Source organism: Streptomyces sp. NPDC012935 (assembly GCF_042900345.1).
Lineage (GTDB): Bacteria > Actinomycetota > Actinomycetes > Streptomycetales > Streptomycetaceae > Streptomyces.
The window spans coordinates 115,343-173,013 of record NZ_JBIBBC010000016.1 but is presented as its reverse complement, the minus strand read 5'-3'; the positions used below and the strand labels follow the sequence as shown (position 1 = coordinate 173,013).

At 71.1% G+C, this 57,671-nt stretch carries 42 protein-coding genes (2 of these 42 running past the window's edge); 10 read left to right on the top strand and 32 right to left on the bottom strand.

Annotated features, from left to right (window positions below; translation table 11 throughout):
* From ACFY5C_RS31700 to ACFY5C_RS31680, 5 genes are all read right to left on the bottom strand, one after another.
* Positions 1 to 583 carry the 5' portion of a BTAD domain-containing putative transcriptional regulator gene (locus ACFY5C_RS31700; RefSeq protein ID WP_389450613.1) on the bottom strand. The gene continues 161 nt to the left of window position 1, outside the view, so only the first 583 of its 744 coding nucleotides appear in the window; it begins with the start codon at positions 581 to 583; its stop codon lies off the left edge, out of view.
* A 499-nt stretch (positions 584 to 1,082) separates the two neighbouring features.
* On the bottom strand, positions 1,083 to 2,684 hold the full coding sequence (locus tag ACFY5C_RS31695) for a (2,3-dihydroxybenzoyl)adenylate synthase (protein ID WP_389450610.1): 1,602 nt from the start codon (positions 2,682 to 2,684) through the stop codon (positions 1,083 to 1,085).
* An 88-nt stretch (positions 2,685 to 2,772) separates the two neighbouring features.
* Positions 2,773 to 6,813, bottom strand: coding sequence for an amino acid adenylation domain-containing protein (locus ACFY5C_RS31690; RefSeq protein WP_389450607.1), 4,041 nt, complete (start codon positions 6,811 to 6,813; stop codon positions 2,773 to 2,775).
* Between the two features lie 36 nt (positions 6,814 to 6,849).
* On the bottom strand, positions 6,850 to 8,559 hold the full coding sequence (locus ACFY5C_RS31685) for an ABC transporter ATP-binding protein (protein WP_389450604.1): 1,710 nt from the start codon (positions 8,557 to 8,559) through the stop codon (positions 6,850 to 6,852).
* Positions 8,556 to 10,391, bottom strand: coding sequence for an ABC transporter ATP-binding protein (locus tag ACFY5C_RS31680; protein WP_389450601.1), 1,836 nt, complete (start codon positions 10,389 to 10,391; stop codon positions 8,556 to 8,558). Before ACFY5C_RS31680 ends, ACFY5C_RS31685 begins: the two co-directional genes overlap by 4 nt.
* A gap of 221 nt (positions 10,392 to 10,612) precedes the next feature.
* Between ACFY5C_RS31680 and ACFY5C_RS31675 the strand changes: the two genes are divergently transcribed.
* Positions 10,613 to 12,217: a B12-binding domain-containing radical SAM protein gene (locus ACFY5C_RS31675; RefSeq protein ID WP_389450598.1), complete on the top strand. Its 1,605-nt coding sequence runs from the start codon at positions 10,613 to 10,615 to the stop codon at positions 12,215 to 12,217.
* 74 nt (positions 12,218 to 12,291) lie between these two features.
* On the opposite strand, the gene ACFY5C_RS31670 is transcribed toward ACFY5C_RS31675, so the two are convergent.
* The 3 genes from ACFY5C_RS31670 to ACFY5C_RS31660 are packed head-to-tail and all read right to left on the bottom strand — an operon-like array spanning position 12,292 to position 19,144.
* A complete protein-coding gene (locus tag ACFY5C_RS31670; RefSeq protein WP_389450595.1) occupies positions 12,292 to 12,432 on the bottom strand; it encodes a hypothetical protein in 141 nt (46 codons plus the stop codon).
* A gap of 50 nt (positions 12,433 to 12,482) precedes the next feature.
* Positions 12,483 to 13,634, bottom strand: coding sequence for a hypothetical protein (locus ACFY5C_RS31665; protein WP_389450592.1), 1,152 nt, complete (start codon positions 13,632 to 13,634; stop codon positions 12,483 to 12,485).
* Positions 13,631 to 19,144 (bottom strand): amino acid adenylation domain-containing protein, encoded by a 5,514-nt coding sequence (locus ACFY5C_RS31660; protein WP_389450589.1) that lies wholly within the window; start codon positions 19,142 to 19,144, stop codon positions 13,631 to 13,633. The genes ACFY5C_RS31665 and ACFY5C_RS31660 overlap by 4 nt, the downstream gene beginning before the upstream one ends.
* Positions 19,145 to 19,419: 275 nt before the next feature.
* Here ACFY5C_RS31660 and ACFY5C_RS31655 point away from each other — a divergent pair, with 275 nt between their 5' ends.
* A complete protein-coding gene (locus tag ACFY5C_RS31655; protein WP_389450586.1) occupies positions 19,420 to 19,638 on the top strand; it encodes a hypothetical protein in 219 nt (72 codons plus the stop codon).
* A 10-nt stretch (positions 19,639 to 19,648) separates the two neighbouring features.
* Here the strand turns inward: ACFY5C_RS31655 and ACFY5C_RS31650 are convergent, their stop codons facing one another.
* From ACFY5C_RS31650 to ACFY5C_RS31630, 5 genes are all read right to left on the bottom strand, one after another.
* Entirely contained in the window at positions 19,649 to 21,838 is a 2,190-nt protein-coding gene (locus ACFY5C_RS31650) for a WD40/YVTN/BNR-like repeat-containing protein (RefSeq protein ID WP_389450583.1), read from the bottom strand.
* Positions 21,839 to 21,878: 40 nt separating this feature from the next.
* Positions 21,879 to 24,260, bottom strand: a complete 2,382-nt coding sequence (locus ACFY5C_RS31645) for a non-reducing end alpha-L-arabinofuranosidase family hydrolase (RefSeq protein ID WP_389450580.1) — start codon at positions 24,258 to 24,260, stop codon at positions 21,879 to 21,881.
* A 162-nt stretch (positions 24,261 to 24,422) separates the two neighbouring features.
* Positions 24,423 to 25,895 carry a sigma-70 family RNA polymerase sigma factor gene (locus ACFY5C_RS31640; protein ID WP_389450577.1) on the bottom strand — a complete coding sequence of 491 codons (1,473 nt, stop codon included), beginning with the start codon at positions 25,893 to 25,895 and terminating at the stop codon, positions 24,423 to 24,425.
* A 111-nt stretch (positions 25,896 to 26,006) separates the two neighbouring features.
* Entirely contained in the window at positions 26,007 to 27,335 is a 1,329-nt protein-coding gene (locus tag ACFY5C_RS31635) for a class I SAM-dependent RNA methyltransferase (RefSeq protein ID WP_389450574.1), read from the bottom strand.
* 169 nt (positions 27,336 to 27,504) lie between these two features.
* On the bottom strand, positions 27,505 to 29,562 hold the full coding sequence (locus ACFY5C_RS31630; protein WP_389450571.1) for an APC family permease: 2,058 nt from the start codon (positions 29,560 to 29,562) through the stop codon (positions 27,505 to 27,507).
* Between the two features lie 518 nt (positions 29,563 to 30,080).
* Here ACFY5C_RS31630 and ACFY5C_RS31625 point away from each other — a divergent pair.
* Positions 30,081 to 30,752 carry a potassium channel family protein gene (locus ACFY5C_RS31625; RefSeq protein WP_389450568.1) on the top strand — a complete coding sequence of 224 codons (672 nt, stop codon included), beginning with the start codon at positions 30,081 to 30,083 and terminating at the stop codon, positions 30,750 to 30,752.
* Entirely contained in the window at positions 30,752 to 31,429 is a 678-nt protein-coding gene (locus ACFY5C_RS31620) for a TrkA family potassium uptake protein (RefSeq protein WP_062670424.1), read from the top strand. The genes ACFY5C_RS31625 and ACFY5C_RS31620 overlap by 1 nt, the downstream gene beginning before the upstream one ends.
* A 218-nt stretch (positions 31,430 to 31,647) precedes the next feature.
* On the opposite strand, the gene ACFY5C_RS31615 is transcribed toward ACFY5C_RS31620, so the two are convergent.
* The 8 genes from ACFY5C_RS31615 to ACFY5C_RS31580 form a co-directional block, all read right to left on the bottom strand.
* Entirely contained in the window at positions 31,648 to 32,388 is a 741-nt protein-coding gene (locus ACFY5C_RS31615) for a DUF3159 domain-containing protein (protein WP_389450566.1), read from the bottom strand.
* Positions 32,389 to 32,391: 3 nt separating this feature from the next.
* A complete protein-coding gene (locus ACFY5C_RS31610) occupies positions 32,392 to 32,790 on the bottom strand; it encodes an OB-fold nucleic acid binding domain-containing protein (protein ID WP_389450563.1) in 399 nt (132 codons plus the stop codon).
* A gap of 84 nt (positions 32,791 to 32,874) precedes the next feature.
* Positions 32,875 to 33,594 carry a response regulator gene (locus tag ACFY5C_RS31605; protein ID WP_389450560.1) on the bottom strand — a complete coding sequence of 240 codons (720 nt, stop codon included), beginning with the start codon at positions 33,592 to 33,594 and terminating at the stop codon, positions 32,875 to 32,877.
* Entirely contained in the window at positions 33,588 to 36,161 is a 2,574-nt protein-coding gene (locus ACFY5C_RS31600; RefSeq protein ID WP_389450557.1) for a DUF4118 domain-containing protein, read from the bottom strand. Before ACFY5C_RS31600 ends, ACFY5C_RS31605 begins: the two co-directional genes overlap by 7 nt.
* 139 nt (positions 36,162 to 36,300) lie before the next feature.
* The gene (locus tag ACFY5C_RS31595; RefSeq protein ID WP_389450555.1) at positions 36,301 to 37,467 is read right to left on the bottom strand and encodes an alginate lyase family protein; all 1,167 of its coding nucleotides are present in this window, start codon (positions 37,465 to 37,467) and stop codon (positions 36,301 to 36,303) included.
* Positions 37,468 to 37,627: 160 nt separating this feature from the next.
* Positions 37,628 to 38,386 carry a DUF3710 domain-containing protein gene (locus ACFY5C_RS31590; RefSeq protein WP_328422478.1) on the bottom strand — a complete coding sequence of 253 codons (759 nt, stop codon included), beginning with the start codon at positions 38,384 to 38,386 and terminating at the stop codon, positions 37,628 to 37,630.
* 1 nt (position 38,387) lies between these two features.
* On the bottom strand, positions 38,388 to 38,939 hold the full coding sequence (gene dut, locus ACFY5C_RS31585; protein ID WP_389450552.1) for a dUTP diphosphatase: 552 nt from the start codon (positions 38,937 to 38,939) through the stop codon (positions 38,388 to 38,390).
* A complete protein-coding gene (locus ACFY5C_RS31580; RefSeq protein WP_389450549.1) occupies positions 38,936 to 39,520 on the bottom strand; it encodes a PaaI family thioesterase in 585 nt (194 codons plus the stop codon). Before ACFY5C_RS31580 ends, dut begins: the two co-directional genes overlap by 4 nt.
* 58 nt (positions 39,521 to 39,578) lie before the next feature.
* Here ACFY5C_RS31580 and ACFY5C_RS31575 point away from each other — a divergent pair, with 58 nt between their 5' ends.
* Positions 39,579 to 40,040, top strand: a complete 462-nt coding sequence (locus ACFY5C_RS31575) for a DUF3093 domain-containing protein (RefSeq protein WP_389450546.1) — start codon at positions 39,579 to 39,581, stop codon at positions 40,038 to 40,040.
* A 110-nt stretch (positions 40,041 to 40,150) separates the two neighbouring features.
* Here the strand turns inward: ACFY5C_RS31575 and ACFY5C_RS31570 are convergent, their stop codons facing one another.
* The 4 genes from ACFY5C_RS31570 to ACFY5C_RS31555 all read right to left on the bottom strand — a co-directional run bounded on the left by ACFY5C_RS31570 (position 40,151) and on the right by ACFY5C_RS31555 (position 43,703).
* A complete protein-coding gene (locus tag ACFY5C_RS31570) occupies positions 40,151 to 41,074 on the bottom strand; it encodes a hypothetical protein (protein WP_389450543.1) in 924 nt (307 codons plus the stop codon).
* A gap of 13 nt (positions 41,075 to 41,087) precedes the next feature.
* Positions 41,088 to 41,384 carry a DUF4193 domain-containing protein gene (locus tag ACFY5C_RS31565; RefSeq protein WP_005481602.1) on the bottom strand — a complete coding sequence of 99 codons (297 nt, stop codon included), beginning with the start codon at positions 41,382 to 41,384 and terminating at the stop codon, positions 41,088 to 41,090.
* Between the two features lie 405 nt (positions 41,385 to 41,789).
* Positions 41,790 to 43,043, bottom strand: a complete 1,254-nt coding sequence (locus ACFY5C_RS31560; protein WP_389450540.1) for a sensor histidine kinase — start codon at positions 43,041 to 43,043, stop codon at positions 41,790 to 41,792.
* 6 nt (positions 43,044 to 43,049) lie between these two features.
* Complete coding sequence (locus ACFY5C_RS31555; protein WP_007385219.1) at positions 43,050 to 43,703, bottom strand: response regulator transcription factor; 654 nt, start codon at positions 43,701 to 43,703, stop codon at positions 43,050 to 43,052.
* A 419-nt stretch (positions 43,704 to 44,122) separates the two neighbouring features.
* Between ACFY5C_RS31555 and ACFY5C_RS31550 the strand changes: the two genes are divergently transcribed.
* On the top strand, positions 44,123 to 44,299 hold the full coding sequence (locus ACFY5C_RS31550; protein WP_389450537.1) for a hypothetical protein: 177 nt from the start codon (positions 44,123 to 44,125) through the stop codon (positions 44,297 to 44,299).
* Between the two features lie 96 nt (positions 44,300 to 44,395).
* On the opposite strand, the gene ACFY5C_RS31545 is transcribed toward ACFY5C_RS31550, so the two are convergent.
* Together ACFY5C_RS31545 and ACFY5C_RS31540 are read right to left on the bottom strand one after the other, a co-directional pair.
* A complete protein-coding gene (locus ACFY5C_RS31545; RefSeq protein ID WP_389450728.1) occupies positions 44,396 to 45,211 on the bottom strand; it encodes an inositol monophosphatase family protein in 816 nt (271 codons plus the stop codon).
* A gap of 8 nt (positions 45,212 to 45,219) precedes the next feature.
* Entirely contained in the window at positions 45,220 to 46,347 is a 1,128-nt protein-coding gene (locus ACFY5C_RS31540) for a ferrochelatase (RefSeq protein WP_389450534.1), read from the bottom strand.
* A gap of 224 nt (positions 46,348 to 46,571) precedes the next feature.
* Here ACFY5C_RS31540 and ACFY5C_RS31535 point away from each other — a divergent pair, with 224 nt between their 5' ends.
* From ACFY5C_RS31535 to sepH, 3 genes are all read left to right on the top strand, one after another.
* Positions 46,572 to 47,810, top strand: a complete 1,239-nt coding sequence (locus ACFY5C_RS31535; protein ID WP_389450531.1) for an MFS transporter — start codon at positions 46,572 to 46,574, stop codon at positions 47,808 to 47,810.
* Positions 47,770 to 49,089, top strand: a complete 1,320-nt coding sequence (locus tag ACFY5C_RS31530; protein WP_389450528.1) for a D-arabinono-1,4-lactone oxidase — start codon at positions 47,770 to 47,772, stop codon at positions 49,087 to 49,089. The genes ACFY5C_RS31535 and ACFY5C_RS31530 overlap by 41 nt, the downstream gene beginning before the upstream one ends.
* Before the next feature lie 463 nt (positions 49,090 to 49,552).
* The gene (gene sepH / locus ACFY5C_RS31525; RefSeq protein ID WP_389450526.1) at positions 49,553 to 50,593 is read left to right on the top strand and encodes a septation protein SepH; all 1,041 of its coding nucleotides are present in this window, start codon (positions 49,553 to 49,555) and stop codon (positions 50,591 to 50,593) included.
* Between the two features lie 146 nt (positions 50,594 to 50,739).
* Here sepH and ACFY5C_RS31520 read toward each other — a convergent pair whose 3' ends face one another.
* Positions 50,740 to 51,591: a sulfurtransferase gene (locus ACFY5C_RS31520; protein WP_389450523.1), complete on the bottom strand. Its 852-nt coding sequence runs from the start codon at positions 51,589 to 51,591 to the stop codon at positions 50,740 to 50,742.
* Between the two features lie 295 nt (positions 51,592 to 51,886).
* On the opposite strand from ACFY5C_RS31520, the gene ACFY5C_RS31515 reads away from it, so the two are divergent.
* Complete coding sequence (locus tag ACFY5C_RS31515; RefSeq protein WP_389450520.1) at positions 51,887 to 52,690, top strand: VOC family protein; 804 nt, start codon at positions 51,887 to 51,889, stop codon at positions 52,688 to 52,690.
* A gap of 46 nt (positions 52,691 to 52,736) precedes the next feature.
* On the opposite strand, the gene ACFY5C_RS31510 is transcribed toward ACFY5C_RS31515, so the two are convergent.
* The 4 genes in view from ACFY5C_RS31510 to ACFY5C_RS31495 are tightly spaced (at most 54 nt apart) and all read right to left on the bottom strand, a layout consistent with a single transcriptional unit that may run on beyond the window.
* Positions 52,737 to 53,375 carry a thymidine kinase gene (locus ACFY5C_RS31510; RefSeq protein ID WP_389450517.1) on the bottom strand — a complete coding sequence of 213 codons (639 nt, stop codon included), beginning with the start codon at positions 53,373 to 53,375 and terminating at the stop codon, positions 52,737 to 52,739.
* 54 nt (positions 53,376 to 53,429) lie between these two features.
* Positions 53,430 to 54,623 (bottom strand): alkaline phosphatase family protein, encoded by a 1,194-nt coding sequence (locus tag ACFY5C_RS31505; RefSeq protein ID WP_389450514.1) that lies wholly within the window; start codon positions 54,621 to 54,623, stop codon positions 53,430 to 53,432.
* 1 nt (position 54,624) lies between these two features.
* Positions 54,625 to 55,212: a DUF5998 family protein gene (locus ACFY5C_RS31500; RefSeq protein ID WP_383631317.1), complete on the bottom strand. Its 588-nt coding sequence runs from the start codon at positions 55,210 to 55,212 to the stop codon at positions 54,625 to 54,627.
* 52 nt (positions 55,213 to 55,264) lie between these two features.
* Positions 55,265 to 57,671, bottom strand: the 3' portion of a protein-coding gene (locus ACFY5C_RS31495) for a GNAT family N-acetyltransferase (RefSeq protein ID WP_389450511.1). 440 nt of this gene lie beyond the right edge of the window; 2,407 of the gene's 2,847 nt are visible here — the last part of the coding sequence; the start codon falls outside the window, past its right edge; it ends in the stop codon at positions 55,265 to 55,267.

Genomic DNA, 57,671 nt, shown 5'->3' with positions numbered 1-57,671 from the left:
AGTAGGCGAGCATCAGCAGAAACACGGCGCGCTGCCGGTCCGGGTGGTCGGTGATGAATTCCCTCAGTTCGTCGACGACAAGCCGGTGACCGCCGAGCCGCAGTTGCGCCTCGACAAGATCTTCGAAAGTCATCAGGCGCATTTCCTGCAGGCCGAGGCCGTAACTCGACAGCGCGCCATCCGCGCTGAGGCCGGACAGCAGGTCGCCACGCCACAGCGCCAGGGCCTGTTTGTAGAATTCGACGGCCCGGTCGTCCCCTGAGCGTCTGGCTCGTTCGACGAGGTGCCGGAACAAGTGGCAGTCCACTTTCAACAGGTCCGTTTCGAGGATGTAGCCCCGATGGGTTCTGACCAGCGAGGCCACTTCCGAGGGCACGTCCGCTGCCGCCAGCGCACGGCGCAATCGGGATATGTGCGCCCTGACGACCGTGACCGCCGAGCGAGGGGGCGTCCCGCACCAGATCAGGTCGACCAGCCGGGCGAGGGGGACATACCGGTTGGCCTCGACGGCCAGCACCCCGAAGACGAACTGCTGCTTGGGGGAGCCCAGTTGCACCGGACGTAGGCCGTGCCGGGCTTCCAACGGTCCGAGTAGCCGAATTTCCATGATCCCTCCGCAGGTTCCCCATCAATGCCCAGCGGGCAACAGCACGCACCCAGGAGCGTCGTCTGCGCAGGGGACGGATACGGAAAGGGTCAGTCTCGAACCGCGAGCGGTCGACCAACTGCCGACGGAACAACAAAAGGAATTGCCCACTCCGCAAAAGCGCGGCTAATTTCCCCCTCCACGGCGTGACACCGCGCTTTCCCCCGTGCATCGAACCGAAGTCACTCCACAATTCGAAGCGCACGGCCCGCGGGAAAGGTCAGCCCATGGACCAGGAAGAGGATTGCCTAACCCTGCACGCTTCGATCATCCGTCAGGCGCACTAAAATACAGGGGCATACGTTCAAGGTGTCAACTGAATGCGAGGGCAACTCGAACGGCATGCGACGTCTCCCGCCCAATGGCGTTGCCGTGCCACTCTCGGGTCGGCGGGGAGCCGCAGTCTCTCCTGGCCGACCCGATCCGAACGACCGCCCTAGGCCCCGCCCGCAGGCTCCGCGAGCCCGGCCCGCAGCTCCTTCTTGTCGACCTTGCCCACGCCGGTCAGTGGCAGTTCGTCCAGCACCACCAGCCGGTCGGGGAGTTTGTAGGAGGCCATGCCCTGGTCCCGGAGCCAGCGCTGGACCTCGCGCAGCGTCGGCGCGACGGTGTCGTCCCGTACGACGACGCAGGCGCAGGTCTGTTCGCCCAGGAGCGGATGCGGCAGCCCGACGACCGAGGCGGCCCGGATACGGGGTTCCAGCAGCAGGTACTCCTCCACTTCCTGGGCGGGGACCTTCTCACCGCCCCGGTTGATCACGTCGTTGAGGCGCCCCACCACCTCGAAGTTTCCACCCGCGAACCTCCTGACCAGGTCGCCGGTCCGGTAGAAGCCGTCCTCGGTGAAGTGCGTGCGGTTGCGCTCGGGCGCCCGGTAGTAGCCGCGCAGGGTGTACGGCCCGCGGGTGAGCAGTTCGCCGGCCTCTCCCTCGTCCGCTTCCGTGCCGTCCTCGCGAACCAGCCGGATCTCGTCGCCGGGCGACAGCGGACGCCCCTGCGAGTGGTGGACCAGGTCGTCGGGGTCGTCGAGCCGCGTGTAGTTCAGCAACCCCTCCGCCATGCCGTACACCTGCTGCAGGGTGCAGCCCAGCGCGGGGGACACGGCCCGGGCGGTGGCGGGGTCCAGCCGGGCGCCGCCCACTTGGAGAAGCCGGAGGGAGGAGAGGTCGTTGCGGGACCACTCGGTCGCCTCGAGCCACAGCGGCACCAGTGACGGCACCAGTGACGTCACCGTCACCCGCGCTCGCTCGATGAGCGGGAAGCACTCCTCCGGCGTGGGGGCGGGCGCGGGCACGACGGCCCCTCCGGCCCGGAGGGTGCCCAGCACTCCCGGACAGCCCAGGGCGAAGTTGTGCTCGACGGGCAGCGCCGCCAGGTAACGGCTCTCCGGGCCGACGTCGCACAGCCGGGCGCTGAGCCGCAGTTGGTGGATGTAGTCGGCGTGAGTGCGCGGGATGAGTTTCGGCGGCCCGGACGTGCCGCCGGACAGCAGGAAGAACGCCACGTCCGTCGCGTCCCGCGGTCCGTCGGCCGCCGTCACCGGCGTGTCCGAAGGATCCGCGTCGAGGTCGTCCAGCCCGGTGAAGGGACCCGGGTCGCCGAGGACGTACACGTCCTTGAGGCTGTCGGTGCGGGCCAGTACCTGCTGGGCGATCTCCCGGTAGTCGCAGTCGGGTCCGCGGTCGGCGCAGAAGTAGGCGACCGCGTCCGAGGAGGCGACCAGATGGCTGATCTCCAAGGTGCGATGGGCGGGCAGCGCGAAGACCGGCAGCACACCGGTCCGGAACAACGCCAGGCACAGGATGACGAGTTCGGCCCCGTTCGGCAGCTGGACCACGACCGGGTCGCCGGGCGCGAGGCCCCGGGCGCGCAGTCCGGCCGCACGCCGTTCGGCCGCCGCGTCCAGCTCCGCGTACGTCAGGGTCAGGTCGGCGGTGATCAGCGCGGGCCTCGAGGCGTCTCGCCGCAGGGCCGGCGCCAGCAGATCGCCCAGGAGTTCCTTCGTCCAGTACCCCCGCTCCTGGTAGGCGCGGGTCATTTCCTCGGGCCAGGGGACACAGCCTTCTCGCATCAGCAGAACTCCGGGGCTCAGTAGGGGACATCGGGGGTGGCCGGGCGGGCCGCGCTCACAGCACGCCTTCCTCCGCCTCCGCGAAATCGGCGGGGGCGCAGGCGCCGAGCCGCTCGGCGAGCGCACTCATGCCGGCCACCGTCGGGCCCCGCAGCACCTCACGCATCGGCAGCTCCACGCCGAGCCGCGCGTGCAGGGCGGCCACCAGGCGGGTGGCCTGCAGACTGTCACCGCCGCAGAGGAAGAAGCTCTCGTCCCGGCTCACCGCGGTGAGGTCGAGCACCCGCTTCCACTGGGCGGCCACCATCTCCTCCAGCGGTCCGCGGGGCGCCTCGCCGGTCGTTGCGGGCTGCCCCGCCCCGGACGCGACCGCCCGCCCGATCCACCCGCGGTCGACCTTGCCGTTGGCGGTCAACGGCAAGTGGGAGAAGGCCACGAAGCGGGAGGGAAGCATGTGCCCAGGCAAGCGTTCCGCGAGCCATCCCCGCAGCGCGTCGATCTCCACCTTCGGGGTGTGTGGGTCGAGCCGGGCGGACAGCAGCGCCCGGTCGCCGGTGTGCGCCACCCGCACCCGCGTGAACCCGAATGAGGGCAGCGACTCCGCCCAGTGACCCGCCTGCTCCCGCGGCAGCATCGAGGCCAGCCGCCCACCCGGCTTCAGCAGCCGCACCGAGGCCAGGACCCCGGCACGCGTGACCGGGCCGCCGACCGACACCACGGCGTCGAACCGGTGCAGCAGTGCGCCGGGAACACCGCACGGCACCTCGGTCGCCGGGGCGTGCTCGGAGACCGGCCCGCCCTCCGAAGCGGCCGGCACCAGCAGGCCGTTGCGCGGTCGCAGGGCAGTTATCTCCGCGTCGAGCAGCGCACCCTCGGCCGGTCCGAGGGCGGCCACCGCGTCGGATCCCCATGCCGCCACGCGCAGCGGTCCTCCGGTCGTCGCCGCCAGTTCCTCCAGTTCCCCAAGGAGCGCCGTACCCGGATCCCGTGGCGGGCCCGCCGTTTCGGCCGCCGTGGCGGGGCCGGGCGCGGGCACGGGCACGGGCGCGACGGGGCATACGACGATGGCGGCCGTGAGGTCCCGGTTGCCCTCGGCAAGGCTGACCACGGCCCGCTCGATCGCCGGATGCTCCCGCAGCACCGACTCGATCTCGCCGAGTTCGACGCGGAAGCCATTGATCTTCACCTGCTGGTCCTGGCGTCCCAGGAACTCCAGGTTCCCGTCCGGCCGGTACCTGCCGAGATCCCCCGTGCGATACCACCGCTCGCCGCCCAGGACCGGGAACCGCTCGGCGGTCTGGTCCCGATCCGCGTGGTATCCCAGGGCGACGCCGGCGCCGCCGATCCACAGTTCGCCCGGCACCCAGTCGGGGCAGTCCCGGCCCGCCCTGTCCACGACCCGGAATCTCTGGTTGCCCAGCGGCCTGCCGTAGGGAACGGATCGCCAGCCCGGCGGCACCGAGCCGTCGTCATAGGCGTTCGACCAGATGGCGGCCTCGGTCGCGCCGCCCAGAGCGATCAGCCGGCAGCGCCCGTCCGTCGCCCCTGCCAGCCGCTCGGGCAGATCCACCGGGATCCAGTCGCCGGACAGCAGAGCGAGCCGCAGCGAGGAGGGCAGTCGGTCCGGCCCGGCGGCGGTGATCAGCATGTCCATCAGGGCGGGCACCGAGTTCCACACCGTCACCCCGTGGCGGGCGGTCAGTTCCAGCCAGCGGCGGGCGTCCCGCCGGTCCGCCTCATCCGGCAGCACCAGCGCTCCGCCCGCCCCGAGGAGCCCGAAGACGTCCCACACCGACAGGTCGAAGTCGAGGGCGGACACGGCCAGTACCCGGTCGCGGGGCCCGATCCGGTACCTCTCACGGATGTCCTCGACCGTGTTGACCGCAGACCGGTGACTGATGTCCACTCCCTTGGGCCTGCCCGTCGAACCCGAGGTGAAGATGGTGTACGCCACGTCATCCGGGGACACGCCGACCGGCTGCGTGCACGGCTCCTCGGCCAGGGCCAGGCCGACGGGCAGCGTCTCCACCCCCACCGGAAGTCCCGCCAGGACCTCCTTGTCGTCCTCGCCAGCCCTGCCGTCCAGGATCAGCCGTACGCCGCTGCGCTCCACGACGCGGGCCCGCCGGGCCGGGGGCTGGTCGGCTCCGACGGGAACGTAGGCCGCGCCGGCCGCGAGCACGCCGAGCACCGCGGCCACCTGATCCGGCCCCTTGGGCACGGTGACCGCGACCCTGTGGCCCGGACCGATCCCGCGCTTGGTCAGCGCGGTGGCGATCCGGCGGGCCCGCTCGGCCAGTTCACCGTGGCTCAGGCTCTCGGTGCCGCCCCACAGAAGGGCCGGGTCGGCGGAGCGCCGCTCCGCGTGGGTGAAGAACTCCTCGTGCAGGAGGCGGCCGCTGTGCGCGCGGCGCACCGAGTTCACCTGCTCCCGCCGCCTCAACTGGTCCTCGGGAAGCGGCAGTTCCGCCCTGCTGTGCCAGTCGTCCCGGGCCAGCCGGTGCAGCAGGGCGATGCAGGAGGACGCGATGGTGTCCACCAGGCCGGGCGGGAAAAGCTCCTCCACCGCGTCCCAGGCGAGGAGCACGCCCCCGTCCCGGGTCCGGTAGACCTGATGGTCGAGCCACACCTGCGGCGTCTGCGACACCATCCAGGACAGCTCGCCGAAACGGGCCGCGAAGGCGTCCGGCACCAGCGGGGCGTCCAGGTTGCAGGCGAAGACCACGGGTGCGGTGCGCGGTGCCTCGGGGTCGGTGCGCAGGAGGTCGCGCAGCACATCGACCCCCGTGTAGGCGGCTTGGCCGACGTCCTCGTGCAGCCGCGCCTGGATCGTCCGGGCCCGCTCCGCGAAGCCCTCCGCCCGCCTCATGTCGATCTCCAGCAGGACCAGACTGGTGAAGTCGGCGACGACCCGTCCGAGGTCGGGATGCGCGCCGGCGTCCCGGTCGAAGAGGGGCAGGTTGAGCAGGAAGTGCTGATCGCCGCTCCAGCGGGAGAGCACCTCGGCGAATACGGTCGCGAGCAGCACGGCCGGTGTGATGCCGTGGTCGGCCGCGCGTCGCCGCAGCGTGTCCCAGAGGTCAGGCGGCAGGCCGCGGGTGTGCCGTACGAAACGGGGAACCCCGATCTCCCCCGGGTCGGCGGCCAGCGGCAGCCGTGGTCCGCCCGGCAGTTCGGGCAGTCGGCTCCGCCAGTACGTGCGGGCCCGGTCACGCGCGTCGTCCCTGCCCGGCACGCGCCCGGCGAGGTGGCGCGGGAAGGTGCAGCCCGGGGTTGCGACGGAGGCTGGGTCGTCGTAGAGCGCGGCCAGGTCGGCCAGGAGCAGCCGGATGCTGTGCACGTCCGCGACCAGCAGGTCGATGTTGAAGTGGAGCCGGTCCACGCCGTCCGGCAGGAGGCTCACCCGTACGTCGACGACCTCGCCGCGCGTGACGTCGAGCCGCCGGTGCGAGAGCTGGTCCCGCAAGGCGCCCGCCCGCGCCCGGGCATCCGGGACGCTGCGCAGGTCGTGCACGCGCAGGCCGGGCCAGGGTGATTCGGGCAGCACCCGCTGCGTGCCGTCGTCCTCGAAGCGGGCTCGCAGCATCGGGTGGAGGGCGAGCAGGGCCCGGAAGGCGGTCTGCAGCCGGTCGGTGTCCACGTCCCGCGCGTCGATTTCGAGATAGGCGTGGCAGCCCACGCCGCCCAGCGGCCGGTCGTCCGCCCGGCCGACCCAGTAGGCCTGTTGCACCGGGGTGAGCGGGAAGGGCCGGGAGCCGTCGGGCTCGGTACCTTCGGCCGCCGGACCGCGGCGGGCCCCGGCGGCGCGTACGTCGGACCCGTGGGTCCGGGTGCCGTGCGCCTCGGCGGCGCCGTCGGCCGCGCCTGCACCCAGCAAGGCACTCCACGCCGACAGCCTGGGCTGCTGGGACAGTTGGGTGAAACCCACCCCGGCCCCGGCCCTGTTCAGCTGGTTCACCAACTGCATCAACTGCAGTGACTGCAGCCCCAGGGCGAACAGGTCTGCGTCGTCGTCCGCCGGTGTCAACTCGGCGTCCAGGATGGCCGAGACCTCGTCCCGGAGCCGTTGCCGACTCCATGTGCTCTGTTCTGTCATCCCTGCCCCCTCCGCAGTGACGGAAATTGCGTCGCCTCACACGGAGTCGTACGCGGCGATCTGCCAGAACTCCGCGTACGGGCCGCGTCGTTCGAGCAGTTCCTCGTGGTTGCCGGACTCCACCACCCGGCCCGCCTGCAGGAAGGCGATCCGGTCGCTCTTCAGAACGGTGTGCAGCCGATGCGCCACCATGATCACCGTGCGGCCCCGCATCACCGCCTCCAAGCCCTCCTGGACCTTGGCCTCGCTGTTCGGGTCCAGGGCCGAGGTGGCCTCGTCGAGCAGCAGCACAGGGGCGTCCTTGAGCAGGGCGCGCGCGATGGACACCCGCTGGCGCTCACCGCCGGACAGAGCGGCACCGCCCTCGCCGACCTGTGTCCGCCAGCCGTCCGGGAGCCGCGCGACGACCTCGTCGAGATGAGCCGCCCGCGCGGCCTCGGCCAGTTCCGTGTCGGTCGCGTCGGGCCGGGCCAGCCGTACGTTCTCCTCGATGCTGGCGTCGAAGAGGTAGACGTCCTGGAAGACGATCGAGATCCGGGACATCAGGTCGTCGCCGGACATCTCGCGTACGTCCGCGCCACCGATGCGCACCGCTCCCCCGTCCACGTCGTGGAAGCGCGCCACGAGTTGCAGCAGGGTGCTCTTGCCCGCGCCGGACGGGCCGACCACGGCCAGGCGGTGCCCCTGTGGCACCGCCAGGGCCACCTCGTCCAGGACACACCGGCCGTCGCGGCGGAAGACGACGCCGTCGAACACCACGTCGTGGCCGTCGGGCGTGGCCGGCCGCCGGCTCTCCGGCAGCGGCCGCTCGCTCAGCACGGCGTCGATGCGCTCCAGCTCCCCGCGGGAGACACGCATCACCCCGCCCAGGTCCGCGAGGGAGAGCAGCGGGTCCACGCAACGGGCGGCGAGGACCAGCAGTGCCAGCGCGTCGGCGGCGGCGATGTCCCCGCTCAGCGCGAGGTCGGCTGCCAGCGCCAGCACCGCGGTGAAGGCGGCCTGGACTGTGAACATCATGCCCAGGGTGGCCGGTACGCCGGCGAGTGAGGCGCGACGCCCGCTGCGGAACTGTTCCCTCAGTGCGTCGTCCAGCAGCCGGAAGCGCTCGCCGGAGCGGTTACCCGCGCGCAGTACAGGCTGTGCCCTGATGTACTCGACGACGCGGTCGGAGGCGTCGTCGGCGCGCCGGGCACGCTCGGCGTCCTGCGCTGTGGCTGCCCTGCCGGTCCAGCGGTACACGGCGGCCACGACGGGCACGGCGACCAGGGCCGCGACTGCGATCCGCCAGTCGAAGAGGAACATCACGAGCACGACGACCGTCGGAGTGACACAGGCTCCGATCAGCGGCTGCAGCCGGTGTGCCGGGATGCTCATCACGCCCAGCACGCCTCGGCCGGTGAGGCCGGAGACGTCGCCGATCCGCCCGGGGACGAACCAGCCGAGCGGAAGACGTGCGAGCTGGTCGCCCAGCCGGTGGTGGAGGATGCGGGAGAGCTCTCCGCCGCAGCGGAAGCCGGACACCGAGCTGAGATGGCCGAGCACGGAGGTGACGGCGACCGCGCCCGCGAAGGCCGCCAGCCAGGGCCAGGCCGCTGCGGCGTCGTCGCCCAGCAGCGCGCGCAGCAGCGGGACCAGAAGGGCGTACGACATGCCCTCGGCCGCGGAGTGGGTCACCATCAGGGCGACGGTCCGGCGCAGGGGGCCGGAGCGCTCCTCACCGAGAACGCGGAACAGCAGAGGGATCATCGCAGGAGTCCTCCCCGTGATCCGGTGGCATCACTGTCGCGCGCCGCGTCGGGACGCAGAGTGCGGCTCAGGGCCGCGAACGCACCGTCGTGGGCGAGCAGTTCGTGGTAGGTGCCGCTCTCCGTGATACGGCCGTCCTCCATCACGACGATCCGGTCGGCGCGGACCACGGTCTCCAGCCGGTGGGCGATCACCAGTTGGGTGCGCCCCCGCATCAGTGCCCCGAGTGCCTTCCTGATCTCGGCCTCGGTCCTGGCGTCCGCGAAGGAGAGCGCCTCGTCGAGGACGAGCACGGGGGCGTCGACGAGCAGGGCACGGGCGATGGACAGGCGTTGTGCCTCGCCGCCGGAGAAGCCCGCGTCCTGCCCGATCACGGAATCGTAGCCGCGGGGCAGTGCCTCGATGCGGTCGTGGATCCGTGCGCTGCGGGCGGCGGCGACGACGGCCTCGCGGTCGACGTCCGGCACGGCGAGCGCGATGTTCTCGGCGATGCTCGCCCGCAGCAGCCGTACGTCCTGGAAGACGAAGGACACGTGCCGGTAGAGCTGCGCGGCGGGAATCTCGCGCAGGTCCACGCCGCCGAGCAGGACGGCGCCCCCGTCGGGGTCGTAGAACCTGGGCAGGAGCTGGGCCAGCGTCGACTTGCCCGCGCCGGAGGAACCCACCAGGGCCGTGGTGGTGCCCGGCTCCAGTACGAGGTCGATGCCGCGCAGCACCTCGTGTCCGGGTTCGTAGGCGAAGCGGACGTGCTGGAACTCGACGCGTGTTCCTTCCGGGGCGGCGGGCCGGGTCGGTTCGGGCAGGACGGGCTCCTCGAGGCAGCCGGAGATGCGCTCGGCCGCTGCTTGCGCGGCGCGCACGTTGTCCATGCCGTGGCCGAGCGCGGCCACGGGTGCGGTCAGCGCGACGGAGAACAGCAGGAAGGGCAGCAGGTCGGGCGGGGCGAGGGTGTCCAGGGCCAGCAGCGCGGTGCCGCCCGTGAGGACCACGAGGAGGACGAACGGCGGGGACAGCACGAGCGAGGCGATCGAGGCGAGAGTCGCACCGCTCGAGACGTATCCCAGGAAGAAGTCGGCGAAGTCGTCGGCGGCACGGCGGTAGCGCCGGTGGGCGCGGCCGGTGCCGCCGAAGGCCTTGACGACGGCGATGCCCTGGACGAACTCGACCGCCGCCGCGCCGATCCGCCCCATCGCCACCTGCATGGCCCGTCCGTCCTGCTTGCGCTGGGCCGTCATCAGCCGGCGGTGCAGCACCAGCCCGAGGGCGACGGGCAGCAGCGCGACGAGCGCCATCCGCCAGTCGACCCAGGTGAGATACGCCAGTGAGGCCGCCGGCACGACGAGGGCCGAGGTGGCCTCACCGGGGGTGTGCGCGAAGAGGTGGTGCAGTTGGTCGACGTCGTTCTGCACGACGTGGCCGATCTCGCCGGAGCTCCGCTCCGACAGCCGGCCCAGCGGCACCGCACCGAGCCGCGCGGCGAGTGACCGGCGCAGGGACAGCTGGACCTCGCCGTCCACGAGGTGGGCGAGGCCGCCGGAGCCGGTGGCCATCAGCACTCGCAGGAAAAGGCCGGCCGCGCCGACCGCCACGGTGGTCCACACGTCGGTGCCGTCCGCCGGGCCGGGCTCCATCAGGGTGCGCCCCAGCTCCACGACCGCGATGAGCGGCGCCAGCCCAGCCAGGGCACTGAGCGCCTGCAGGACGACCACGGTGACCAGTCGGGAGCGATAGGGGCGGAGTAATCGGGGGAGTTGGCTCCGGGACGACGGCGGACCCGCGCCGTCGCCCTGCGCGCGGGGCCGCTCGGGCTCCGGCTGCTCTTCCGTGGACATTCGGCGGTCCCTCCCCGGTCGGACCCGTCTTTTCCGGCGGCCATTACCTTTGCACGCACAGCAATTGACGGGCAAGACGCATTCCTCACCCTTCCTACCGGAAACCGGAGTGGCCGCACAGCGTCTTCCAGACACCATGAAGACTTCGTCCAGTGGGCATCCGCGACCCTGTATGCGGGCGCCCGGCGCGGCCCGCCGGAAACCGGACGAGGAAGGGCATCATGCGGTTCCTATTACTGAGCGGTCTCGGCCCGGCCAATCTCAACTCCCCCTATCTCGAGGGGTCGCTCTTCGCACGGACGACGACCGATCTCGCCCGCGAGACACTGCGGAGGTCCGGTTCTCCGGATCTGCGCCTCGACCGTCTCTTCTTCCAGGAGTCCGGGAGCCGTTACGCTCTCCTGCGGCCCCGTCCCGCGGCGGGCCCGCACCTGACCACGGTCACGCTCCATTCCGTGCTCCAGAAAAGCGGTCACGACTACGCGTGGATGAGCACGGAGGACATCTGGTCCGGACAGGCGAGTCCGCCGCCCGGTGACTTCGACTTCGTGCTGCTGTCGACGACGTACATATGGAACCAGCCAATCCTCGCCCGCGTCGTCCAATGGGTCGCGGAGAACCTTCCGGGCGTCGGTATCGTGGCCGGCGGCCAGTTCACCAACCTCAAGTTCATGCGGACCCTGCGGGACCATCCGGAGGTCACCGCGGTGGTGCGCGGCGACGGCGAGCTCGCCCTGCCGATGACCCTGGACGCCCTGGCTCGGGGCGGGGGCCTGGAGGCGGTACCCAACCTCGTGTGGCGGGACGGCGACCGCATCCGCGTCAACCCGGTCGAATACATCGACATCGACGCACACCCCTCCCCCACGATCTCCGGGCATGCCGGGATCATCCCTTACGAGTCCATGCGCGGCTGTCCGTTCGACTGCAAGTTCTGCTCCTTCCCCGCGGCCTCCCCGAAATGGCGGTTCAAGTCCGCGGAGAAAATCCGTGACGACTGGATCTCCTACGCCGAGAACAACGGCGCGGAGGTCATGTACGCCATGGATTCGACGTTCACCATCCCACCGACACGGTTCCGCCGCCTGCTGGAAATTCTCCCGGATTCCGGGATTCCCGCCTGGGAGGGATTCAGCCGGGCCAACACCATCAATTCCGCCGCCGTCGTCGAGGGGCTGGAGGCGGCCCGCTGCTACCAGCTGCACATCGGTTTCGAGTCGATGAACGACGAGACACTCAAGCTGATGAGCAAGCGGGTCACGGTCAAGCAGAACCTGCGGGCCCACGACCTGCTCCGCGACAGCCGGCTGAACTGCTACGGCCTGTTCATCGTGGGCTACCCCGGCGAGACGCCCGACATGTACCGCGACACCCAGGACTACCTTGTCGGCGATTACACCGGCCACTTCTCCATGGCACGGTTTTCGGTCACCGACGAAACCATGCCTCTGTGGCAGGACAAGGACGAGCTCAAGATCGAGGCCGACGATCCCAACGACCCCTATTCGCGCTGGTCGCACATCGGGATGGACAGCGACGAGGCGGCCCGTCTCTACAAGGAGACGCTCGACCGGGTGCGCCGCTCGAACGACCGGGCCGTCCTGAAGCTCTGGCAGCACGACTACCAGCACTGGCTCATGCCCCGGCAGGACCGGAAGACCAATATCGCCGTGGAGAAGGCCGTGGAGCGACTGGCCATGGCGCCGGTCGACCACACTGACCCGGCGGAGGGTGCCGAGGCCGTCCGCACCCAGCTGGCCCGGCTGCGCGCCCTCGGCGTCGACGTGGCCCCGGCGGACCAGGAGCTGTGCCGCGACCCGCTGTGACCCCGCCGGCAGCGCAGGGCGCCTCGGCACCGGGCCCGTTCCGGCCGCGTGCCCAGCCGGCCCGGCCCCGCGTCTCACAACGTGCCTTCCACCACGGCATCCTGCGCACCGGCGCAGTCCAGGACGTCCCACGCCGCATCATCGTCCGCCGCTTCCTCCATCACCGCCACACCGGTGGCGGGCAGGTGCGCACGCAGCCAGGACAGCACCGACACGGGCGCCACGGCCCGTTCCGGCCGCGTGCCCAGCCGGCCGGCCCACCGTCTCACAACGTGCCTTCCACCACGGCGCCCTGCCCACCGGCGCAGTCCAGGACATCCCACGCCGCATCATCGTCCGCCGCTTCCTCCGTCACCGCCACACCGGTGGCGGGCAGGTGCGCGCGCAGCCAGGACAGCACCGACGCGGGCGCCAGGACACCGGCCGCGCGGTGCAGGCCCTGGGGCACCCGCCCGTGCGCGAGTTCGCGGACCACCAGCGCTCCCACACAGCCGGTCAGCGCCGAGCCGTCGGTGCCGCGGATCAGGATGGACCGGCGCACCAGCCGGCCCTCGGTGTCGTGTCCCTCCAGCCGTCCCCACAGCAGGTGGTACGGGCTGCGACCGGCCGCGTCCAGGGCGCTCGCCCGGACGACCCGCGCGGCCGCCTCGTCGAGGTCACCGTCCGGGGACAGCAGGCCCCTGACCCGGCCGAGCGCGTCCAGCAGGGTGGTGCCGTCGAAGGCGTTGTACCAGCGGAGCCGGACGAGTGAGAGGGCCGCGGCCTGCCGTACGAGCTCCTGCGGCAGGTACGGATACGCCGTGACCGGACGCGGCAGCCCCGGAATCCGATGTCCGGCCGAGGGCTCCAGGGCACCGCGCACGACCTGCCCGCCGCGCCACTCCGCCAGCGCCGCGCCGTGATCGCGCGTCAGGCTCAGTACGTAGTCGAGTGCACCGGTACGGGTGAACGGCTCCAGCCCCGCGTAGCAGCCCGAGAAGCGCAGCGGCCGGGCCAGCCCTTCCGCCAGCAGGCCGGGCAGCATCGCGGTCAGTCCCGGGGACAGGCCGGCGCCCAGTACGGCGGTTCCGGTCAAGGAGGTGCCGGTGCGGTCGTCGTCCATGACATCGGCGTACGCCACGCCCGCCGAGCATGCGGCGAGCAGCGCGCGGTCGAGGGTCAGCCAGGCCGGGCCCGAGCAGTTGAGCAGGGCGTGGCAGCCGCGGCCGAACGCCGCCGTGCTCCGGTCGTCGGCGACATCGACCGCCATCGCCTCGACGCCCTCACCGAGGGTGCCCGCGAGGCGTGCCGCCGCGTCCGCGTCGCGCCCGCCGATACGCAACCGCACCCCGCCCGCGGCATACAGGCAGCGAGCGGCGGCGGTGCCGACCGCTCCATAGCCACCGATGATGCCGACCAAGGGCTCAAAACCGGTCATCGCCCAGGTCCCTCCGCCGCGTCGACCGCCTCGGGACCGGCCGAGACCGCGCCCAGTGCCCTGGCCACGGCCTCGACGTGAGGGGGCCGCATGCACTCGAAGTGGTCGCCGGGCACGTCGACGACGCGGAACTCGCCCCCGCAGACCTGCCGCCAGTACTCCGTCATGCCGCGGTGCATGTCGGGGAAGACCTCCGCCTCGCCCACCTGCCGGACCAGAGTGAGCGGACCGTCGTAGCGCGTCGGGCGGTGCCGGCCCACCACGGCCAGACTGTGCTTGACCGTGCGGTACTGCCGCGCGAGCCGTTCGGGGGACCTGAGCTGGGCGTCCTCCTGCGGCATCTGCTCCGCGACCGTGTTCAGACGCTCCTGCTGCGACCGGCCCGCCAGTGCGCGCAGCGCCGGCAGCGCCGCGGCCGCGGCATCGCTGAGCGGCCCGTCGTGCTGTCCCGCGAGGCTGCCCTGCGGAAGCCGGTCGCCGTACCGGGCCGACACGGACGCGATCAGCTCCGCCATCGCGCGGGGGTCCTCGGGGTAGCCGAGCGCGGTGGTGTCGCAGCGCATCAGCCGGGCGAAGACGTACTCGGCCAACAGGTCGTCCTCGACCAGGTAGGGCACGCGGTAGCTGCTGATCACGGACACGTCGGCAACCTCCGCGCCGGCCCGGATCAGGTGTGTGGCCAGCTCGGGGACGAGCACCCCGCCCATGCAGTAGCCGACCAGGCTGAACCGGTCGACGCCCTCGGCGAGCAGCGCCTCGGCGTACTGGGCGGCCATCCGGCCGACCAACCCACGCGGTTCGGCGGTGAGATAGGAGTCCAGGTCGTCGAGCACGAGGCCCAGTACCGGGGCCGTACCGGACAGTGCCTCGATCAGCGGACGGTAGGGCACCAGGGTGCCGGTGCCGTCGTGCACCACCACCCAGGTGGGCACGGCCGAGGTCCGGGGGCGCCCGTCGATCCTGACCACGGGCGAGGCGGTGGGGCCGGCGCCTCCCTCCTGTCCGGCCCTGGCGTGCAGAACCTCCAGCCGCGCGGCGAGTTCCGCGATCGTGGGCCGGTTCATGACCAGGCGCAGCAGGGTGTCCCAGTCGAGCCGGTCTGCCCGTTCGAGGCGTTCCCGCATCCGGCCGACCAGCTGCGCCGCCAGCAGGGAGTCGCCGCCGAGCTCGAAGAAGCTGTCGTGGCGGCCCACCGCGGTGACGGGAAGGATCTCCGACCACAGGGCGGCAAGTGCCTCTTCGAGGACGCCCGTAGGTGCCTCCGCCCCGACGGACGCCCGCTCCTGGGCCGCGACCTCCGTCCAGCGCTCGAGCCGGGCGCGGTCGGTCTTACCGTTGCCGGTCAGTGGCAGCCGGTCCACGATCTGCAGTTCGGCGGGAATCATATACGAGGGCAGGCGCTCGGCCATGTGCCGGCCCAACTCCTGCGGGTCGAGCGGCATCCGGTCGGCCTTGAACCGGGCGGCGATCGTGTGCTGGCCGACCCGGGAGAGCGGTTCGTCCTCCTCGGGGAGGCAGAAGGCGACCTCGCCGCCCGCCGCGCGCAGCAGGCCCAACCACTCGTCACGGCCGAAGAAGGTCTGCCCACTGTCGGCGCGCTCGTCCCGGAATCCGCTCAGCCCGGCGTTGAACTCCATCGAGGCCATCACCGAGGGCGACTCACGGGTCGCCTCGATCACGACCAACCACCCTCCGGGGGCGAGCAGTTCGCGAACGCGCCGCAAGGCCTCGCCCACGTGCGCGGCGTCGTGCAGCACGTTCGCCATGACGACGACGTCGAACGTGTTCGGGCGCAGCCCCTGGGCACGGTAGTCGGCGTTCAGGTCGAACAGGGCCCGGCGCACCCGGGGGTCGCCCTCGAAGGAGCGCGCGGCGGCTTCGAGGAAGAAGTGGGAGACGTCGGTGAAGAGATAGTCGGCGTCGAGGCCCGCCAGCGCGGGCAGCACAGCCGCCGTGGTCGCCCCCGTACCGGCCCCGACCTCCAGCAGCCGTACCGGGCCCGCCCCCTGCCGGTCCCGGGTGATCGAGCCGACCGCGCCGGCGACCGCTGCGTTGTTGTACCGGCTGATCAGGCTGTCACGGTAGGCGGCGTACGCGGTTTCGAACCGGCCGTTTGGGAAGAGCAGGTTCTTTACGTCCGTCTCGGCGCTGAGCAGGGCGGCCAGCCGGTCCTCGCAGTCCCGGTGGAAGCGGAGCAGCCCGGCGCCCCAGCGCACGCGCGGCTCCAGTGCGTCGAGCCGCTCGCGGACGGCCTCCCGCTCGGCCCCCGTGACCCGGACCAGGTCCCGGTACGCCCCGGTCACGGGGTCCCGGGTGATGCGGCCGGCACGCTCCAGGGCCCGCAGCCAACGCCCTACCAGCCCTTCGTACTGGGGGGCCGCGCGCAGGGCGATGACGATCTCCTCGACCGGGTGCGCCGCACCGGGGCGGGTGAACAGCCCACTGTCCGTGAGGAGGCGGGACATCGCCTGGAGGGCCGAACGGTCGAGGAGTTCGACCGCTTCGGGTACGAGGTCGAGTGCGGTGCCGCGGACTGCCTCCGCCGCCTGGTGCGCCGCCCGTTCCCGCGGTGCGGCCGGGAGGGCGGGCCGCGGGGCGCGGGTGGGTTCGACGAAGCCGACCAGCCGCCGCGCGAGAGCCGCACCGTGGGTCACCACGGCGGCGGCCTCGACCGCGGGGTGGGTCTGCAGGGCTGTCTCGACCTCGGCCAGTTCCACTCGGTGGCCGTTCAGTTTGACCTGCCGGTCCAGCCGGCCGAGGAACTCGATCTCGCCGTCGGTCATACGCCGGCCAAGGTCCCCGGTGCGATAGAGCCGTTCGCCGGTGTGCGGGTGGTGCACGAACCGTTCCGCGGTGCGCTCGGGGTCGCCGAGATAGCCGAGGGCGAGGCCCGCCCCGCCGATGTACAGCTCGCCGATGACGTGTTCAGGGCAGTCGCGCATCCGCTCGTCCAGGACACGGAAGCTCTGGTTGGCCAGCGGGCGGCCGTAGGGGATGCTGCGCAGGGCTGGATCGACCTCTTCGACGGGATGGTGGATCGACCAGATCGCGGCCTCGGTGGCCCCGCCGAGACTCACCACGCGCAGCCCGGGAATGCGGCGCCGGGCAGCGTCCGGCAGGGTGACCGGAACCCAGTCACCGGACAGCAGGGCGAGCCGCAGCCCCAGGGGGTCCGCAGCCGGGGCGGCACGGAGGTACTCCTCCAGCATCTGCAGCTGCGCGGGCACCGAGTTCCACAGGGTGACGCCGTGCGCCGCCACCAGCGCTGCCCAGTGCGCCGGGTCCCCCCGGCGCTCGGCCTCGGGCAGCACGAGGGCGCCGCCGACAGCCAGCGGGCCGAAGATGTCGTACACGGACAGGTCGAATCCCAGCTGGGCGAGCCCGAGTACCCGGTCCTGCGGTCCCACGCCGAAGCGGGCCGTGATGTCGTCCACGGTGTTGCGTGCGGCGGCATGGCTGATCACCACGCCCTTGGGGATGCCGGTGGATCCCGAGGTGTAGATCACGTAGGCCGGTGCCGCGGGGTCGGTCTCGGGCAGCGTGACGGGTGACGCGCCGGGTTTCAGCGTGTCGACCTCCACCGTCCGTATGTCTGGCGGCAACTGGGCGCGGGCGTCGAGCCAGGACTGGGTCAGCACGTGGCGCACACCGGCGTCCCGGAGCATGATGTCGCGGCGCAGCGGGGGCTGCGTGGTGTCCACCGGCAGGTAGACCCCGCCGGCCAGGAGGACGCCGAGGACGCCGGCGATCTGCTCCCAGCCCTTGTCCATGACGATGCCGACGTGCTCGCCCGGGGTGAGGCCGGCGGACACGAGTGCTCGGGCCACCGCCCGGCCGGCGCCGAGGAGTTCGCCGTAGTCCAGAGTGCGGCCGGGAGTGATCACGGCGGGGCGGTTCGGGGCGAGCTCCGCCTGGGCCACGACCCCGGCGTGCAGCGGGCCGTCCGGCAGTGGTGCCACGGTGTCGTTGACACGGCGCAGCCGCTCGGCCTGGCGCGCAGGCAGTGCCAGCGGGTCCCGCTCGTCCCAGAGTTCTCCCGCGGCGAGGCCGCGCACCAGCTCCCCAAAGGCACCGAACATGTCCTCGGCCACCCCGTCGGGGAACACGCCGTCCCTGACATCCCAGTGGACGAGCAGCGCGTCGCCGTCCTCCATGACCTGACAGTCCAGCCAGACCTGCGGAGTCTGGGTGATCCCGTGCACCAGCCGTGCCCCGGGCATCAGCGGGGTCTCGGTGGACACCGTGCCGCCGACGGTGCTGGTGAAGGTCACCGGGGTCAGGGCCGCCCGGCGTCCGCGCCGCCGCGCCAGCTCCCGCAGGACCTCGATGCCGGTGCATGTCCGGTGGTCGAGATCCTCCCAGAGCTGTGCCTGGCTGCCGCGGATCCGCTCGCGCAACGTGGTGCCCTCGGTGAGGTCGACCTCCAGGACGGTCACGGAGCTGAAATCGCCGACCGTCCGTGTCACGTCCGGGTGGAGCGGCAGCCGGCTCTGCACCGTGAGACTCAGAGTGAACCGGGGATCGCGGCTCCAGCGGCCCACGGCCTCCGCGTAGGCCTGCAGCAGCGTCGCGGAGGCCGTGGCCCCGGCGTCGGTGGCGTGCCGGCCCAGGGCCGTCCACTCCGAAGACGTCAGGCGCAGCGCGTGGCGCGTGAATCTCGGCGGTGCCGTCAGGGAGTCGGTGCGCAGGGGCAGGTCGGGGGCGGGCGGCAGGGCGTCGATGCGCGACCACCAGTAGGCCTGGTCGCGCTGGTACCGAGCTCCTTCCCGGGCACGCCGTACGGCGAGGACGTAGTCCCGGAACGACGCCTCGGACGGGCCTGGCCAGGACTGGTCCGCTCCCGTGCACAGCTCGTGCAACTGCCCGAGGAGGATCCGGACGCTGCTGTAGTCGCAGATCAGCAGGTCGACAGCCAGGTGCAGGAGGAGGGCATCGTCGGTTCTGGTAGCGCGCACCTCGAAGAGCGGCCAGCGGTCGGTCGGGCGGACTTGGTGCGACATCTCGCCACGGATCCGTTCCAGGACCCGCGCCCGGCGCTGTGGTCCGGCTTTCCGCAGATCTTCGCGTTCGATCCGGTAGCGGGGCACCTCGGGCAGGATGCGCTGATGTCCTTCGGGGAAGACGACCCCCCGGAGCATGTCGTGACGGTGAATCAGCGTGTTCCAGGCGTCCTCGACCCGGTCGGCGTCCCACGGCGGCAGTGCGAACTCCAGGTACCCGTGGCAGGCGACCCCTCCGTAGTCGAAGGCGTCGGTGCGGCCCATGAGATAGGCCGACTGCACGTCGGTGAGGGGGAAGTCCTCGTGCCGTCCGTCCGGATCGGGGGCGAGCACGGCACCGTACTCCTGCCCGCGCAGCCGGGCGAGCACGGCGTCCTTGGCCTCGCGCAACCGGTCGAGCCGCTCGGCGGTGAGCGCTCCCTTGGGGGCGCGGTAGCCGAGCCGTGCGCCCTCCTCATAGAGTTCGACACCCGCCGCGCGGAGTTCGGTCAGGAGTTCCTCGACGCTCATACCGTCACATCCGTCTGCCGAAGCCAACACAAGCGCAGGGCAAGCGCCATGGCAGCGCTTCGCAGAGCGTCACACACGCCGACTGGCGAAAGTCTGGATACGTACGCCGGGTAACGACGGGGCCGAGCAGGGTGGGGCCCGCAAGGTGGCCACCGGTGTGCCGCCCGGCCCTGGCGGCGACGGTGATCTGACGGAGCAGGTGCGGACGCGCTGATCCGCGAGACCCTGACCCCGTACCGCTCCGACCTGGTGATCGCCACCAAGGTGGGCCCGTCGTGCAGGACGACGGGTGCACGCACGGTGCCGCCGCCGGCATGGGCCGCCTCGCCGGGATCGCGGCCCGGCGCAGCGCCACCGCCGGCCTGATCAGCCTCGCCCGGTTCCTCGCCTCCTCCCCGCCCGCCCGCGCAGCACGACGGGTCGGTTACGCCGCGGGCCACCCTCCTGACCGTGATGTCGCCTCGGCCAGGAGGGCGGCCCGCTGTCACGGGTGATGCACGGGGATCAGGACGGGTCGCCGTACTGGAGGCCGCGGCCGTTGGTGCCGATGTAGACGCGGCCGTAGGTGTCGGGGTCGCCCGTGATGACGCCCTGGCTTCCGATGGCGCCCCACTGGTGGGCCTTGTCGTTGACGCGGGTCCAGGTGGCGCCCTTGTCGGTGGAGCGGAAGACGCCGGTGACGTCCTTGACCGTGCCGATCAGGTACAGCGTCTGGTACGAGGCGCGCGGCGCGGCCTTGCCGAAGCCGACCGCCGAGGCGGACGTCACCGAGGTGAGCCGGGTGAACTTGCGGCCACCGTCCGTGGAGTGGAACAGGCCCTTGCCGCCGCCCGTGATCCACAGGTCGCCGGCCCGGCCCGGGAGGGCCTTGAGGCGGCCGTCGGCGGGCAGGCCGGTCGCGCGGGCGGTGAAGGTCGCGCCGCCGTCGGTGCTGGCGTAGACGGTGCCGCCGGTCAGGGAGTAGAAGGTGCGGGCGGAGGAGCGGTCGGCGACGACCTCTGCCCCCGTGCCGAGCCCCCGCACCTGCCTCCACGTCGCTCCCTTGTCCGTCGAGCGGTACGGGGACTGCCCGGACTGGGTCCACACCAGCGTGGAGCCGTCCGCCGCGAGGGCGATACGGCCGCTGTGGGCGCCGGCCACCGGTTCGGCGGCGAAGCCCCGCCAGGTGACACCGCCGTCGGTGGAGTAGGCGCCGTCCTGCGCACCGCCCGTACCGACCCGCGCCATCACCGACGGCTTCGACGCGGCGTAGTCGATGTCCGTGCTGTTACTCATCAGCGGGTTCTTCATTCGCCCGGACGGCACCCGCGTCAGGCTGGTGTGGCGGAATCCGCCCTGGTCACCCATGGCTGTCAGGACGGTCGCGCCGCCGGGCGGAGCGATGGCATCGAGGATCGCCGTCTCCTCAAGTCCCCTGGCCCCTACGGTCCAATGGCTCGTCCCGGCGTCGGCGTCCTCGCTCCGCCAGATCCCGTTGCCGGTGCCGTACAGCACGTGCCCGGAGTCGAACGGGTCGATCGCGAGGGCCGTCATCCAGTGACCGGTGTGGGTGCCGACGTACGGCGCGCCGGAGGCGTCCCGTACGGACTTGCCGGCAAGGGCCTTCCAGGTCGAACCGCCGTCCGTGGTGCGGTAGATCTCGTCCTCGGGGTACCAGCGGTCCAGCGTCGTGACCATCACCGTGGACGGCTTGCGCGGGTCGACCGCGAGCCCCGAGAAGCCGTACGAGCCCTGCGAGGGGGACACGTCCTTCCAACCCCCGCCGTTCGGCGTGTACTTCCGGACCGAGCCGCCGGTGACGCCGTTGGGCCCGAGGTTGTCGGTGTACGTCACGTACAGCGTGCCGTTGCCCGTGACGACACCGTGCTGCGGCAGCTGGCCGGTCGGCTGCCCGGCGACCGCCTGCCAGGTGGCACCGCCGTCGGTCGACCGGTAAAGGGATGTGGACTTGTCGGCGACACCGGCGTACACGGTGCCGCTGCCCTTCGGCCCGTACGTGACGAACGAGATGCCGGCACCGCTGCCCGCCCCGTCCTTGACCGGGAAGGACTCGACCTGACGCCAGGTCGCACCGTGGTCGGTGGACCGCCACAGCCCGTTCTTGCGGGAGCCGAGGAGCAGCTTGGAGTTGTCCGACGGGTCGACGACGAGGCGTTCGCCGGCCCCGCGGCCGTCCTCGTTGCCGCCGAGCTTGAACGGCAGTTCGGTGCGCTTGAAGGTGCGGCCGCGGTCGGTGGAGCGGAGGATCGCGCCGTTGCCCGCCCAGTCGTTGGTGTACGTGCCCGCGCCGAGGTAGAGCCGGTTGGGGTCGACGGGGTCGGTGGCGAGGGAGTCGATACCGAGCAGGTTCCAGTCCTTCTCGCCGAGCCAGTCGGTCAGCGGGATCCACTTCTCGGCGCCGGCGTCCCAGCGGTACGCGCCGCCCATGTCGGTGCGGGCGTACAGCAGACCCCGCTCACGCTGGTTGAAGACGAGGCCCGAGACATAACCGCCGCCGACGACCGGCGCGTTCTTCCACTTGTACGGTGCCGCCGCGGACGTCTTGGCCTTCGCGGCCTGGGAGTCGTCCTGCGTGAGGAGCAGGTACGGCACGGCCGCGGCGGGCACCGCGAGCAGCAGGGCGATGGCGCCCCGGCGGCGACGGTGCAGACCGCGCCGACCGGAACCCGTGCGGGTGGGGGAAGAGGTGTTCATGGGGGCTGTGCTCCTTGCGAATAGCTGTCTGTGGAACGGCTCAGCGCTGCAGGGTCAGAACGCCCGGCCGGTACGGCAGCGCGTCGTAAGGGGCGTCCGAATTCGGGGACTTGCCCTGGTAGAGCAGCTGCAGATTGCACGGGTCGACGGTCATGGTCTGGTCCGGGTTGGAGCGGATCAGGTCACCGTGGCTGATGTCGTTGGTCCAGGTCGCACCGCTGTTGGCCTTGCCCGCGAAGGGGTTGGACTCGGTGGCGGCCTGCGGGGTCCACGTACCGTTCAGGCTGGTCGCCGTGAAGGAGCGGAAGTAGCGGTTCTCGTTGGCGCCCCGCGCCTCGACGATCATCAGGTACTGGTTCTGGCCCTGGACCTTGTAGACCTGCGGTGCCTCGAAGAGGTTCTTGACCGTGTCGCTCATCACCGTCGTGTACGACGAGCCGAAGGTGCCGGGGAAGTTCCCGATCGGCATGGACGCCCGGTAGATCTTGCCGTTGTCACCGGCGAAGAAGAGGTACATGTTCTGGTCGTCGCCGATCAGCGTCTGATCGATCGGACCGGTCCCGGAGTCCGGCAGGCTGCCGGTGAACAGGGGCTGCGGCGCGGACCAGCCGTTGGGATCGGTCGGGTCGGCGGAGGTGCGGTAGCTGAAGGGCGAGGCCCCCCACTGGTACGTCAGCACCCAGATCTTCTTCGGCGCGAAGTAGAAGAGGGTGGGCGCGACCGCGTTCTGGCTCATCTTCGTCTGCGGGGCCGTCCCCATGCCGGACCAGTCGGTGAACGGGGCGAACCCCATCGAGCCGTACGAGGTGCCCGTCGACAGCGACCCGTAGACGAGGTGCTTGCCGTTGTACGTGACGTGGGTGAAGTCCTTCAGCGAGACCCAGCCGTTCGCGGGCTGCGCGAGGGCGCCGGTCGAGCTCCACTTGTACGTGGACGGCAGCGCGCACGTGCCACCGGCCGATCCGGAGGGGGCGGACCACTTCTGGTTGTCGACGCCGGCGCAGGTGTACAGCTGGATCTTGGTGCCGTCGGCGGTGCCTGCGCCGACCGCGTCGAGGCACTTGCCGGACTGCACTCCGCTGATCGAGCCGTTGGAGTTGATGTTCCACTGCTGGTTCGTGCCGGTGTTGCAGTCCCAGATGACCACCTCGGTGCCGTTCGTCGTGCCCTTCGCCTTCGCGTCCAGGCACTTGTTGCCGAACACCTTCAGCTGCTTGGCAGCGGTGTACGTCCAGCCCTGGTTGGACTGCCCGTCGCAGTCCCTCAGCTGTACCTGCGTGCCGTTGGTCGTCGAGGAGCCCGGGACGTCGATGCAACGGCCGGAGGCCACGCCCTTGATCTGGCCGGTGCCGTCGCCCTGGTCGGCCGGGGTCGTACCCGACCCGGCGCCGAACGCCTTCTTGACAGCGTCGTACGCGGGCTTCGCCTTGCCGGCCGCGTCAAAGAGCAGCGGCTTCTCGTCCGCGCGCCACGAGTCGCTGTCACGGACGCCCCACACCGTGATGCCGGTGCAACGCTTCACGCCGAGACAGGCGTTGACCGCGCTCGCGTAGTGCGTGGGGGACGCCTGGGCGATGTCCAGTTCGGTGATCTGTACGTCGACGCCGAGAGCGGCGAAGCTGTCGAGGGTCTTCTTGAAACTGGCCGGCGGGCCGCCCGCCCCGAAGTGGCTCTGGAAGCCGACGCAGTCGAGGGGGACACCGCGCGCCTTGAAGTCCTTGACCAGGCGGTACACGCCCTGGGTCTTGGCGGCCGACCAGTCCTCGATGTTGTAGTCGTTGTAGCAGAGCTTCGCGGCCGGGTCGGCCGCGCGGGCGGTGCGGAACGCCTCCTCGATGAAGCCGCTGCCGAGGACCTTCTTGAACACCGAGTCGCGCAGGGCGCCGCTGCCGCCGTCCTGGAAGGCCTCGTTGACGACGTCCCAGGCGTAGATCTTGCCCTTGTAGCGGCCCATCGTGGTCTTGATGTGGTTGTTGGTGACGCTGCGCAGGCTGCTCGGGTCGTTGATCGCCTTCACCCAGTCCGGCAGCTGCGAGTGCCACACCGTGGTGTGGCCGCGCAGCCGCTGGCCGCGCGCCAGGGCCCGGTTGACGATCTTGTCGGCGGCCGCGAACTGGAAGTTCCCGCGGGACGGCTCGACGGCGTCCCACTTCATCTCGTTCTCCGGGGTGACCATGTTGAACTCCCGGTCGGCGATCGACGTGTACGTCGAGTCGCCCAGCCGCCCTGCGGCGATCGCGGTGCCGAAGTACCGGCCCGACGAGGACGCCTCGGCCTCCAGGCTCGCGGCCCCGGCGGAGTTGGGGAGCAAGGTCGCGACACCGGCCACCAGCGCCGAGGCGGTCAGGGCGATCGTCAGCGTCCGGCGGGGCCGACGGAGCCGGTGCAGGCCCTTGCGGGGTTCGTCGGTGTGTCTGGTCATGGGGGTGGCCTTCTTCAGGGGACAGATCAGCGGGGGACGCCTGTGAAGCGGCACCCCTGAAGAGGAGGCTGGAGAGGGTGGGGCGGCGTAACGAAAATGTGCGCGCCCGGGCCGTGACGTATCTCGCGGCGGAAAAGCGTAATCCGGGGCCCGGTTCCGAAGTCAGCGGACGACGAAAGAGGCCTGGCCGGTGAAGGTACGCGTGCCGTTGGAGCCGTCGAGGCGGATCGATCCGTCGCGGGGCCGCAGGACGGAGCCCGGGTAGTTGTGCGCGTGCAGAGTCACCGATCCCTCGACCGTCCCGGGGCGCGGGCAGAAGGTGGCGTCCTCCCGGAACAGCCGGCTGCCGTCGTCGGCGCTCAGGCGCAGCCGCAGATAGTGGTGGCGCAGATACCGGCCGTCGGCCGCCCGGAACGTGACACATCGGCTGTCCGCGAGCCCTTTGCGGACAGTGAAGGTGGCCGCAACGCTGCCGAGCGTCGCGAAGTCACCGTCGTACGTGAGGAATCGGCCGGGCCGGTCCACGGACTCGAGGGACCGCAAGCCCAGCGGAACCACGGCCGGACCCGACGGCGACGGAGACGGCGACGGCGTGGCCGACGGAGCCGGGGTGGTCGTACCGGCCGTCGGTGCGGCGACAGCACCGGGCACCCGGTGCTCCGGTTCCGGCCAGGCGACGTACGTGGCGGTCCCGGTGACGAGCACCGCGCCCGTGGCGAGGGTCGCGATCGGATGGGCGGTCACCGCGTGGAGCTTGCCGAGCACAACGCCGCCCCCTGCCGTCGTACCCGTAGCGCTCGCGGTTGCCGCCGTCGTCACCGCCGTCACCGTCGTACCCGACAGCAGGCCCTTCGCGATCAGCGCCCCGAGGAGTGCTGCCGGCACGGCCAGTGGCGTGAGGCCGGCCAGGAGCAACTCGGCCGGAACCCGCTCGGCCGCCACACCAGTGCATATCGGGCATTCGCGCACGTGTCGACCAATGCGCTTACGCCACACAGAAGTTCGCGCACCGTCCCATCCGGAGACGGTCGCATCGAGCCCCGGACAGCGCGGTTCGGCCGCCAGCGCGGCGACGATCGTCCGACTCAGTTCCAGTTGCTCGCGCATGCGGTGCAGGCGGACCCCGGTGTGGGCGACGCTGTTCCCCGTCGCGTCGGCGATGTCCTGGCGGCTGAGCAGCCCGGCGCACTCCTGCCACCACAGCGAAAGGAGCACCCGGTGTTCCGCGTCGAGCCAACGGCCGGCTTCGACCGCCTGCCCGCGCTCGTCCGACATGCGCAGCCGCAGGATCGTCGTCTCCTCCAGCGGGGCGGCGGCGTCCGGCACCGGGAGCGCCTCGTCGAGGAGCGTGGTCCGGTCGGCGAGGGTGCGCTGCCGCTGCCAGTACGTGTTGATCTGCCGGAGCGTGATCGACACCAGCCACGACCGGAAGCTCTCCGGGGTCCGCAGCGCGGGCAGGTCGCGTACCGCGCGCAGCAGCGTCTCCTGGACGACGTCGTCCACGTCGGAATGACCGCTCAGCGCCCGTCCGACGATGTTGTACAACAACGGCAGATATGCGGAAACGAGCTCCTCGCGAGCCCGCTGGTCACCGCGCTGCGCCGCGACGACCAGCCCCACGTGATCCGCGTCCATCAGCACCGGTCCCCTCTCGTCAGGGAAGTGATCCGCCGAGTACGGCGCCACACCCTAGCCGTGCGGACCACGACGTCATCCCCCGAGGGCGACGATCACACGACGCGCGGGTCAGTTGCCCTTCTCAGCCGGCTCCAGAATCGCCACACACTCAACATGCGACGTCATCGGAAACAGATCAAACGCCCGCAACATCCGCACCCGATACCCCCCCTCCCGGAAGTACCCCAAGTCCCGCGCCAACGCCGCCGGATCACAAGCCACATACGCGATACGCCGCGCGCCCAGCGATGCCAGGTGCGCCACCGTCTGCCGGCCGGCGCCGGCCCGTGGCGGGTCCAGGACGATCAGGTCCACCTCGGTGATCCCCGTACGCGGCAGGACCGACTCGACCTTGCCCTGCTCGATCCGCACTCGGTCGAAGTCGGCCAGGTTGTGCCGGGCGTCCTCCACCGCGCGCTTGCCGGACTCGATGCCGAGGACCGCGCCCTTGTCGCCGAGGCGGTCGGCGAGGGCGCCGGCGAAGAGGCCGACGCCGCAGTAGAGGTCGAGGGCCATCTCGCCCTTGCGGGGCAGCAGGCCCTGCATGACCGCCGTCACCAGGGTGTCCGCGGCCTTCGGGTGAACCTGCCAGAATCCGCCGCTGCCGACCCGGTGGGTACGGCCGTCCGCACGTTCGCGGACAAAGGGGCGGCCGTGGACGCGGTGGACGCCGCCGTCCTTCTCGCCGACCCGCATCACCGAGACCGGCCGGTCCAGTTCGACGATCGGCAGGCGCCCGCCCGGCCTCGGCGTCAGGATCACCTGGCGGTCCTGCGAACCGGTCGCCGCGATCGCCTCGACTCCCGCCATGCCGGTCCAGTCGCGCTTCTCGATGCCGAGTTCGCTGACGCCCTCGGCGGCGATCATGCAGTGGTCGATCGGCTCGACGTCGTGCGAGCGGTGCCGGCGCAGTCCGGCGTGGCCGTCGGCGTCGACGGCGTACTGCACGCGCGTCCGCCACTGCGGCACCTGCCCCGCGGGCAGCTTGTCGCCCTCGGCCGGCATGACCGTGCCGTCCCAGCCGATGTCCTCCGGTGTGAGTCCCGCGAGCCGCTGCAACTGCTCGGCGATGACCTCGCCCTTCATCCGGCGCTGCGCCCCCGGCTTGGCGTGCTGCCAGTCGCAGCCGCCGCAGCGGCCGGGCCCGGCGAAGCGACAGGGGGCCTCGATGCGGTCCTTCGAGGCCGACAGGATCTCGACCGCGTCGGCGCGCAGGAAGCGGTCGCCCTCATCACCCTCGGTCACCCGGGCCACGACCCGCTCGCCGGGCAGGGTGTGCCGGACGAACAGGACCTGACCGGCGTCGGTGCGGGCGATGCAGTGCCCGCCGTGGGCCACGGGGCCGATCTCGACCTCGTACTCCTCCCCCACCAGCGACTTCTTCTGTTCTGCCTGCATGGTGGGGTGACTCCAGATCGAGAGGCGGGACGGCGCGGCCCCCGACGGCGCTCTTCAGCGGCACGGGCCTGACAACAGCCGACCAGTCTACGTGCTCCCGGCCGCGCACCAGGCCCCCGTCAGCCCGCCGCGCATCAGGCCCCGTAAGCCCGCCGCGCCCCGGCCCGACTCAGCGCTGAGCGTCCGGCTCGGCGGGCTCCTTCGCCCGCTCCTGGGCCGGCCCCCGCCGCACCGCTCCCGGCGCGTTCCAGTCCTGCCGCTTGCGGGCCCGGGCCTTCGCCACCTCGGACGACTGCAGCTGGTAGGGCACCGAGGTCACCATGATGCCCGGCGTGAACAGCAGCCGGCCCTTCAGCCGGAGCGCGCTCTGGTTGTGCAGCAGATGCTCGTACCAGTGGCCGACGACGTACTCGGGGATGATCACGGACACGGCGTCGCGCGGGGACTCCTTGCGCAGCCCCTTCACGTACTCGATGATCGGCCGCGTGATCTCGCGGTAGGGCGAGTCGAGCACCTTCAGCGGTACGTCGATCCCGCGCCGCTCCCACTCCTCGCGCAGCGCCTTGGTCTCCGCCGGGTCGACGTTGACGCTGAGCGCCTCCAGGGTGTCCGAGCGCATCAACTTGGCGTAGGCCAGGGCGCGCAGGGCGGGGCGGTGGATCTTGGAGACCAGGACGACCGAGTGCACGCGGGACGGCCGTACGCTGTCGTCGCTCGGCCCCTCGGGGGCGGCGAGTTCCTCGGAGACGTGGTCGTAGTGGCGGCGGATCGCCGTCATCGTGCCGTAGAAGATCACCATGCCGAGCAGGGCCACCCAGGCGCCGTGCGTGAACTTGGTGACGAGGACGACGATCAGGACCAGGCCGGTGAAGAAGGCACCGAAGGTGTTGATCGCGCGGGAGCGGACCATGTGGCGGCGCTTGGCCTGGTCCTTCTCCGTCCTCAGCAGGCGGTTCCAGTGCCGGACCATGCCGGTCTGGCTGAGCGTGAAGGAGACGAACACACCGACGATGTACAGCTGGATCAGGCGCGTGGAGTCGGCGCCGTAGACCCACACCAGCAGCATGGCCGCGCCCGCCAGCAGCACGATGCCGTTCGAGAAGGCGAGCCGGTCGCCGCGGGTGTGCAGCTGGCGCGGCAGATAGCGGTCCTGGGCGAGGATCGAGCCGAGCACCGGGAAGCCGTTGTAGGCGGTGTTGGCCGCCAGGAACAGCACCAGGGCGGTGGCCGCGGCGAGCACGATGAAGAAGAAGCTGCCCTTGCCGAAGACGGCCTCGGCGACCTGGGTGATCACCGGGTTCTGGACATAGCCGGAGCCGACGGCGACGCCGTCCTTGATGAGGTCGACGGCCGGGTTCTCGGCCATGCGGACCTTGGTCACCATGGCGAGCGCGATGATGCCGCAGAACATCGTGACGGCCAGCAGGCCCATCATCGCGAGCGTGGTCGCCGCGTTCTTCGACTTCGGCTTGCGGAAGGCCGGGACGCCGTTGGAGATCGCCTCGACACCGGTGAGCGCGGCACAGCCGGAGGAGAAGGCGCGCAGCAGGAGGAAGACGAGCGCGAAGCCCGCCAGTCCCTCGTGCTCCGGTTTGATCTCGTACGACGCCGTGGGTGCCCGCATGGTGTCGTCGAGGATCAGCCCGCGGAACGCACCCCACGCGATCATGATGAAGACGCCCACGACGAAGACGTACGTCGGGATGGCGAAGAGGCCGCCGGACTCCCGTACGCCGCGCAGGTTCATCACCGTCAGCAGCAGGATCACCGCGGCGGCGCACTCGACCTTGTGCTCGACCACGAACGGGATCGCGGAGCCGAGGTTCTCGATGCCGGAGGAGATGGACACGGCGACGGTCAGGACGTAGTCGACGAGCAGGGCGCTCGCTACCGTCAGGCCCGCCTTGGGGCCGAGGTTGGTGGTCGCCACCTCGTAGTCGCCGCCACCGCTCGGGTAGGCGTGCACGTTCTGCCGGTAGGAGGCGACCACGGTGAACATCAGCACGACGACCGCGACCGCGATCCAGGGGCTGAAGTGGTACGCCGACACGCCCGCGATGGAGAGGACCAGCAGTACTTCTCCGGGCGCGTATGCCACGGAGGACAGCGGGTCGGAGGCAAAGACGGGCAGAGCGATGCGCTTCGGCAGGAGCGTTTCCGCCAGCCGGTCGCTGCGCAGCGCGCGCCCGATCAGAATCCGTTTGGGCACGTCGGTCAGTTTGGACACAACAGAGAATCGTAGGCCCCCTGCCTGGGCCGGAGCACATCCGGGTGAAATCACGCGCGGCGCCGGGGTGAATTCCGTGCCGCGCTCGCGCCTTGCGCCGGTCCGTCCGGCGCCCCCATGCCTCCATGACCTGCGCCTGAACGCTCATCACCTGCCTGAAACCACCCGGGAGACCTCATGTCGCAGACGACCGCTCAGCTCGTCGGAGCCCTCGTCTCGCTCGCCGGCCTCGGTGTCCTGACACTGGCCAGCCTGCGCAGCTTCAACCGCCGCTGAGGGGCCGCTCCCGCAGGGGCGGGACTCCCCGGTCGGCCTGTCGGACCCGGAGGCTACGGTGGACGAAGGCACACGCGAGCCCACGATCCGAACCGCGGGGGATCATCGACGGGATTCCCCGGCATGATGTTGCCCAGCGGTCCCCGACCGGCCCGCGCTTGTTGCCCGGCGAACCGAGAGAAGGATATGAGCACCACGTTCACGCAAGTCAGACGCCTCACGAGGAGTGCGGGGTAAGCGCCGTGCACATCGTCATCATGGGTTGCGGAAGGGTGGGCTCCGCTCTTGCCCAGACCCTGGAGCAACAAGGGCATACGGTCGCCGTGATCGACCAAGACCCCACCGCGTTCCGCCGACTGGGTCCCGGCTTCGGAGGCCGCCGGGTGACCGGGGTCGGCTTCGACCAGGACACCCTGCGTGAAGCGGGCATCGAGGAGGCGGGCGCGTTCGCCGCCGTCTCCAGCGGTGACAACTCCAACATCATCTCCGCGCGCGTGGCCCGCGAGATGTTCGGCGTGGAGAACGTCGCGGCCCGGATCTACGACCCCCGTCGCGCCGAGGTCTACCAGCGCCTGGGCATCCCCACCGTGGCCACGGTCCGCTGGACGGCCGACCAGATGCTGCGCCGCCTGCTGCCCTCGGGTGCCGAGCCGCTGTGGCGGGACCCCACCGGCGGCGTGCAGCTCGCCGAGGTGCACGCGTCCACGGAGTGGGTGGGCCACAAGATCAGCAGGCTGCAGGAGGAGACGGGCGTCCGCGTCGCCTTCCTGACCCGGCTCGGTGAGGCGATCCTGCCCACCTCGCAGACGGTGCTGCAGGAGGGCGACCTGGTGCACGTCATGATGCGCACCGACGAGGTCGACAAGGTCGAGGCGGCGTTCGCCAAGGGTCCCGAAGAGGAGGGCGGTCACTGATGAGGGTCGCCATTGCCGGTGCCGGCGCGGTGGGCCGCTCGATCGCGGGCGAACTGCTGGAGAACGGCCACGAGGTCCTTCTGATCGACAAGGCGCCGACCGCCATCTCGGTCGAACGAGTGCCGCAGGCGGAGTGGCTGCTGGCCGACGCCTGCGAGATCACGTCGCTGGACGAGGCAGCCCTCCAGCGCTGCAACGTGGTGATCGCCGCGACGGGCGACGACAAGGTCAACCTGGTCGTCTCCCTGCTGGCGAAGACGGAGTACGGCGTACCGCGCGTCGTGGCCCGCGTGAACAACCCCAAGAACGAGTGGCTGTTCAACGAGGCCTGGGGCGTCGACGTGGCCGTCTCCACCCCCCGCCTGATGTCTGCCCTGGTCGAGGAAGCGGTCTCGGTCGGCGACCTGGTCCGCCTGCTGCGCTTCAGCCACGGCGACGCCAACCTCGTCGAACTGACCCTCCCGGAGGAGTCGGCCCTCGCCGGCACCCAGGTCGGCGACGTGGAATGGCCCCAGGACACCTCCCTGGTGACCATCATCCGCGGCACCCGGGTCCTGACTCCCTCCCGCGAGGACTCCCTGGAAGCAGGGGACGAACTCCTCTTCGTGGCCGCCCAGGCCAGGGAGGAGCAGTTGGAGGACCTGCTGTCGGTGCGGCGCGAGGACGCGGCGGGCTAGCCCTGCGGGCATACGACGACGGAGGGCGCCCTGGGGATCACAGGGCGCCCTTCACGTTTGGGGTCAGGCCGGCCACAACCAGCCCGTCCGGACTAGAGGACGAGGCCGTTCAGGCCGGCCACAGCCAGCCCGTCCGGCGTTTGAGGACGAGGCCGTTCAGGCGGACAGCGGGGGCCTGGGGGCGGCAGCCCCCGGAGAGGGCCACCCACGCCGGGTACCTACTCGCCCGAGCCGGCGGCAGCCTTCCGCTCCAGCTCGGCCTTCTCGGCCGCCTCCATCTCCGCGAACACGTCGATCGGCGCGGGCGCCTTCGCCAGGAAGACCCACGTCAGCCACACGGCCAGCAGGAACGGCGGAATCTTCAGGGCGATCAGCACCCACCCGAACTGCGTGGTGTCCGCCCACCAGTACAGCGGGAAGAGGATCGCGCACTTGGCGAGCAGGATCAGGCCCCACGCCCAGCTGGCCTTCGCGTACGCCTTCTTGCGCCCGGGATTGCGGGTGCGCCAGGAGAGGTTCTCCTTGAACACCGGCCCGAGGATCAGCCCGATCAACGGCACGCCGCACAGGGTCGTGATGATGTACGCGAGCGCCAGTCCCAGCGTGTAGAGCATGCCGGGCAGGTAGAAGTCCTTGGCGTTGCCGGTCATCATCGCGAACACGACACCGAAGGCGACGCCGAAGACGCCACTGAACGCGTGCTTGATGGTGTCCCGCATCACCAGGCGCACCACCACCAGCACCAGGGACACCGCGAGCGCGGCGATGGCCGAGAGGTGCAGATCCTTGTTGATCGTGTAGATGGTGACGAAGAGCAGACCGGGCAGCACCGTCTCGACCATGCCGCGCATGCCGCCGAAGGCCTCGAACAGCGCGGCCTCGGTCACCGCCCGGGCATTCTGCTCGGCGTCTGCGGCTGTGTCGGTGGTGTCTTCAGTCGGCTTGTCGAGCGACGTCACCGGCTACTCCCGTCCGAGGGGTCTCAGTTCGTATTTCGGGTTGAACAGCACCCGGCGGCCCCGGCTCATGGAGATCCGGCCCGATGCGATCAGCCGGCGCCCCGGCTCTATCCCGACTATGGCGCGCCTGCCGAGCCACACCACGTCCAGGGCGGCGGAGCCGTCGAACAGCTCGGCCTCCAGGGCGGGGACTCCCGCACGCGGCCGCAGGGTGACCGTGCGCAACGTACCAGTAACCGTCACTATCTGTCGGTCACGGCAGTCACCGATCTTGGTACAGCCGGTCGTCTCGGCGTCCTCACGCAGCTCCTCGGACTCCAGGTCCTCCTGCGACGAGGAGAGCCGGTCGAGCATGCGCCGGAACCGGCCCACCGACTTTTCCGAACGAGGAACAGCACTCATGTCTTGAAGCCTACCGGGGTGCACCGACACTCTCGTACCCCCGGTGCCGGCGCCCGAACCAGCCGCCGCCGGCGCGCCCGCGGCTCACTTCTCGAACCGGTACCCCATCCCCGGCTCGGTGATGAAGTGCTTGGGGTGCGACGGATCGGCCTCCAGCTTCCGGCGCAGCTGGGCCATGTACACCCGCAGGTAGTTCGTCTCCGTCCCGTACGACGGCCCCCACACCTCCTGGAGCAGCTGCTTCTGGCTGACGAGCCGGCCGGTGTTGCGGACCAGCACCTCCAGCAGATGCCACTCCGTGGGGGTCAGCCGTACGTCCTTGCCGCCCCGGTTGACCTTCTTCGCGGCCAGGTCGACGGTGAACGCCTCGGTCTCCACCGTCGTCACGTCGTCCTCGCCGGGCCCGACCGGTTCGGCGCGGCGGACGGCGGCGCGGAGCCGGGCGAGCAGTTCGTCCATGCCGAAGGGCTTGGTGACGTAGTCGTCGGCGCCCGCGTCCAGCGCCTCGACCTTCTCGTCGGAGGAGTGCCGGGCGGACAGCACCAGAATCGGCACCCGGGTCCAGCCGCGCAGCCCGCGGATCACCTCGACGCCGTCCATGTCGGGCAGACCGAGGTCGAGGACGACCACGTCGGGGTGGCGGGTGGCCGCGAGTTCGAGGGCGGTGGCGCCGTCGTGGGCCGCGTCGACCTCGTACTTGCGCGCCTTGAGGTTGATCACGAGGGCACGCACGATCTGCGGCTCGTCATCGATCACCAGCACCCTCGTGGGGGCCTGGGGGGTCCCCCCGGTCGGGCTCAGCATGTGACCTGCCTTTCGGGTTTCACGGGGGGCTCCACCGGCCCGCCCCCCTCTTCGTGCGGCGCGCGCGTTCCCGCGGCCCGCAGCGTGAGCACCATGGTGAGGCCGCCGCCCGGTGTGTCCTCGGCGTTGAGCGTGCCGCCCATCGCCTCCGCGAAGCCCCGTGCGACCGCGAGGCCGAGGCCCACTCCGGCTCCGCGCGGGGCGTCGCCGTAGCGCTGGAAGGGCGCGAAGATGCGTTCCTTGGCCTCGTCCGGGACGCCCGGGCCGCGGTCGACCACCCGGACCTCGACCCGGTCGGCGATGGCGCTGGCGGCGACGAGGACCCCGCCGTCGTCGGGGCTGTACTTGACGGCGTTCTCGACCAGGTTGGCCACCGACCGCTCCAGCAGCCCGGGGTCCACGGCGACCATGGGCAGCGTCTCCGGGATGTCCAGCTCGACGCTGTCCTCCGGCACCCCGCCGAGCGCCATCGGCACCACCTCGTCGAGGTCGATCTCGCGGATGAGCGGCGTCACCGTGCCGGTCTGCAGCCGGGACATGTCGAGGAGGTTCCCGACCAGGTGGTCGAGTCGGTCGGCGCCCTCCTCGATGCCCTCCAGCAGTTCGGCCTGATCCTCCTCGGACCAGGCCACGTCGTCGGACCGCAGCGACGAGACCGCCGCCTTGATGCCCGCGAGCGGCGTACGGAGGTCATGGCTGACGGCGGCGAGCAGCGCCGTACGGATGCGGTTGCCCTCGGCCAGTTCCTTGGCCTGGTCGGCCTCCTCCTGGAGCCTGCGGCGGTCCAGGACGACCGCGGCCTGGGCGGCGAAGGCGGCGAGCACCCGGCGGTCCTCGGCGGGCAGCACCCGGCCGGTCAGAGCGAGCGCCATGTGGTCGCCGACCGGCACGTCCACGTCCGCGTCCTCGGGCCGCTGCGGTGCCCGTTCCAGGCCCACCCGGCCGGCGCACGTCCACGGGTCGACGTCGCTCTCGCGCTCCAGCAGGGCCGCGGACTCCATGCCGAAGGTCTCGCGGACCCGTTCCAGCAGCTCCTCCAGGCCGGTCTCGCCGCGCAGCACGTTGCCCGCGAGGAAGGAGAGGATCTCCGACTCGGCGCGCAGGCGTGCCGCCTGGTGGGTGCGGCGGGCCGCCAGATCCACCACGGAGGCCACCGACACCGCCACGAAGACGAAGATCACGAGTGCGAGCAGGTTCTTCGGGTCGGCGATGGTCAGCGTGTGGGCGGGTGGCGTGAAGAACCAGTTCAGCAGCAGCGAGCCGACCGCCGCCGACGCGAGGGCCGGGAAGAGCCCGCCGAGCAGGGCGGCGCCCACCGTCAGGGTCAGGAACAGCAACATGTCGTTGGCGAGACCGAGGTCGGCGTCGACATGGGTCAGCAGCAGCGTGAGCAGCACGGGACCGACGACACCGGTGAACCAGCCCCAGAGGATCCGCGGTCGGCCGAGGCGCGCTCCGCGGGCCACGGGAAGGCCGCGCCCCTTGGCGGCCTCCTCGTGCGTGACGATGTGCACGTCGAGGTCGGGGCCCGACTCCCGGGCCACCGTCACGCCCACGCCCGGTCCGAACACGTACTGCCAGCTCTTGCGGCGCGAGGAGCCGAGGACGATCTGGGTGGCGTTGACGCCGCGCGCGAAGGCCAGCAGGGCCGCAGGGATGTCGTCGCCGACGACATGGTGGAAGGTTCCGCCGAGGTCCTCGACGAGGGTGCGCTGGACGGCCAGTTCCTTGGGCGAGGCGGAGGTCAGGCCGTCGCTGCGGGCGATGTAGACGGCGAGCACCTCACCGCCCGCGCCTTTCTCCGCCAGCCGGGCGGCCCGGCGGATCAGCGTCCGCCCTTCCGGGCCGCCGGTCAGGCCCACGACGATCCGCTCCCGCGAGCCCCAGATCTTCGACACCCGGTGATCACTGCGGTACTGCTTCAGATACTCGTCCACGCGGTCGGCCACCCAGAGCAGGGCCAGCTCCCGCAGTGCCGTCAGGTTCCCGGGGCGGAAGTAGTTCGAAAGGGCCGCGTCGACCTTGTCCGGCTGGTAGACGTTCCCGTGTGCCATCCGGCGGCGCAGCGCCTGTGGCGACATGTCGACCAGCTCGATCTGGTCGGCCCGGCGCACCACCTCGTCCGGCACGGTCTCCTGCTGCCGTACGCCCGTGATCGACTCGACGACGTCCCCCAGCGACTCCAGATGCTGGATGTTGACGGTCGATATCACGTCGATGCCGGCGGCGAGCAGTTCCTCCACGTCCTGCCAGCGCTTGGCGTTGCGCGAGCCCGGGATGTTGGTGTGGGCCAGCTCGTCGACGAGCGCGACCTGCGGATGCCGGGCCAGTACGGCGTCGACGTCCATCTCGGTGAAGGACGAGCCGCGGTACGTCAGGTCCTTGCGCCGTATCTGCTCCAGTCCGTGCAGCATCACCTCGGTGCGCGGCCGGCCGTGGTGCTCCACGAACGCGACCACGCAGTCGGTGCCGCGCTCCACCCGCCGGTGCGCCTCGGCGAGCATCGCGTATGTCTTGCCGACGCCCGGTGCCGCGCCGAGATAGATCCGAAGCCTGCCGCGTCCCATGTTCCTCATTGTGTTCCGGCCACTGCTGCCTACGCAGCGTCGACCTTACGGCCAATATTCGCGACAAATGGGACCGGGTGCGGTGGCGGAAGCGTCTTTGACGCAACTCTGACGCTCCCGCCAGGCACGTCGTGAGGACTCAGCCGGGGTTGTCGCCGTGCGTGAGGGTCTCCCAGGCCACGAAGAGGTTGTTGCTGCCGGACGGGCGGTTGCGTGTGTTCAGCGTCTCGGTGTTGGTCATGGCATGGCCGAGCCGGTTGGCCAGGGCGTTGTGCCCGACCTCGGTGACGGGGCCGAGCCCGAGCTTCAGCGAGCCGCGGCACAGCCAGCTGGGCACGCCTTCACCGAGCTCGTACTTGGCCTGGAACCCGAGCGCGTGCCGCAGCCGCTCACCGACGTCGGTGCCGTACAGGTCCTGCCCCTGGATCCGACTGGTCTCCGCCACGTGCGAGATCGCGGAGATGCCGTAGCCGGTGTGCGTGAAGTCGCGGCAGGTCTCCTGGGTGAGGCCGGTGACGAAGGTGGACTGCCCCTGCCAGTAGTTGACGATCTTCTCGCGGGTGTCGAGGTTCTGGCTCGGCACGGTCTTCGGCAGATCGCCGTCCGAGGACAGGTACACATAGGCGGCGGTACGGGTGCGGAACTTCCCCATGGCCTTGTCGTACGACGCCTTGTCCTCGAGGAAGACGGAGATGCCGACGGCGGCCTCCATCATCGACAGCTCCCAGTTGCCGTTGGAGTTCGAGCCGTTGATGATCTCGGGCAGGTAGACGCTGCGGAGCATGGTGGCGAACCGTCCGGAGTTCGCCCAGTTCCCGGTGTACGTGTGCTTGATGATCTCGGCGGCCTTGGGCCAGGACGAGCCGGCCCACCCCGTCTGCAGGGGCGCGTTGCTGTTGGTGTGGTCCCTGATCGTGGCCGACCAGGCGTCCATCAGCTCGATGGCCTTCCTCGCATGCCGCTCGTCGCGGGTGATGTACCAGGCGAGGGCCTGGGTGTAGGCGGCTATCGCGTCCTCGCGCTCGTCGGTGCAGCCGTAGTTGGGGTTCGAGTACGAACCGCACTCGACGACCGCGCGGGGCTTGGGGGTGCGGTTCAGATCGGCGTACTTGCTCGCCATCATCCGGTCGAAGGCGCCCTTCCAGGGCTGGGCGCCGGCGTTGACCTTGGAGCGGGTGAAGTCCAACTGCCCCTTGGAGACTGTGACTCCGGGGTGGACGAAGGTGGCGGGAGCGGCGTCGGCGGGCCAGGCGAGAACACCGGCGACGAGGGCGGCCGCGGCCGCGAGGAGTGCGGTTCTGCGCATGCGTTGGGGGGCCTTCCGTTCTCGTATGTGAACGTGAAGCGCCTTTATGAACAGGCGCGTTGGGCCGAGACGGTAGGTACAGACCAATACACCGTCAAGAGTTCACGCACGAGAAAGGGCCGCACCCCTGAGGGGTACGGCCCTGATGTCGCTCCGGGATTCAGCGAACCTCGGTGATCTCCGGTCCGCGCTGGAGCTGGCCCATGCCGCCGGAGAAGCGCGAACCGGCCTCCTCCTGCTGGACACCCTCGGGGACCATCTGGGCGTCGGTCGGCAGCTGCAGGACGATCGGGTCACGGGGGGCCATCGGGCCCTCGCCGCGCACCACGACCGTGTCCCGGAAGATCTGCTCGAGGAGACCGGCCGCCTGCGGCTGCACGGCACCCTGACCCGAGATCACACCGCGCAGGAACCAGCGGGGTCCGTCCACACCGACGAACCGCACGACCTGGAAACCGCCCGTGCCGTCCGGCAGCTGAACCGGTACCTGGGCCCGCAGCTCCCAGCCGAGCGGCCCCTCGACCTCGTCGATGATGCCACCCTGCTGAGTGATGCCCGAGCCGATCTCCTCACGCACCTCGCCCCAGATGCCCTCGCGCTTGGGCGCGGCGAAGGCCTGCAGCTGAATGGCGCTGTCGCGCAGCACGACAGTGGCCGCGACGATCGCGTCACCCGCGACCTCCACGCGCAGTTCCATGCCGTCGACGCCCGGCACCAACAGGCCGCCCAGGTCCACCCGGCCCTCGCCGGGCTCGCGGACCTCGGAGCTGTCCCAGGGCCCGTCGGGCCGCGGTTCCGGCTCCAGCCGTACGCGCTCGCGCGTACCGTCGTCGTCCGCCTCAGTGTCGATGTCGACGACCTGCTCGGGCTCGCCCGCCGCGTCCTCGGCGGCACCCTTCTTGTTGCGACGTCCGAACACGTCACTGTCCTTCCCGGTCGGATACGACCGAAGCGTATCGATTCCCACCCGTAGCGCCGCCATCGGCGGCCTGACCGCTTGTATCGCTTGTTTCGTCCACCGCGGCATGGCCGCCGGTGGACCCGAAGCCCCCCTCGGCCCGTGCCGAATCGGGAAGCTCCGCGACCTCCTGGAAGCGAACCCTCTCGACCTGCTGGACAACCAGTTGGGCAATCCGGTCGAAGCGCTCGAACCGCACGGGCTCGTGCGGGTCGAGATTCACCACGATCACCTTGATCTCCCCACGGTACCCGGCATCAACCGTCCCCGGGGCATTCACCAGGGCGACACCGCAGCGGGCGGCGAGACCGGAACGCGGGTGCACGAAGGCCGCGTACCCCTCCGGGAGGGCGACAGACACCCCGGTGGGCAGCACGGCCCGTTCCCCCGGCTTGAGTTCGCGGCTCTCGGTGGTGCGCAGATCCGCTCCCGCGTCACCGGGGAGCGCGTACGTCGGAAGCGGTACGTCCGGGTCGACCCGGCGGATCAGCACGTTCAGGGGTTCACGGCTCACGGGTTCACCTCGAAGGCACGGGCACGCCGGACCTGGTCCGGGTCGTTCATGGCGGCCCGGATCTCCTCCGGGCGGCCGTTGTCGATGAAGTGGTCGACCTTCACCTCGATGAAGAGGGCGTCGGCACGGACGGCGACGGGCCCCTCGGGGCCGCCGATCCGCCCGGTGGCGGTGGAGTAGATCTTGCGGCCCGCCACCGCCGTCACCTCTGCCTCCAGGTACAGCACCGTGCCCACCGGAACCGGCCGTACGAAGTCTGTCTCCAGCCGTCCGGTGACGGCGATCGTCCGCAGCAGCCAGTTCAGCGAGCCGAGGGTCTCGTCGAGGGCGGTCGCGAGGACACCGCCGTGCGCCAGCCCGGGCGCGCCCTGATGGGCGGGCTGCACGGTGAACTCGGCCGTGATGCTGACGCCGTCACCCGCCCGTGCCTCCAGGTGCAGTCCGTGGGGCTGCTCGCCGCCGCAGCCGAAACACTCGCCGTAGTGCGCACCGAGAAGCTCACCGGGCGCGGGAGCCTCGGCATGCCGCACCGGTTTCACGGCGTCGGCCGGAGGCTCAAGAGACGGGGATTTGCCACTCACAGCCGCAGACCTTACCCGCGCGTCGGCCGTATCCGGACACCGTGCCAAGCTTGGCTCCATGCAGCTCTCCGCCGCCCCGTACGAAGAACGACTCACCGCCCCCCGCTCCTGGTGGCTGGTCTCGTGCCTGGTCGGGCTCTCCCTGGCCCTGATCCTGCTGCCCTTCGGCACGCTGCCGATGCTCGCAGGCCTGGTCGGCGGCACCGCCGCGGCGGCCGTCATGGCCAGCTCGTACGGCTCAGTCCGCATCCGTGTGGTGGGCGACGCGCTGATCGCCGGTGAGGCGAAGGTTCCGGTGCGGGCGCTCGGCGAGGCCCACGTGCTGGACCCGGAGGAGGCCCGCGCCTGGCGCACCCACAAGGCCGACACACGGGCCTTTCTGCTGCTGCGCGCCTACATCCCCACGGCCCTGCGGGTCGAGGTCACCGATCCCGAGGACCCGACCCCGTACCTCTACCTGTCGACCCGTGAGCCGGAGCGGCTGGCCGCGGCGATCAAGGCGGCCAAGGTCTCGGCCTAGCACACCAGAACGGGCCGTCACCGGCCCTGGTCAAGGCTTGCTCTGCCGGTCGTAAAACTTTCGCCGTGGCACTCCGAACGGCCTCTCCCGGGCGTCCCGACTGCCGGTTCTCAGCCGTCGCCTGGTTTCTTGTGCCGGGCTTCACGCATGATGTCGCCCATCTCGAGCGGGTGCGCCGGGCGTTCAAGAGCGGGCAGTTCCGGCAGCTCGTCCCACGGGACCTGGATCTTCCGGAGGTCCGCCCGAATGCGTGCCGCGAGTCTCTTGGTGTCCCGGCGGTTCATGACCGCGCCGACGGCGGCGCCCACCATGAAGGGCATCAGGTTCGGCAGGTTCCGGACCATGCGCTTCATGATCTGCTGACGCAGCTCGCGCTTCATCTGGCCGCCGAGAGCGGCGTTGACCGTCGCAGGCTTCATCGGATCGATGCCGCGCTCCTCGGACCACGAGGACAGATAGGCGGTGCTGCGTTCCCTGAGATTGCCGGGCGGGCGTACGCCGTACACCTCGTGCAGCTCGGCGATCATCTTCAGCTCGATCGCGGCCACACCGGTGACTTCCGCGGCCAGTTCCGTCGGCATCGCGGGCGGCACCGGCAGCATCGCCGCCGCACCCACTCCCGCACCGACCGTGGAGCTCGCGTTCGCGGCGCCCGCCACGAGTTTGTCCGCGAGCTGCTCGGGCCCGAGGCCCGGGAAGTGCCGACGCAGGGTCGCGAGGTCCCGTACGGGGATCCGCGGGGCGTTCTCGATGATCCGGTCGGCGAGGTACGCCAGGCCCGCCCTGGCGCGGCTGCCGCCCTTACGGACCCCCTCCCTGGCCTTTTCCCGGATCACCACGACCCGCCGCTTTGCGACGGGCGCGGGAACCTCCACCGATGCCGGGAGGTCAGACCCGGACATCGGTTCGAGCGAGGCTCCCTTGTCGGATGAGCCCCGCTCGCCTTCACGCGCGCCGTACGAGCCGTCGGACGGCCCCTGGTCCGCTCCCCGCGCGGGGAAGCGGCGCTTCCAAGGAGGGGTCGAGCCAGTCATGCCCGACCCGACCTCAGTCGCAGTCGCGGCAGATCGGCTGGCCGTTCTTCTCCCGAGCCAGCTGGCTGCGGTGGTGCACCAGGAAGCAGCTCATGCAGGTGAACTCGTCCTGCTGCTTGGGCAGCACCCGGACGGCCAGCTCCTCATTCGAGAGGTCCGCGCCGGGCAGCTCCAGGCCTTCGGCAGCCTCGAACTCGTCGACGTCCACTGCGGACGTCGACTTGTCGTTCCGCCTGGCCTTCAGCTCTTCAAGGCTGTCCGAGTCGACGTCGTCGTCGGTCTTGCGTGGGGTGTCGTAATCCGTTGCCATGTCGCTCTCCCCCTCTGGGTGTCTGCGGTGTCTCCAGCGCACGTAACGCGTGAGAGGCCGGACTTGTGCCCGACCCGAGGCGGAGATTTTGCCTCACATCAAGGTCTGTTACTCAATCGACACCCAACCGGACCCCTCATGAGTGATCGGCTTGGATGGCGAACGGGACCGTACACGGTCCCAATGCCGCAGTTCAAAGGCGTCTCACCGTGTACTTCCCGTGATCAGGACCCCCGAAAACCCGGATTTTCCCGGCTTTCCGACAGGGCACATGATCACGGAGAGTAGATGGCCGGAAAACCGCCCTTGTGATCGATCACACACAGGACTGCCGACCGGGTGCCCAGAAAATTCCGCGCAAAGCGAACATCCCCGAATACCCGCCGGGTGTCGGCGCACATGGTCTCAGACCGGAAGGGTCACTCGCATCACGAGACCTCCGCCCTCGCGTGGCTGCGCCGAGATGTGTCCGCCGTGAGCCCGCGCCACGGACCTCACGATGGACAGTCCCAGACCCACACCCTTGTCGCTGCCCGTGCGCTCCGTACGCAGCCGCCGGAACGGCTCGAAGAGGTTGTCGATCTCGTACGCCGGCACCACCGGCCCGGTGTTGGAGACGACCAGGACCGCCTGCCCGTGCTGGACCTCGGTGGTGACCTCGACCCAGCCGCCCTCCGGGATGTTGTACCGGACGGCGTTCTGCACCAGGTTCAGCGCGATCCGCTCCAGCAGCACGCCGTTGCCCTGGACCACGGCGGGCTTCTGCTCGCCGCGGATCAGCACGCCCTTGGCCTGTGCCTCCGCGTGCACCTGGTCGACGGCCTGCTCGGCCACCTCCGCGAGGTCCACCGGCTTGCGCTCGACGATCTGGTTGTCACTGCGGGCGAGCAGCAGCAGGCCCTCGACCAGCTGCTCGCTGCGCTCGTTGGTGGCCAGCAGTGTCTTGCCGAGCTGCTGGAGTTCCACCGGGGCGGCCGGGTCCGACAGGTGCACCTCGAGGAGCGTGCGGTTGATCGCGAGCGGGGTGCGCAGCTCGTGCGAGGCGTTGCCGACGAAGCGCTGCTGGGCGGTGAAGGCCCGCTGCAACCGCTCCAGCATCTCGTCGAAGGTGTCGGCGAGCTCCTTCAGCTCGTCGTCCGGCCCGTCCAGCTCGATACGGCGGGACAGGTCCGAGCCCGCCACCGCGCGCGCGGTCCGGGTGATCCGGCCCAGCGGCGACAGGACACGGCCGGCCATGGCGTAACCGAAGGCGAAGGCGATGATCGCGAGGCCGAGGAGCGCCAGCAGGGAGCGGCTGAGGAGATCGTCCAGGGCGACCCGGCGCTTTTGGTCGATGCATTCGCTGATCGCGGAGTTGAACTCGTCGAGCCGCAGGCCGTTGGCGTTGTTGATCGCGGGGCAGTCGGCGCTGGCGACCCTGATCTCGTTACTGGCGCTCACGATCTTGAACGGTGGCTGGTTGCCCGTGCTGATGGCCTGCGCGGCCAGCAGATAGATGATCGACAGCAGCAGGATGCCGGCGATCAGGAACATGCCGCCGTACAGCAGCGTGAGCCGTATGCGGATGGTGGGACGCAGCCATGGGAAGGCGGACTCCGCCCTGCGGGGGGCCCAGGTGGGTTTCGGGGGCGCCTGCGGAGGCGCGGGTGTCGTGGCCATGGGACATCAGATCCGGTAGCCGGAACCGGGGACGGTGACGATCACCGGCGGCTCTCCCAGTTTGCGGCGCAGTGTCATGACGGTCACCCGGACCACGTTGGTGAACGGGTCGGTGTTCTCGTCCCAGGCCTTCTCCAGCAGCTGCTCGGCCGAGACGACCGCGCCCTCGCTGCGCATCAGCACCTCCAGGACGGCGAACTCCTTCGGCGCCAGCTGCACCTCCTTGCCGTCGCGGAAGACCTCGCGGCGGTTGGGGTCGAGCTTTATGCCGGCGCGCTCCAGGACGGGCGGCAGCGGCACGCTCGTGCGGCGGCCGAGGGCACGCACGCGTGCCGTCAGCTCGCTGAACGCGAAGGGCTTGGGCAGATAGTCGTCGGCGCCGATCTCCAGCCCTTCGACACGATCGCTGACGTCGCCCGACGCCGTGAGCATCAGCACGCGTGTGGGCATGCCGAGTTCGACGATCTTGCGGCAGACGTCGTCGCCGTGCACGAGGGGGAGGTCGCGGTCGAGGACGACCACGTCGTAGTCGTTGACGCCGATGCGCTCCAGGGCGGCCGCACCGTCGTACACGACGTCGACGGCCATGGCCTCCCGGCGCAGTCCGGTGGCCACCGCATCGGCGAGCAGTTGCTCGTCCTCGACGACGAGTACGCGCACGTCGCTTGTCCTTCCTGTGTCCACCCGCGTAGCGCATGTCATCGCGCGCGGGCAGGGGTCCATGTCGGGTGTCTTGACCTCCATCCTGCCCTTTTCGGCCATAAGTCGGCGGTAAGACGGGTGAGTGGGCCATGAAGGGCGGGTGTGAAGCCCGGGAATGCGAGATTTTCTCTTCCGGTTGAGGTTTCCGCGGAAGAGAGCGGGGGGAGGACGGCTTTACACCCCGCGATCACGCTCTGCTTGTACCGCACCACCATGCGGTACGAGGCGATCCGCTTTCCGCAGAGTGGGCGTGGGTGTCCGGCACCGTCGCCGCCCGGCAAGGGCAGCGCTGGGCATCCACCGGAGACGTGATCGTCCCTTCCGAACGGCACACCCCCGTGCCACCGACCCACCGACCCAGGACGAGGGGGCGCAGCATGGACGCATTCACCGCAGGACTTCTGCAGCGCATAAGGGCGACCGAGTCCGACCTGACGCGGGCTCTCGACGAGGGCGACGACTTCCTCGTCGAAGTGGAGCAGGGCGAGCTCGACGACCTGCGCCGCCTCGCCGCCGAGCATGGCGTGGAAGTCGGCGCGACGAGCGGCGTCTGACCGGCTCGTGAGCACCACAGGGCCCCCGGCGAATCCAGCGCCGGGGGCCCTGCTTCTTGTGCTGCCGGGGCCCTGTCTCTGCCCGGTGCCGTGCCGTCAGTCGTGCCAGGCGCCCAGGTCCTCCAGCAGCTGCTGGAGGGGTTCGAAGACCCCCGGCGTCGCCGCCACCGCCAGGTCGCGTGAGGGGCGCTCTCCGGGGCGTCCACCCGTCAGCGCGCCCGCCTCACGGGCGATCAGGTCGCCGGCCGCGAGGTCCCAGGCGTTGAGACCCCGCTCGTAGTAGCCGTCCAGTCGGCCGGCGGCGAGATCGCACAGGTCGATCGCGGCCGAGCCACCACGGCGGATGTCGCGCAGGAGGGGGATCAGCCGCTGGGCGACGGCGGCCTGGTGCGTGCGCACCTCGGTGACGTAGTTGAAGCCCGTCGAGACCAGGGACTGGGCGAGGGGGGCCGGGGGACGGCAGGTGAGCCTGCGCTCACCGTCCCAGGCGCCCGTGGCCCACGCACCGCCGCCGCGGACCGCGTGGAAGGTCTCGCCCCGCATCGGGGCCGCCACGACGCCGGCGACCGTCTCTCCGTCCTGCTCGGCGGCGATGGACACGGACCAAGTCGGCAGTCCGTAGAGGTAGTTGACGGTGCCGTCCAGGGGGTCGATCACCCAGCGGACGCCGCTCGTGCCCTCGGTGGAGGCGCCCTCCTCGCCGAGGAAGCCGTCGTCCGGGCGGTGCTCGGAGATCAGGCCCGTGATCAGCTTCTCGGCCGCGATGTCCATCTCGGTGACCACGTCGATCGGGCTCGACTTGGTCGCCGCGACGGCGAGGTCGGCCGGCCGGCCGTCGCGCAGCAGCTCTCCCGCGCGGCGGGCGGCCTCCTGGGCGAGGGTGAGCAGTTCCGTGTGCAGGGCGTCGGTCACGGTGCTCCTCATGCGTAGGGGCTGTCGGCGCCCGCCGCGGCGGGCCTGGGTGCGCGGGACGGGCAGCAGCCCACCGGGCAGAGGTTGTGGCTCGCCCCGAGCGCGCCCAGGGCGCAGGGCGTGACCTCCTGCGCGCGCTCCACGGCGGCGCGCTCCAGGACGAGGTCGCGGATCGCGGCGGCGAACCGCGGGTCGTCGCCGACGGTGGCCGAGCGGCGCATCGGCAGACCCAGCTCCTCGGCCTTGGCCTTGGCCTCCGTGTCGAGGTCGTAGAGGACCTCCATGTGGTCGGAGACGAAGCCGATGGGCGCGATCACGACGGCCGGGACGCCGGCCTCGTGCCGCTCCTCGAGGTGGTCGCAGATGTCGGGCTCCAGCCACGGGATGTGCGGGGCGCCGGAGCGGGACTGGTAGACGAGCCGCCAGGGATGGTCGACGCCGGTGCGCTCGCGTACGGCGTCGGCGATCAGCTGCGCGACATCCAGGTGCTGCTCGACGTACGCCCCGCCTTCGCCGTGGCCCTCGACGGGGCCGGAGCTGTCGGCGGCCGCGGTCGGGATCGAGTGGGTGGAGAACGCGATGTGGGCGCCGTCCCGGACGTCCTCGGGAAGGTCGGCCAGGGAGTCGAGCACGCCGTCGATCATCGGCTCCAGGAAGCCGGGGTGGTTGAAGTAGTGCCGCAGCTTGTCGATCCTCGGCAGCTCCAGGCCCTCGGCCGCGAGGGCGGCGAGCGAGTCCGCGAGGTTCTCGCGGTACTGCCGGCACCCCGAGTAGGACGCGTAGGCGCTGGTGGCGAGGACGAGGATGCGACGGCGGCCGTCGGCGACCATCTCGCGCAGCGTGTCCGTCAGGTACGGCGCCCAGTTGCGGTTGCCCCAGTGGATCGGCAGATCCAGACCGTGCTCGGCGAAGTCCTTGCGCAGGGCGTCCAGCAGGGCGCGGTTCTGGTCGTTGATGGGGCTGACGCCGCCGAACTGGAAGTAGTGCTCGCCGACTTCCTTCAGGCGTTCGGTGGGGATGCCCCGCCCGCGGGTGACGTTCTCCAGGAACGGGATCACGTCGTCCGGGCCCTCGGGGCCGCCGAACGAGAGCAGGAGCAGGGCGTCGTAGGGGGTGGCATCGCGCACGTCTGGCATGGATCGATCCTGTCATCCGGTACTGACAGCCTGGAAACGGCGGGGTGACCACCCGGGTTCCCCCTGCGTCCGAGCGGGTGCGTTAGGGTCACCTAACTCGTAAGCTGTATCGGCCATCCACACGCCTTACGGGGCGCCTTCACGCCCTGTCGTGTGCCCGCACGCCTGCCTGCACCACCCCGAGCCACCGCAGCCCCCGCTGCTCCTGCCTGACGGAGACCCCCGTGCCGAGCCCCTACCGCGCCCTGTTCGCCGCCCCCGGCTCCAAGGGCTTCACCGCCGCGGGGTTCCTCGGCCGGATGCCGCTGTCGATGATGGGCATCGGCGTCGTGACCATGGTGTCCCAGCTGACCGGGCGGTACGGCCTCGCCGGCGCGCTGTCGGCCACCATCGCGCTCGCCGCCGCGGTGGCCGGCCCGCAGGTCTCGCGGCTGGTCGACCGGTACGGGCAGCGGCGGGTGCTGCGTCCCGCGACGCTGATCACGCTCGTGGCGGCGGCCCTGCTGCTGTTCGCCGCCCACTACGCGTGGCCGGACTGGGTGCTGTTCGCGGCGTGCGCCGGCATCGGCTGCGTGCCGAGCGTCGGGGCGATGACCCGGGCCCGCTGGGCCGCCCTGTACCGCGGGACGCCTCAGCTGCACACCGCGTACTCCTTCGAGTCCGTGATCGACGAGGTCTGCTTCATCTTCGGGCCGATCATCTCCATCGGACTGTCCACGGCATGGTTCCCGGAGGCCGGGCCGCTGCTCGCGGGCTGCTTCCTGGCGGTCGGCGTCTTCTGGCTGACCGCACAGCGGGCCACCGAGCCCGCGCCGCACCCGCGCGAGCAACACGACGACGGCTCGGCCCTGCGCTCGCTCGGGCTCCAGGTCCTGATGGCCACGTTCGTGGCGACCGGAGCGATCTTCGGTGCCGTCGACGTGGTCACCGTGGCCTTCGCCGAGGAGCAGGGCCACAAGGGCGCCGCGAGCATCGTCCTCGCCCTGTACGCGGCGGGCTCCTGCGCGGCGGGCGCCGTGTTCGGGCTGCTGCGCTTCAAAGGGGCGCCCGAACGTCGTTGGCTGCTGGGCATATGCGCGATGGCCGTGAGTATGATCCCCCTCCTACTGGTCGGAAACTTGCCGTTTCTGGCTGTGGCGCTGTTCGTCTCGGGCATGGCCGTCGCTCCCACGATGATCACGACCATGTCCCTGATCGAAGAGCACGTACCACGCGCGCAACTGACCGAGGGCATGACCTGGGTGAGCACCGGGCTCGCGGTCGGGGTCGCGCTCGGCTCCTCCGCGGCCGGCTGGGTGATCGACGCCGCCGGTGCGGGCGCCGGGTACGGGGTTCCGGCGGTGTCCGGGGCCGTCGCGGTCGTGGTCGGTTTTCTGGGGTACCGCCGGCTCAGCAAGCCGGCTCCGCGTCGGGGAGGCACCGTTGAGCAGCACAGCGAGCGGCAGGAACGGCACGTGGCGTAACTGGGGCGGCACGGTCGCCGCCCGCCCCGCGCGGGAGGTCACTCCCGCCTCCGTCGAGGAGTTGTCCGCGGCGATACGCCGGGCCGGCGAGGACGGCCTGAAGGTGAAGGCGGTCGGCAGCGGACACTCCTTCACCTCCATCGCCGCCACCGACGGCGTGCTGATCCGCCCTCAGCTGCTGACCGGCATCCGCGACATCGACCGGGAGGCCATGACAGTCACGGTCGAGGCGGGCACCCCGCTCAGGCGGCTCAACGCGGCCCTCGCGCGCGAGGGACTCTCGCTCACCAACATGGGCGACATCATGGAGCAGACGGTCTCCGGCGCCACCAGCACGGGCACCCACGGCACGGGCCGCGAGTCGGGCTCGATCGCCGCCCAGATCAAGGCCCTGGAACTGGTCACGGCAGACGGTTCGGTGCTCACCTGCTCCGAGAAGGAGAACCCCGAGGTGTTCGCGGCCGCCCGGATCGGCCTCGGCGCGCTGGGTGTCGTCACCGCGATCACGTTCGCCGTCGAGCCCATCTTCCTGCTCTCCGCACGCGAGGAGCCGATGCCGCTCGACAAGGTCCTGTCGGACTTCGACGAACTGTGGGCCGAGAACGAGCACTTCGAGTTCTACTGGTTCCCGCACACCGGCAGCACCAACACCAAGCGCAACAACCGCAGTGCGGGCCCGGAGAAGCCGGTACCCCGGCTCCGGGGCCTGTTCGAGGACGAGTTCCTCTCCAACGGGGTCTTCCAGGTCGCCCAGTGGGTCGGCCGCGCGGCGCCCGCCACCATCCCCACGATCGCCCGGGTCTCCAGCAAGGCGTTGTCCGCGCGGACCTACACCGACATCCCGTACAAGGTCTTCACATCGCCGCGCCGGGTGCGCTTCGTGGAGATGGAGTACGCCGTCCCGCGCGAGGCCGTCGTGGAGACGCTGCTCGAAGTGAAGGCCATGGTCGACCGCGCCGGTCTCAGGGTCAGCTTCCCGGTCGAGGTGCGCACCGCGCCGGCCGACGACATCACGCTGTCCACCGCCTCGGGCCGTGACAGTGCGTACATCGCCGTCCACATGGTCAAGGGCACCCCGTACCAGCGGTACTTCACCGCCGTCGAGCGCATCCTCACCGCGCACGAGGGGCGGCCGCACTGGGGCAAGGTGCACACGCGGGACGCCGAGTACTTCGCTCAGGTATATCCGCGCTTCGGCGAGTTCACGGCGCTGCGGGACCGACTCGACCCCGACCGCCGCTTCCAGAACGACTATCTGCGGCGGGTGTTGGGGGCGTAGCGCCTGAGCGGCTCGATCCGCTTTGTCGACCGACTTCGCTGCTGGGCGACGTGCGGACGAAAGCATTAGTTCCGTTTCCGGGGTTTGCGTGAAGTACGCCACGTTCAAGATCGGCGAAACGCCCAACGGACGGCCGAGTCACACTTCTTGCCAGAAGTTGGGCGGCGTGCCAATCCACGCACGTGGCCCGAATGGAGTACTGTTGCGAGCCCTGGGTCCGGTCTCCCGCCTGGGCGTCCGTGGCCTTCAAGGACCGCCGGGAGGGGGCTAGTTGCACAGGGTGACGGAGTTGGTCACTTAGCGTTGCGAATAGGTAACCGTGCCATAACGGCGATCCAGGGCCCGTGCCCGACACGCCGGGCAACTCGGCAAGGTTGTGGCAGGCTGCACCCGGGCAGGCCACACTCGACTAGCGGAAGCAGCGACGCACGTGACGTCGGCAGGCACCACCCGGGAGGTCCCCATGCCCGAACTGCGTGTCGTGGCCGTCTCCAATGACGGCACACGGCTGGTGCTGAAGGCTGCCGACGCGACGGAGTACACCCTTCCGATCGACGAACGCCTGCGCGCCGCCGTGCGCGGCGACCGTCCCCGCCTCGGCCAGATCGAGATCGAGGTGGAGAGCCATCTCCGCCCCCGTGACATCCAGGCGCGTATACGAGCTGGTGCGACCGCGGAAGAGGTCGCCCAACTCGCCGGCATCCCCGTCGACCGCGTACGGCGCTTCGAGGGCCCCGTGCTCGCCGAGCGTGCCTTCATGGCCGAACGGGCCCGCAAGACTCCCGTCCGCCGGCCCGGCGAGAACGCGGCCGGTCCGCAGCTCGGCGAGGCCGTCCAGGAGCGACTGCTGCTGCGCGGCGCCGACAAGGACACCGTGCAGTGGGACTCCTGGCGCCGCGACGACGGCACCTGGGAAGTGCTGCTGGTCTACATGGTGGCGGGCGAACCGCACTCGGCGAGCTGGACGTACGACCCGCCCCGGCGGCTCGTCCAGGCCGTCGACGAGGAGGCGCGCTCGCTGATCGGCGAGTCCGACGACCTCGCCGCGCCGGAGCCCAGCTTCCCGTTCGTGCCGCGTATCGCCCGGCTTCCGCGCGAGCGTTCGATGGACCGTGCCCTGGAGCGCACCGAGCGCCCGAGCCTGCCGGCTCAGGCCTCCGAGCCGGTCGAGGAGACCACGGAGGAACGGGACTCGCTCACCAGCCTGCTGGAGGCGGTGCCCAGCTTCCGCGGCGACATGGTGGTGCCGGAGCGCCCGCCGGAGCCCGAGGTGGAGGAACCCCCCACCGAACCGGAAGCGGAGGAGCCTCCCGCTCCCGCCGCCTCCGCCGGTTCCGCGTACGCGGACGTGCTGATGCCCCGTTCCGTCGGCAGCCACCGCGACCGCCTCATCGGCGCCACGGACCGCCAGGCCGAAGCGGACGGCGTCCGCCCGGGCCGCCGCGCCGCGGTACCGAGCTGGGACGAGATCGTGTTCGGGACGCGGAGGAAGAAGCAGGAGTAGTCGGTCGTACGGCTGCGGGTGCGGTCGTACGAGGACGAGGGCCGCGCCGGTTGCAGCGCGGCCCTCGTGCTGTGCGGGGTGGGCCGGGCGGTCGTGCCGCTGGTGGTTCCGGAGAGTCCTCGCCCCGCTCCCCCGCTCGTCGCGCCCTACTGCGGATCCGCCCCCACGGCCACCGGCCGCGACGGGTCCGATGACCACTCCGACCACGAACCGACGTACAGCGCCGCCGGAATGCCTGCTACCGCCAGCGCCAGTACCTGGTGCGCGGCGGAGACGCCCGAGCCGCAGTACACGCCGACCTCGGTGCCCTGGGACGCCCCCAGGGCCTTGAAGCGTGCCGCGAGTTCCCCCGCCGGGAGGAAGCGGCCGTCCGCGGCCACGTTCTCGTGCGTGGGGGCGGACACGGCGCCCGGGACGTGGCCGCCGACCGGGTCGATCGGCTCGACCTCGCCGCGGTAGCGCTCCCCCGCCCGCGCGTCCAGCAGCACCCCGGACCGGGCGAGCGCCGCGGCGCCGTCGGCGTCGAGCAGTCCCGTCGCCCCCGGTGCCGGTACGAAGTCGCCCTCCGCCGGGGTCGGCACGGACGTCTCCAGCGGCCCCTCCCAGGTGGGCAACCCGCCGTCGAGGACCCGCACGTCGGGGTGGCCCGTCCAGCGCAGCAGCCACCACGCCCGGGCCGCCGCCCAGCCCTGCCCGCCGTCGTACACAACCACCGGCGTCCCGGACGTCACGCCTGCCCGCCGCATCGCCGTACCGAATTCGGCCAAGTCCGGCAGTGGATGACGCCCACGCGAACCGGGCTCGGAGGCCAGTTCCCGGTCCAGATCGACGTAGACCGCGCCGGGGATGTGCCCGGCCTCGTACTCGGCCCGGCCGTCGAAAGAGGGCTCACCCGACGCCTTGGCCAGGGACAACTGCCAGCGGACGTCGAGCAGCACGGGCGGGTCGCCGCCCGTCAGGTCACCGGCCAGTTCTGATGCGGAGATGATGGCGTTCATGGCCACCATCCTTGCGCACGGGGTGGCCCCATCGTCGCGGTCCGGTTACTCTGCCCGCCGGACAGGCCCGATCACGAGGCGTACGGGATCAGGCACATGCTGTACAGCCGATCGACATCCGACGGCAATCGCACGGAAACGGGCGGTAAATCGCACACCGGGCATCCTCCGGGCACCGGCCGCCGTGCGCGGCGCGCCCGCAGCGCACGTGGCCACGGGTGGTGCGAGCATCGGCACGGGGGTCCGGACAGCGCAAGCGACACGGCCACCGCGAGGGGCCGAGGAGAGAGTGACGATGACCGAGGCACGGGGGTCGGCCGGCCCGAACGGCGAGACGCACGCTCGGCACGCGCCCGGCACGCCCTGCTGGGTGAGTCTGATGGTGCATGGACTGGCCGCGACCCAGGACTTCTACGGAGCGTTGTTCGGCTGGGAGTTCCAGCCCGGCCCCCAGCAACTCGGCCCCTATGTGCGGGCCCTGCTGAACGGCCGTGAGGTGGCCGGAATCGGCCAGCTGCCGCCCGACCGCCACCTCCCCATCGCCTGGACGCCCTACCTCGCCTCGAACAACGTCGGCCTGACCGCCGACTCGGTACGGCAGTGCGGCGGCACGGTCGGCGTGGGCCCGTTGGACGCCGCCGAGGCCGGCCGGCTGGCGATCTGCTCCGACCCGTCCGGAGCCGTCTTCGGCATCTGGCAGGGGGCGGAACACCGCGGCACGGCCATCACGGGCGTGCCCGGCACCCCGGCCTGGAACGAGCTGCTGACCTTCGAGTCCGTGAACGTGGCCAAGTTCTACGCGACCGTGTTCGCGTACGAGGAGGAGCCTGTGGTCTCGGCCGACTTCGACTACGTCACCCTGCTCGTCGACGGCCGCGCGGTCGCCGGCATCCACGGCGTCGGCACCTCCCTGCCGCGCGACCGGGGCCCGCACTGGGTGACGTACTTCGAGGTCGCCGACACGGACGAGACACTGGCCCGGGTCGTCGACCTCGGTGGCCATGTCCTCAAGCCGGCCCACGACAGCGCCCACGGCCGTGTGGCCACGGTGGCGGACCCCGAGGGGGCCCGGTTCTCCCTGATCCAGGACCCGCGCTGACGGGCTCGGGAGCAAGGCCGCCGAACGGGATCTCGAATCGGACCTGCTACACCGGAAGGACGTCCGGGGACAGCGCCGCCGCCCGTGCGCTCGCCGCCGTCATCCGGCGTCGGTGGTGGCGGCGGCACAGGACCTCGTAGCCGACGGCGTCCGCCTGGTTGACGTCGCCGACGACCACCTGGGCGCCCTCGACGACCATCTCGCCGCCTATCGTTCGGGCGTTGTGCGTGGCGCGGGCGCCGCACCAGCACAGGGCCTCGACCTGGAGCACCTCGACCCGGTCGGCCAGTTCCACCAGGCGCTGCGAGCCGGGGAACAGCTTGCTGCGGAAGTCGGTCGTGATGCCGAAGGCGTAGACGTCCATGCCCAGGTCGTCGACCACGCGGGCGAGTTGGTCGATCTGGTCGGGGGCGAGGAACTGGGCCTCGTCGGCGATGACGTAGTCCGCGCGGCCGCCCCTGGAGAGATGGTCGACGACGTACGCGTACAGGTCGACGCCGTCCTCGACCTCCACCGCGTCCGTGACCAGGCCGAGCCGCGAGGACAGCTTGCCCTCGCCCGCGCGGTCGTCACGCGTGAAGATCATGCCCGCCAGCCCACGCGCCGAACGGTTGTGCTCTATCTGGAGAGCCAGGGTCGACTTCCCGCAGTCCATCGTTCCGGAGAAGAACACCAGCTCGGGCATGTTGAGTTGAGCACCTTTCGGCGGAGAGCGTCGCTACGGCGGGCTGCGGGGGTTTCAGGAGCGTACTTCGAGCAGGGGGATCAACTGCTCGGCGGGGGTCATCGAACCGTGGTTGCCGACCATCGCCGACTCCTTCGGCTCCCGCTCGGAGGCGATGATCAGGACGTCGTCCCGCGCGGCCGCGATCACGTCGCCGATCCGTCCGTACACCCGCTCGTCGATCCGTGGGCCGAACCAGCCCGCCGCGATCGCCTCGTCCCGGGAGGCCACCCAGAACTGCTCGCCGAGCACCTCGCGCCAGCAGGTCAGGACGTCGTTCGCGGCGCCCGGCACCGCGTACACGTGCCGCGCGCGGCCCTCGCCGCCGAGCAGAGCGACGCCGGCGCGCAGCTCCCAGTCCTCGTCGAAATCGATGCGGTGCTGCTCGTCGAAGGGCACGTCGATCATGCCGTGGTCGGCGGTGACGTAGAGCGCGGTGCGCGGCGGCAGCTGCTCGGCGAGGCGCTGGACGAGCCGGTCGACGTACATGAGCTGGCCGCGCCAGGTGTCCGAGTCGACGCCGTAGCGGTGGCCGGCGCCGTCGAGTTCGGCGTAGTACGTGTAGACCAGGGAGCGCTCACCCGCGGCCAGTTGCTCGGCCGCGAGGTCCATACGGTCCTCGCCGGTCAGCCGTCCCAGGAACGTTCCGCCACTGAGCGCGACCTTGGTCAGCGGGGTGTTCTGGAAGGTCGGGGACGACACCTGCGCCGCGTGCACGCCCGCCTGCTGCGCCAGCTGGAAGACCGTGGGGTACGGCTGCCAGACGCGCGGCGACGTCCACGGCTGCCAGCGCAGCTGGTTCATCAGCTCGCCGGTCTCCGGATTGCGCACGGTGTACCCGGGCAGGCCGTGCGCGCCCGGCGGCAGGCCGGTGCCGACGGAGGCCAGGGAGGTCGCGGTGGTCGCGGGGTAGCCGGCGGTGAGCGGGCGGCCGGTGCCGCCGCGCGAGCTGCTCAGGAGCGACGTCATGAACGGCGCTTCCTCAGGGTGCGCCTTGAGCTGCTCCCAGCCGAGGCCGTCGATCAGGAACACGCAGGCACGGTCGGCGGCGGCCAGCTCGGGGATCGCGGCGGTCATCTCCGGCACGCCCATGCCGGCGGCCAGCGTGGGCAGCAGATCGGCGAGCGAGCCGCTGCCGTACTCGGGGGCCGGTGCGGAGTCGACGGCCAGGGGTTCAGGGTGGGAGTCCCAGGCGGTGGGCTGGATCATCTCAGCGGGCGATGTCCGCGGTCGCCTCGGAGAGCGACTGCGCGAAGGTGAGCGCCTGCCGCACGGTCTCCGGTCCGTCGCCGGCCTCGCTGACGCGCAGGCTGAGGTCGTCCGCCGTGGAACTGCCCGTGTAGCCGTGGTCGGCCTCGCAGTTGGGGTCACCGCAGGCGGCGGGCTCCAGGTCGAGCCGGGAGACCGCGCCCCACCCGATGGTGAGGACGATCTCGCGGGGCAGCGTGCCCGGCGTGTACGACTCCGGGTTGGCGACGACGCGGCTGACGACGACCGAGGAGATCCGGCCGAGCTTCACGGACTCGGTGGACGTCGTGGCGTACGGCGTCGGGGAGGTGCTGTCGGCCGCCTGCTCGTCGGTGTGGCTGACGATGAAGCGGTTGTGGGTGAGGACGAGCACGGTCACGTGCCGCCGCACCTCGTTCTGGTCGAACGTCGTCTCCTGATGGACCAGGTACGACCGGATGGGCTCGCCGCCCACAGCGGCCTCCACCGCCTCGGCCACGAGGGCCGGGTAGTAGCCGCTGCGCTCGATCGCCGCACGCAGCCCCTGGGTCGTCGTACTGGTCTTGGCCATGATGCCCATCCTACGGGGGCGCACTGACTGCGAGGCACCGCTGAGGGGGCTCTCAGTACGTCGGCAGGGTCCTCGGCCCGAGGTCGTCCCGGGCGGGCGGCGGTGCGAGGCGTACGGAGGCGCCGAGCACGCTCAGGCCGTGGGTGGCGACAACGACCGGTTCCAGGGTGACCGCGACGACCTCCGGGTGGTCGTCGACCAGCCGCGACACCCGCAGCAGCAGCTCCTCCAGCGAAGGCATGTCGACGGGAGCGGAGCCGCGCCAGCCGAAGAGGAGGGGTGCCGTCCGGATGGAGCGGACGATCGAGGTCGCCTCGCGGTCGGTGACCGGGATCAGCCGGTGCGCCATGTCCCCGAGCAGCTGGGAGGCGGCTCCGGCGAGCCCGAAGGACAGCACGGCGCCGGCCGCCGGGTCGATCACGGCCCTTACGACGGTGTCGACGCCGCGCGGTGCCATGCTCTGCACGACCGGCCGCAGCTCCTCCGGCCTGCCGAACAGTCCGGTCAACTCGGCGTACGCCCGCCGCAGTTGCTCCTCGTCGGCGAGGTCGAGCCGCACCCCGCCGAGGTCGGCGCGGTGCCGTAGGTGCGGCGCGGTGGCCTTGAGGGCGACGGGGTAGCCGAGGGTGCGGGCGGCGTCGGCGGCGGCGTCGGGGGTGGGCGCGTGCAGGGCGCGGTGCACCTCGATGCCGTACTTCCCGAGCAGGTCACAGGTCTCGTCCGTGCCGAGCGTGAGTCCCTGCCCGCGCGCGAGCAGGCCGCCGATCAGCTGGGCGGCGCCCTTCTCGTCGATGGACTCGTACTCGGGCACCTTGCCCGGGTCGGCCGCGTCGCGTCGCCACTGCGCGTAGTTGACGGCTTCGGCGAGGGCGCGGACGGCGCGCTCGGCGGCGGGGTAGGCAGGGATGAGGGTCGTCGGGCTCTGTGCGGTGTCCGACTGCTCGGACGGTGCCCCGGGCTGGAAGTCCAGGGGGCGGATCGGGTGGGGACGGATCATGGCGCCGGGCGCCTTCCGGTCCGCCTGCGGTGCGGTGCTCGCCGCGGCCGACAGGGCTTCGGCGAGCCCGCCCAGCTCGACGTGCACCACCAGCACCGGCTTCCCCGGCACCTGCTCGGCCGCCGACCGCAGGGCCTGTGCCAGCTCGGCGTCGCCGGTCGACGCGTCGCCGATCGCCGGAATGGCGGTGACGACGACCGCGTCGCACCTCTCGTCGGCGAGTGCGTGCGACAACGCCTCGTGGAAGTCCGCGGCCGACGCCCCCGTCGTCAGATCCAGCGGCGGCAGCGGCCGTAGTCCCTCGGAGAGACACGCGTCGTACGTCAGCAGCCCCAGCGACTCGGAGTTGCCGAGGATCGCCACCCGCGGCCCGGTCGGCAGTGGCTGGCGCGCGAGCAGCAGGCCCGCGTCCACCAGCTCGGTGATGGTGTCCACCCGGATCACCCCGGCCTGCCGCAGCAGGGCGGACACCGTGGCGTGCGGCAGCCGCGTGGCGCGCACCGCATGGCCCTGCGGCGCCGCGCCGCCATGTCGCGCGCCCTGCACCACGACCAGCGGCTTGGCCGCCGCCGTACGCCGGGCGAGGCGGTTGAACTTGCGCGGGTTGCCGATGGACTCCAGGTACATCAGGGCGACGTCGGTGTCCGGGTCGTCGTACCAGTACTGAAGGACGTCGTTGCCGGACACGTCGGCCCGGTTGCCGGACGAGACGAAGGTCGAGACACCGGTGACGCCGGTCACGCCGCCGCCTCGCCGGTGGAGCCGGGACAGCAGCGCGATGCCGATCGCGCCGGACTGGGCGAACAGCCCGATGCGACCCGGGCGGGGCATCTCGGGGGCCAGGGAGGCGTTCAGCCGGACGCCGGCGGAGGTGTTGATGATCCCGAAGGCGTTCGGCCCGATGATGCGCATGCCGTACGCGCGTGCCTGCCTTACGAGTTCACGCTGCCGCTCGCGGCCGTCGGGCCCGCTCTCGGCGTATCCGGCGGAGAGCACGACCAGCCCCTGCACGCCGTGCTCGCCGCATTCGGCGACGACCTCGGGGACGTACGCGGCCGGGACGGCGACCACCGCGAGGTCGACCTGTTCGTCGATGTCAGGCATGGAGCGGTGCGCGGGCACTCCGTCGAGTTCCTTGAGGTCATCCGGGAACGCCCTGTTCACCGCGTACAGCCGACCCGTGAACCCGGCGTCCCTGATGTTGCCCAGGACGCTGCGGCCCACCCCGCCGGGGGTGCGGCCCGCGCCGACGACGGCGACCGAGCCGGGCACCAGCAGCCGCTGCACGGACCGTGCCTCGGCGCGCTGTTCGCGCGCGTACTGCACGGCGAGCGAGCGGTCCGTCGGCTCCAGGTCGAACTCCAGGCGGACGACGCCGTCCTCGAAGCTGCGTTTCTGGGTGTACCCGGCGTCCGTGAACACCTTGATCATTTTGTTGTTGGCGGGCAGCACCTCGGCGGCG

Coding starts and splice junctions, on each gene's coding strand:
- ACFY5C_RS31695 (WP_389450610.1), bottom strand. CDS start 2,684: ATGACCCGCGCCTACCAGGAGCGGGGGTACTGGACGAAGGAACTCCTG.
- ACFY5C_RS31690 (WP_389450607.1), bottom strand. CDS start 6,813: ATGACAGAACAGAGCACATGGAGTCGGCAACGGCTCCGGGACGAGGTC.
- ACFY5C_RS31685 (WP_389450604.1), bottom strand. CDS start 8,559: ATGATCCCTCTGCTGTTCCGCGTTCTCGGTGAGGAGCGCTCCGGCCCC.
- ACFY5C_RS31680 (WP_389450601.1), bottom strand. CDS start 10,391: ATGTCCACGGAAGAGCAGCCGGAGCCCGAGCGGCCCCGCGCGCAGGGC.
- ACFY5C_RS31675 (WP_389450598.1), top strand. CDS start 10,613: ATGCGGTTCCTATTACTGAGCGGTCTCGGCCCGGCCAATCTCAACTCC.
- ACFY5C_RS31665 (WP_389450592.1), bottom strand. CDS start 13,634: ATGACCGGTTTTGAGCCCTTGGTCGGCATCATCGGTGGCTATGGAGCG.
- ACFY5C_RS31660 (WP_389450589.1), bottom strand. CDS start 19,144: ATGAGCGTCGAGGAACTCCTGACCGAACTCCGCGCGGCGGGTGTCGAA.
- ACFY5C_RS31650 (WP_389450583.1), bottom strand. CDS start 21,838: ATGAACACCTCTTCCCCCACCCGCACGGGTTCCGGTCGGCGCGGTCTG.
- ACFY5C_RS31645 (WP_389450580.1), bottom strand. CDS start 24,260: ATGACCAGACACACCGACGAACCCCGCAAGGGCCTGCACCGGCTCCGT.
- ACFY5C_RS31640 (WP_389450577.1), bottom strand. CDS start 25,895: ATGGACGCGGATCACGTGGGGCTGGTCGTCGCGGCGCAGCGCGGTGAC.
- ACFY5C_RS31635 (WP_389450574.1), bottom strand. CDS start 27,335: ATGCAGGCAGAACAGAAGAAGTCGCTGGTGGGGGAGGAGTACGAGGTC.
- ACFY5C_RS31620 (WP_062670424.1), top strand. CDS start 30,752: ATGAGGGTCGCCATTGCCGGTGCCGGCGCGGTGGGCCGCTCGATCGCG.
- ACFY5C_RS31610 (WP_389450563.1), bottom strand. CDS start 32,790: ATGAGTGCTGTTCCTCGTTCGGAAAAGTCGGTGGGCCGGTTCCGGCGC.
- ACFY5C_RS31605 (WP_389450560.1), bottom strand. CDS start 33,594: ATGCTGAGCCCGACCGGGGGGACCCCCCAGGCCCCCACGAGGGTGCTG.
- ACFY5C_RS31600 (WP_389450557.1), bottom strand. CDS start 36,161: ATGGGACGCGGCAGGCTTCGGATCTATCTCGGCGCGGCACCGGGCGTC.
- ACFY5C_RS31595 (WP_389450555.1), bottom strand. CDS start 37,467: ATGCGCAGAACCGCACTCCTCGCGGCCGCGGCCGCCCTCGTCGCCGGT.
- ACFY5C_RS31575 (WP_389450546.1), top strand. CDS start 39,579: ATGCAGCTCTCCGCCGCCCCGTACGAAGAACGACTCACCGCCCCCCGC.
- ACFY5C_RS31570 (WP_389450543.1), bottom strand. CDS start 41,074: ATGACTGGCTCGACCCCTCCTTGGAAGCGCCGCTTCCCCGCGCGGGGA.
- ACFY5C_RS31565 (WP_005481602.1), bottom strand. CDS start 41,384: ATGGCAACGGATTACGACACCCCACGCAAGACCGACGACGACGTCGAC.
- ACFY5C_RS31560 (WP_389450540.1), bottom strand. CDS start 43,043: ATGGCCACGACACCCGCGCCTCCGCAGGCGCCCCCGAAACCCACCTGG.
- ACFY5C_RS31550 (WP_389450537.1), top strand. CDS start 44,123: ATGGACGCATTCACCGCAGGACTTCTGCAGCGCATAAGGGCGACCGAG.
- ACFY5C_RS31540 (WP_389450534.1), bottom strand. CDS start 46,347: ATGCCAGACGTGCGCGATGCCACCCCCTACGACGCCCTGCTCCTGCTC.
- sepH (WP_389450526.1), top strand. CDS start 49,553: ATGCCCGAACTGCGTGTCGTGGCCGTCTCCAATGACGGCACACGGCTG.
- ACFY5C_RS31520 (WP_389450523.1), bottom strand. CDS start 51,591: ATGAACGCCATCATCTCCGCATCAGAACTGGCCGGTGACCTGACGGGC.
- ACFY5C_RS31515 (WP_389450520.1), top strand. CDS start 51,887: ATGACCGAGGCACGGGGGTCGGCCGGCCCGAACGGCGAGACGCACGCT.
- ACFY5C_RS31510 (WP_389450517.1), bottom strand. CDS start 53,375: ATGCCCGAGCTGGTGTTCTTCTCCGGAACGATGGACTGCGGGAAGTCG.
- ACFY5C_RS31505 (WP_389450514.1), bottom strand. CDS start 54,623: ATGATCCAGCCCACCGCCTGGGACTCCCACCCTGAACCCCTGGCCGTC.
- ACFY5C_RS31500 (WP_383631317.1), bottom strand. CDS start 55,212: ATGGCCAAGACCAGTACGACGACCCAGGGGCTGCGTGCGGCGATCGAG.